The following is a 57,179-nucleotide window of genomic DNA, read 5'->3' as shown; positions in this document are numbered from 1 at the left end:
TACCTGCTCTCCTACACCACCACGGTGCTGGAGATGGACCGCTCGACGGTGCTCAACCTGGTCACCCTCACCAGCGCCGCCTGGATCGTCACCACGATGGCCAGCGCCGTGCTGTCGGACCGGATCGGCCGGACCGCGGTGTACAAGATCGGGTTCACCGCGCTGATCATCTGGGTGTTCCCGATGTTCTGGCTGATCGACACCGAGAACGTGCTGCTGATCGGGCTGGCGATGCTGGTCTTCAGCATCGGCATCGGGTTCACCTACGGACCGCAGGCGGCCATGCTGGCCGAGATGTTCCCCGCCCAGGTCCGCTACTCCGGGACCGGGCTGTCCTACGCCTTCGGCGCGATCCTGGGCGGGGCCTTCGCCCCGATGATCGCGACCTGGCTGCAGGCCTCGTTCGGCAGCTCCATGGCCGTGTCGGCCTACCTGCTCGGCCTCGCGGTGGTCGGCCTGGTCGCCACGTTCACGATCAGGGACCGCACCGGCGGGTCCCTCGGTGCGGATGCGTTCGACATCCCGGGCGCGGCCGAGCTCGCCGCGGCGGCCAAGCGCTAGGCACCCGGCGCGGGGGCGGTCCGGGCAGCCGTACCGCCCCCGCCGTATACGATCCGCAGGTGTCGCCAGCCGAGGACGGGACGAGGGAGATGCCGAGCACAACCGGTGCGCAGGCGCTGTCGAAGTCGGAGAAGGTCTACCGGGAACTCCACTCCCGCATCCTGTCGGGGCGCTACGCCAGCGGGTACCGGCTGGTCCTGGACCAGATCGCCCGCGAGTTCGGCACCAGCCCGGTGCCGGTACGCGAGGCGGTGCGGCGGTTGGAGGCCGAAGGCCTGGTGACGTTCACCCGCAACGTCGGCGCCCAGGTGGCCGGCATCAACACCGCCGACTACGCCAACGCGATGCAGACCCTGGCCTACCTGGAAGGCGCGGCCACCAGCCTCGCCGCCACGCGCATCGCCCCGGAGCAGCTGGCCGAGGCCGCCGCCCTCAACGCGGAGATGCGGCAGCTGTGCGAGGGGGTGCTGGACCCGGTGCGGTTCACCGAGCTCAACCACCGCTTCCACTGGGTGCTGTGCGAGAGCTGCCCGAACCAGCACCTGCTCGACCTGGTGCACCGGGAGTGGCAGCGGATGTCGGGCATCCGGCGGTCCAGCTTCACCTTCGTCCCGAGCCGCACGCTGTCCTCCGTGGACGAGCACGACCGGCTCGTCGCGCTGATCCGGGCCGGTGCCTCGCAGGCGGAGATCGAGCGCGTCGCGCGCGACCACAAGCTCCGGACGATGACCGAGTACGTCACCTCCCGCCCGGATTCCCCGGCCTGACGCCGCGGCGGAGCCGTCGCCCTCGCCCGCATAGGATTTCGGGTACCCCCACACCGGACGACCGCCCGCGCACCGGGCAGGAAGGCACGGCTCCATGCCCGACCGGCAGGCTGGCTCGCAGACCCTGAGCCGCGGCATCAGGTTGCTCGAGATCCTCTCCGCCGCCGACCGCAACCTGTCGATCGACGAGTTGGCCGCGGAGCTCGAGGTGCACCGCTCGGTCGCCTACCGGCTGCTGCGCACCCTGGAGGACCACGGGCTGGTCGTCCGCGACGGCGCCGGGCGGATCGCACTCGGGGCGGGCTTGGCGGCGCTGGCCGCGGGCGTCTCGCGGGACCTGCAGTCCGCGGCGCTGCCCGAACTCGCCGACGTCGCCGACGAATTCGGGATGACCTGCCTGCTCGCGGTGCACAACGACGGGCACGAGGCCGTCACCCTGGTCAGCAGCGCGCCCCGGCAGTCGGTGGCCGTGGTGTCCTACAAGCCCGGCCACCGGCACCCGATCACCCGCGGCGGGCCGGGCAAGGCGATCCTGCTGGAACTGCCCGAGAGCGCCTGGCCCGCGGACATGACCGACGAGCTGCGCGCCGAGATCGCGGAGAGCCGCGCCCTGGGGTTCGCGCGCAGCAGCGACGAGGTGGTCCCGTCGCTGCGCTCCGTCGCGGTGCCGCTGGTACTGCCCGACCAGCCGCTGGCCTCCATCGCGGTCATCCACGTCTCGCTCCCCCGCCCGGAGGAGGAGATCGCCGCACGCCTCAAGACCGCCGCGAAGCGCGTCCAGCGGGCGTACGGCGCCTGACCCCCGGGTTCAGCTGCCGACCGGGCGCTTGGCGGTGCTGAAGATGCCCGCGAAGAACGCGGCCAGCTCGTCCACGGCGTCCAGCGGGAGCACGTTGGCCACGTAGTGGTCGGGCCGCACCACGACGAGCGCGCCGCCCCGGTCGATGCCGCGCGCCTCGAAGATGTCCTCCGCCGGGTCGGCTGCGTAGACCTTCTCGTAGTCCACCAGGGAGAACGGGCCGACCTTGGGCAGGAACGCCCGGGGCACCGCGGCCATGTCGACGCCGGTGTGCGGCTGCTGGTAGACCACCTTGACGTCGAACCACGCGTCGACGTCGGCGTCCTCGGGCGTGTGGGCGAGCACCGGTGACTCCGGCGAACTGGTGATCCACTCGGCGAAGTCGGTCGTCTTCGACGGCTCCCCGGCGGCGGGCCGGTCGGCGAACGCGTAGATCCGCCAGCGCCCGTCCGCGCGGTGGTGGTGGCCCAGGTGCACCGGGTTGGCGTCGCAGACCCGGGTGACCGGGTTGGACTTGAAGCGCTTGCCGACCGGGAAGCCGGTGGCCAGGTCCTGGTGGGTGGCCGCGCCGATGATCATCGACGGCTGGTACTGGGTCATCAGCCCGGCGGGGAACTCCGCGGTCTTGACGTAGAAGTCCTCCAGCTCACTGGGGTCGGACAGCTCCTCGGGCTTGGCGGCCATCAGGCTCGACCACTGCCGGTCGAAGTCGATCAGGTTCTGCGCGATCACCTGGCGCTCGGCGGAGTAGGTGTCCAGCAGCGACTCCGGGGCACGGCCTTCCAGTACGTGCGCGACCTTCCAGGCGATGTTCCAGCCGTCCTGCATCGACACGTTCATGCCCTGGCCCGCCTTCGCGCTGTGCGTGTGGCAGGCGTCGCCGGTGATGAACACTCGCGGGCTGCGGATGCCCACGAGCTCGGGCGGCACGTCGTCGAACTTCGCGGCGAGCCGGTGCCCCACCTCGTAGACGCTGCGCCAGCACACGTGCTTCACGTCCAGCTTGTACGGGTGCATGATCCGGTTGGCGCGGGCCTCGACCTCTTCCTGCGTGGTGCCGCGCACGGCGCCGTTGTCGTCCTCCGGGACCTCGCCCAGGTCGACGTACATCCGGAACAGGTGGTTGCCCTCCCGCGGGATGTGCAGGATGCTGCCGCCGTCGTGGGACTGGATGGCGCACTTGGTGCGGATGTCGGGGAAGTCGGTCTCGGCCAGCACGTCCATCACGCCCCACGCGTGGTTGGCCTGGTCCCCCACGAGTTCGAGGCCGATGGACTCGCGCACCTTGCTGCGGGCGCCGTCGCAGCCGATCACGTACTTGGCCCGGACGGTCCGCTCGGCGCCCTCGTCCGCCCCCGCGCTGCGGCGCAGGGTGACCGCGACCGGGTGCTCGCCGTCCTCGGCGACCTGGAGGGTGACGAACTCGTAGCCGTAGTCCGGCACCAGGCGGGCCGGGGCGTTGCGCGCCGCCTCGGCGAAGTAGTCGAGCACGCGCGCCTGGTTGACGATCAGGTGCGGGAACTCGCTGATCCCGGACGGGTCGTCGGGGGTGCGCGCGGCGCGGACGATGTTCTCCGGGTTCTCCGGGTCCGGCTTCCAGAAGGCCATCTCGGTGATGCGGTAGGCCTCCTCGGTGATCCGCCCGGCGAAGCCGAACGCCTGGAACGTCTCGACGCTGCGGGCCTGGATGCCGTCGGCCTGACCAACCTCGAGGCGTCCCGGGCGGCGGTCGATGATGCGCGTGACGATGTCGGGGAACTGCGCCAGTTGCGCGGCGGCGATCATCCCGGCCGGACCGCTGCCCACGATGAGGACGTCGACCTCGTCCGGGAGCTCCTCGGGACGATCGACACCGACCCCCGCGGGTGGCTGCACCCGCGGATCACCGGAGACGTACCCGTGGTGGTGAAACTGCACGGTTCCTCCTCACATCGTTGTGGGTCCTGCGCGCGACCAGCGCTTGTTCTATAAAAGAACAACAAGTTCTAATATCGAACGGCCGTATCGTATAGTTCGGCCTCGGCGCCGCACAAGGGCGAGATCCCCGAGAACGGCGGCGGTTCTCGGGAATTCCGGCGGGAATCCAGTCGCGCACCCAGCGCTTCGCCCACCCCGGCGGCGAATTCCACCGCCGCGGGAACCGCTGCCCAACGACCGGTGGGGCCTGCCCGGTCCAGCTGGGCAGGCCCTGGCCGGTGCGGGACCCCACCGGGACCCCGCACCGGGTTCAGCTGCGCGGGCCGTCGATCAGCACCGGGCGAGCCGCGCACGTCGGTCGCTCACAGCGAGTTGCCGAGCTTGAAGCCCTCCGCGACGTCGTCCTTGCGGGTGTAGGAGAACCCGTCAGCGCCGATCGTCACGGCCATCTCGCTGGTGTCGGTGCGCTCCTGCACCGGCTGCGGATTGCCGTCCAGGTCCAGCACCGGCGAGGCCTCGGTGTACCAGGACGGCACGACCGGGTTGCCCCACCAGTCGCGGCGCTGGTTGTCGTGGACGTCCCAGGTCACCACCGGGTTGTCCGGGTCGCCGGTGTAGTAGTCCTGGGTGTAGATCTCCACCCGGTGCCCGTCGGGGTCGCGGATGTAGAGGTAGAAGGCGTTGGACACGCCGTGCCGCCCGGGACCGCGCTCGATGACGTCGGACTTGCGCAACGCGCCGAGCTTGTCGCAGATGGCCAGGATGTTGTGCTTCTCGTGGGTGGCGAAGGCGATGTGGTGCAGCCGCGGCCCGTCACCACCGGTCAGCGCGGTGTCGTGCACGGTCGCCTTGCGCCGCAACCACGCCGCGTAGGTGGTGCCCTCCTCGTCCTTGATGTCCTCGGTGACCCGGAACCCGAGCTCCTCCAGGTAGGCCCGCCCCTTCGGCACGTCCGGCGTCACCTGGTTGAAGTGGTCGAGGCGCACCAGCGCGCCCGGAGTGTAGAGGTCGTAGCGCCAGGCCAGCCGCTCGACGTGCTCGACCTCGTAGAAGAACTCGTACGGGAAGCCCAGCGGGTCGGTGACCCGGACCGAGTCGCCGATCCCCTTGGTGAAGCCGTCCTTCCGGCGCTCCGTGCGGCACCCGCGGGCGGCGAACCACTGCTCGGCCCGGTCCACGTCCTCCGGGGTGCGGACGCGGTAGGCGAACGCCGCCGCCGCGGCGACCGGCCCCTTGCGCAGCACCAGGTTGTGGTGGATGAACTCCTCGAACGAGCGGAGGTAGACCGCCTCGTCGTCCTCCTCGGTGACCACCAGGCCGAGGGTGTCCACGTAGAACTCCCGGGAAGCGGCCAGGTCGGTGACCACCAGGTCCAGGTAGGCGCAGCGGACGATGTCGGGCGGGGTCAGCTCCGAGACACTCATCGTTGAACGTTCCTTCGCTTGCGTGACGCCCTCAGGCGCCGAACTTGGGGGTGTGGACAGGCGCCAGCGAGATGTGCATGGCCTGCTGGTCGGAGTAGAAGTCCAGCGACCGGTACCCGCCCTCGTGGCCGAGTCCGGAGGCCTTCACCCCGCCGAACGGCGTGCGCAGGTCCCGGACGTTGTGCGAGTTGAGCCAGACCATGCCCGCGTCGATGCGCTGCCCGAAGTTGTGCGCCCGCTCCAGGTCCGAGGTCCACACGTAGGCGGCCAGCCCGTACTTGACGTCGTTGGCCAGCTCCAGCGCTTCCTCGTCGGTGTCGAACGGGGTGATCGCCACGACCGGGCCGAAGATCTCCTCCTGGAAGATCCGCGCGGTCGGCGGCACGTCCACGAACACCGTCGGCTGCACGTAGTTGCCGGTCTCCAGGCCCTCCGGCCGACCGCCACCGGCGGCCAGCTTGGCCTCGGTCTTGCCGATCTCGATGTAGCTGACGACCTTCTGGTAGTGCTCGGGGTGCACCAGCGCGCCGACCTCGGTGGCCGGGTCGTGCGGGTCGCCGACCTTGATGTTCTTCGCCCGCTCGACGTAGCGCCGGACGAACTCGTCGTAGATGGGCCGCTCCACCAGGATCCGGCTGCCCGCGGTGCAGCGCTCGCCGTTGAGCGAGAACACGCCGAACACCGTCGAGTCGATCGCGGCGTCGAGGTCGGCGTCGGCGAAGACCACGGCGGGGCTCTTGCCACCGAGCTCCATGGACAGCGCCTTCAGCGTCGGGGCGGCGTTGGCGAAGATCACCTTGCCGGTGGCCGATTCCCCGGTGAAGGAGATCAGCTGCACGTCCTCGTGCTTGACCAGCGCGTCACCGGCCTCCTCGCCGATGCCGTTGACCAGGTTGAACACCCCGTCCGGCACCCCGGCCTCGCGGAAGATCTCCGGCCACAGGCTGGCCGACAGCGGGGTGAACTCGGCGGGCTTGAGCACCACGGTGCAGCCCGAGGCCAGCGCCGGGGCGAGCTTCCAGCTCTCCAGCATGAACGGCGTGTTCCACGGGGTGATCAGCCCGGCCACGCCCTTGGGCTTGCGGTTGACGTAGTTGACCTGCTTGCCCGGCACCTTGTAGGTGTCGTCGGCCTGCGCCACGACCAGGTCGGCGAAGAACCGGAAGTTCTCCGCGGCCCGCTTGGCCTGCCCGAGCGCCTGGGTGATGGGCAGCCCGGAGTCGAAGCTCTCCCACTCGGCCAGCCGCTCGTTGCGGGTCTCCACGATGTCGGCGATCCGGTTGAGCACCCGGGCGCGCTCGCGCGGCAGCATCCCCGGCCACGGCCCCTCGTCGAAGGCCTTGCGCGCCGCTGCCACGGCGCGGTCCACGTCGGCCTGCTTGCCCGCCGCGGACTCGAGGTAGTTCTGGTTGGACACCGGGTCCAGGACGTCGAAGGTGGCGCCGTCCAGGCTGTCCACGAACTCGCCGTCGATGAAGTGCTGGATCCGCTTCGGGAGGTTCTGCGGCACGTGCTGGTTGGTCATGGTCACTGTCCTCCGGTGGTGGCGGTGCGGGCCGCGATGGTGTCGCTGTCGTCGACCGGCGAGAGGTAGTCGGCGCCTTCGGCGAGCAGCGCGCGGATCTTGTCCTTGCCCGGTTCGGTCGGGGTGATCAGCGGCGAGCGGACGTGCCCGGAGCTGATCAGGCCGCGCTGCTCCAGCACCCACTTGACCGGCGCCGGGTTGGTCTCCACGAAGATCAGGTCGACCAGCGGGTGCACGCCGTAGTGGATGTCCAGCGCGTCCTCCAGCCGACCGGCGCGGTAGGCCTCGTACATCTCCTTGGTCGCGGCCGGTGCGATGTTGGCGGTGGCGCTGATGAAGCCGGTGCCGCCGAGCGCCAGCAGCGGCAGGCACAGCAGCTCGATGCCGGACCACACCAGCAGGTCCCGCCCGGCCGCCTTGATGACCCGGGAGAAGTGCTCGAAGTCCTTGGTGGTCTCCTTGATGCCGACGAAGTTCGGCACGTCGCGGTGCAGCCGCGCGACCGTCTCCGGGGCGATCTCCACCGCGGTCCGGCTCGGCACGTTGTAGGCGATGATCGGCAGGTCGGGGTACTCGGCGGCGACCGTCTTGTACCAGGTGTAGAGCGCTTCCTGGGTGGGCCGCGCGTAGTACGGGGTGATGATCAGCGCGGCGTCCACGCCCGCGTCGTGCGCGGCGCCGGTGAGCTCGATGGTCTCGTCGAGCTTGGCCGAACCGGTGCCCGGCACGACCGGGGCCCGGCCGTCGACGGCCTTGAGCACCGTGCGGATCGCGGCCGCCCGCTCGTCGATGGTCTGCGCGCTGGGCTCACCGGTCGAGCCGCCGATGGAGATCCCGTCCGAGCCCTGCTTGAGCTGCCAGTCGACCAGGTTCGCCAGCGACTCGTGGTCCACCGCGCCGTCGGCGGTGAACGGGGTGACCACCGGCGCGATCGATCCGGTCAGTTCCTCGGGGCGGGTGCGCCAGGCACCCGGGGTGTTGCTCATCTCGATCCTCCTGCGGGCTGTGCGTCGGTGTTCGGTCAGTCGGTGCTGCGCTCGGCCTCGTACCGCTTGCGCCACTCGCCGGTCAGCGGGTACAGGCCGTCGACGGCGGCTCCTTCGGCGACCCGGGCGGCGATCCACGCCTCCTCGGCCTCCTGCTCGATCGAGGCGTCGAGCACCTCGTCCAGCAGGGCGGGCGGGATGACCAGGACCCCGTCGTCGTCGCCGACGACCACGTCGCCGGGCTGCACGGTCGCGCCGCCGCAGGCGACGGTGATGTCGGAGTCCCACGGCACGTGCCGCCGCCCCAGCACGGCGGGGTGCGGACCACCGGAGAAGGTGGGGATGTCGAGCTCGGCGACCGCGGTCCAGTCCCGCACGCCACCGTCGGTGACGATCCCGGCCGCACCCCGGACCTGGGCCCGCAGCGCGAGGATGTCGCCCACCGTGCCGCTGCCGCGCTCCCCGCGCGCCTCCACCACCAGCACGTCGCCGGGGCCGAGCGCGTCGAAGGCCCGCTTCTGCGCGTTGTAGCCGCCGCCGTGGCTGCGGAACAGGTCCTCGCGGGCAGGGACGAAGCGCAGCGTCCGCGCCCGGCCGATCATCTTCTGGCCTGGGCTGTTGGTGCGCACGCCGTCGATCGAGAGCTGGTTGTAGCCGTGCTTGCGCAGCTGCGAGGACAGCGTGGCCACCGAGACCTGCTGCAGCTTCGCCACCAGCTCGTCGGTGAGCTCGAACGGGGCCGGGAGCCCGGCCGCCTCGCGGCTGCCCCAGGCCTCGGCGCGCTGGTGGTCGTCGACCGCTGGCTGCGCGCTGAACTCCGGCAGCGGGGTCTGCCCCTCGACCACGGTGGTCCGCAACCGGCCGGTGCGGTGCTCGGTGCCCGGGACGTCCACCTCGACCTCGACGACGTCGCCCGGGCCGACCACCGACGACCCGGCGGGGGTGCCGGTGAGCACCACGTCGCCCGGTTCCAGGGTGATCAGCTGGGAGAGGTCGGCGATCAGCTCGCCGAACGGGAAGACCACGGTGCCCGCGGAGTCGTCCTGGACGAGCTCGCCGTTCACCCAGGTCCGAACGCGCAGCGCGGCCGGGTCGAGCTCGGCGGCGGGCAGCGTGGCCGGGCCCAGCGGCGTGTAGCCGTCGCCGCCCTTGGAACGCAGGTTCGAGCCCTTGTCCGCGGCGCGCAGGTCGTAGACGCCGAGGTCGTTGGCCGCGGTCACGGCGGACACGTGCGCCCAACCGTCCTCGCGGGCGACCCGACGGGCGGTCTTGCCGATCACCAGCGCGATCTCGCCTTCGAAGGCCAGCAGCTCCGCGCCCGGCGGGCGCTCCACGGTTTGGTCGGAGGCGGCCAGCGAGGTCACCGGCTTGAGGAAGTACGACGGCTTGGCCGGCGCCCGGCCGCGCTGGGCGATCCGCGACGGGTAGTTCAGGTGCAGCGCGATCACCTTGCCGGGCCGCCCGACCAGCGGGTGCCGGGCCAGTCCTCCACCAGCAGAACGGACATCGTCGTGCGTCATGCCGAGGATCGTATATGATGATGTATCTGACATCAAACATCGGAGCGCGCGGAGGGCACGGGACGCACAGGCGCGTCGGGCAAGATGGAGCGCACGTCAGCGAAGCGAGGAACCATGACCACGGACGCACCGACCGGCCGCGTCAGCAAGTCCCAACAGGCCTACGAGTGGCTCCACGAGCGGATCGTCACGCACCGCTTCACGCCCGGCTACCGGCTGGTGCTCAGCCAGATCGCCGCCGAGCTCGGCATCAGCGCGGTCCCGGTCCGCGAGGCCATCCGCCGGTTGGAGGCCGAAGGCCTGGTCACCTTCGAGAAGAACATTGGCGCCCAGGTCGCCCTGGTGGACGAGGGCGAGTACGTGACCACGATGCAGACGCTGGCGGTCGTCGAAGGCGCCGCCACCGGCTTCTCCGCCCCGCTGCTGACCGCCGAGGACCTGGCCGAAGCGCGGGCGGTGAACCAGCGGATGCGGGAGTGCCTGGAGCACTTCGACCCGCGCCGCTTCACCGAGCTCAACGAGGAGTTCCACGCGGTCCTGTTCGCCCGCTGCCCGAACGAGCACATCACCGACCTGGTGCGCCGCGGCTGGAGCCGCCTGCGCCTGCTGCGCAACTCGACCTTCAGCTTCGTCCCGGGCCGCGCGGTGCAGTCGGTCGCCGAGCACGACCGGCTGATCACCCTGATCGAGGACGGCGCCGACCCGCTCGACATCGAACTCGCGGCCCGCCGCCACCGCACGGCCACCCTCGACGCCCTCCGCCACTTCCAACGCCACCACGACCAGCCGTAGGGGTGCGCGCCCTGGTCGAGGCACCGCCGCCCGGAGGCCCCCGGATCCGCACAGGCTCGGTGCTGGCCCCGGTGGGGACGCGAATCCCCTGACAGATCGGCACTTCTGGTCAACTGGGCAAGCCCGGCGCCGTTCTGCGCACCCGCGCAGTGCGGCGCACACTGCCTGGTGGGGCTCGCTCTCCCGAAGCCGACAGCACGCTCCGCCGGGAGGCCGCAGATGACCAGCAAGCAGATCCGCGATCCGGGAACCGATGCGCTGCTGACGCCGGGGAACGCAGCGGTGGTGATCATCGACTACCAACCGGTGCAGGTCAATTCCATCAACTCGATGGACCGCCAACTCCTGGTCACCAACATCGTCGGGGTGGCCAAGATCGCGCGCACCTACCAGCTGCCGATCGTGCACTCGACGGTCAACGTCGAGACCGGCTTGAACAAGCCCCCCCCATCCCGCAACTCCGGGAGGTCCTCGGCGACCTGCCCACCTACGACCGCACCTCGATCAACGCCTGGGAGGACCAGGAGTTCACCGACGCGGTCGAGGCCACCGGTCGCCGGAAGCTGGTGATGACGGCGCTGTGGACGGAGGCGTGCCTGACGTTCCCCACGCTCGACGCGTTGCGCGAGGGCTACGAGGTCTACCCGGTCGTGGACGCCGTCGGCGGGACGTCGGTGGCCGCTCACGAGGCCGCGCTGCGCCGGGTCGAGCAGGCCGGGGCGCAACCCATCACCTGGGTGCAACTGCTGTGCGAGCTCCAGCGGGACTGGGCGCGGAAGGACACCGCCGAGGACTTCATGACGCTGTTCATCGAGACCGGCGGCACCGCGGGCCTGCAGTTCGCCTACGACCGCGGCTGACACCTGCGAGCACGCAGCTCCTGCGAAGCGCGAGGGCCCGGCGAGTCGCACTCGCCGGGCCCTCATGCGCGCCCAGACCCCAGCGGGGATCAGTTCGCGCTCAAGCATCAAGTGGCAGGTCCCGCCGACGGGCGGGGAGCCACCGAAGAAAGGACTAGGTCAGACGCGCACGCTGGCGGCCTGCGGGCCCTTGGGGCCCTGGGTGACCTCGTAGGTCACGTGCTGGTCCTCGGACAGCTCGCGGAAGCCCGAAGCCTCGATGGCCGAGTAGTGCACGAACACGTCCGGACCGCCCTCGTCGGGGGCGATGAAGCCGAAGCCCTTCTCCGCGTTGAACCACTTCACGGTGCCCTGTGCCATGTTCTTCTCCTCAGGAGCTGGATGGAAACCGGCGCGGCACACTGCGTGCCGACCGGGGCCGGAGGATCCTCAGACGGCTGCTCACTCCAGCTTGACCAGGGAAAGCGGCTCACCCGCATCGATATCCTGCGAGGTTGCGCGGAACACGAAACAGAACTACTACGACCGCTGACGACAGTACACGACGTTGAACCTCCTCGGCCAGTGGGCCTCGGTAGGCGGCTCACCCGTTGGTGACCTCGACCCGGACTACGTCGATCGAGACCTGCTCCCCCAGCGCGCCGCGCCGCAGTCGGCCGCAAGCAGTGCGGCCAGCGGGAGCGCGTTGCGCAGGATCTGGATGCCGACGTCTTCCCCCACTCGCTCGACCCGCGGACGGCACTTCTGCCACACGCATCTCGGCGGGCCCATGCCGAATCAATGCACACGCATGGAACTTCTATGCGGGCGCATGATTGTTCGCCCAAACATCGTGCACGGCAAGGAAGAACTTCGTCTCGTAGAACACAGATCATCGGGGATTAGGCGTTCGAGCGTCGAGGTTGAGGCGAGTGCGAGATCAGCATGCGGGTCTCGTGCCCACCGGGCGGACGATGTGGACCAGCTACCCAGATCCGAAACCCACCAACAAGGTCATGTCGATCGAAGAGGTGCACTACTGATGCGCAAGATCAATCGCGTGCTGGCTGCGGGAGCGTTGGCGCTCCCGCTCACGCTCGGCATCGCCGGAGCAGCCTCCGCCCAGGGGCAGGACACCACCGTCCGCGTCGACAGCCAGGCGTCCGCCCAGGCCCAGGGCCACGGCTCGGCCGAGGCGAGCAGCCAGGCGTCCGCCCAGGTGCGGGGCCACGGCTCGGCCGACGCCAGCAGCCACGCGGCGGTGCGGGTGGACGGCCGCGGCGACCACTGGAACCACCCGGACCGCTGGGACCACCGGTGGAACGACGGCCGCTGGGGCTTCCACGCGATCCACGGGCACTTCCACCAGGGGCAGCACGGCATCTGCTTCCTGGACCACGGCCACTCCTGGCACGTCGTCCGATGAGCACGATCCGGTGACCACCTGATCAAGTGGTGGGTTCTCGGCCTGACGCCGAGAACCCACCACACCCACGGCTCAGTCCTCGGCCTGACCGCCCAGGATCCGGGAGAACACCTCGTGCAGGTACTCCAGTTCCGCCTCGGAGAGCCGGTCGGCGAACGCGCGCTCGACCGCTGCCGCGTTGGTGCGGGCGGCGCTGCGCGCCAGCTTCCTGCCCTCCGCGGTCAGCTCGACGTCCACGGCGCGGAAGTCGCCCACCGCGCCGACCCGGACGACGAGCCCCCTGGTCTCGAGCCGGTCGACGAGGCGGCTGAGCGCGCTCTGGCTCAGGATGACCCGGTCGGTGAGCTCGCGGAGTCCGACCCCGCCAGCGGGGATGTTGATCAGCGCGTCGAACTCGTTCACCGAGAGGCCGTGCCGGTCCGCCAGATCGGCCTCGATCTCGCGGAGCACCGCGGCGTGGACCTCCATCATCGAACGCCACACCGCGACCCTGAACCGCCTGGACACCTTCGCCCCCACCACCCGACGTGCAACCGAGAAGCCTACCCCGCCGCGTCCGCGACCAGGTGCCGACACCCCGACGGCTCCGCCGAGGTCCCATGCACGCGCATGGCACCACTCCTCGCCGTCCGCACGATTTGAACGAGGCGATCTCACCGGACTCGCACAGGCGAGTCGCCGGATGATCCACAGTTTCAACTGAAACTGTAACCCCAGGTGAGTGCCGAAACTTCGGGTGCGCAAGAGTGGTGACGCGTTGTCGGAGGGGTGGGGATGGTTACAGTTTCAACTGAAACTGTAACCACCGGCGTGTCGGGCACCCGACACGCCGGTGATGTGTCGGGGCGCTTGCTGAGATCACCTCAATGGAAACCAGACGTCTGATTTCCATTGAGGTCGCGGCGGGTGGACCCGGGTGAGGTCGACCAGCGAGGCGCGGAGGAGCAGCACCGTCCCGGAGGCTCGGCTCGTGCGGAGGGCCCCTTCCGGGGCGGCGCTGCCCGGTCCGCTACTTGGGCTCCCCGGCGAGGTTGGTGCCGCGGCCCTCGCGGACCGCCAGGACGCAGGCCGCGGAGACCAGGAACGACAGTCCCCAGACCAACGCGACCAACCACAGGTCGCCGCCCGCGGCGAGCACCAGCCCGGAGGCGATCACCGGGGTGAACCCGGCGCCGAGGGTGGAGGCCGTCTGGTAGGCCAGGGACGCGCCGGTGTAGCGCATGCGGGTGGGGAAGAGCTCGGCAACGAACGCGCCGAACGGTCCGAAGATGACGCCCTGGACGATGCCGTTGGCCAGGAAGAGGCCGATCGCGAACCCCCACAGCGCACCCGTCTGCAGCAGCAGGGTGATCGGGTAGGCCAGCACCGCCCCAGCGACCATCCCGGCGAGCATCACCGGTTTGCGGCCGAACCGGTCGGACAGCCGGGCGGCGAACCAGATCCCGACGATCGTCAGCGCCGCCCCGACCGCCTTGACGGTGAGCACCCCGGTGCGGTCCACGCCGAGCTCGATGACGTGCGCCACCGCCCACACCGTCATCAAGCCCTGCACGGTGTAGGAGCTCATCCCGGCGACGATGCCCAGCACCAGGTTGCGCGGGTACTGGGTGACGACCTCCAGCAGCGGGATCTTCCGCCGCTCGGCCGTGTCCTCCAGCTCCAGGAACAACGGCGTCTCGGCCACCTTCACCCGGATCAGCAGGCCGATCCCGATCAGCACCGCGCTGAGCAGGAACGGCACCCGCCAGCCCCAGCTGAGGAACTGCGCGTCCGGCAGCGAGGAGAACGCCGCCACCACGAGCGTGGCGAGCACGGCACCGGCGGGCCCGCCCATGTTGGCGAAGCTCGCCGCGAACCCGCGCCGCTTCGACGGGGCGTGCTCGAGCGCTACGAGCATCGCGCCACCCCACTCGCCACCGACGGCCAGGCCCTGCACCAGCCGCAGCACGACCAGCAGGGTGGGTGCCGCGACGCCGATCTGGGCGCTGGTCGGCAGCACGCCGATCGCGGTGGTGGCCAGCCCCATCAGCAGCATCGACAGGATCAGCACGCCCTTGCGGCCGAGGCGGTCGCCGAAGTGGCCGAAGAGCGCGCCGCCGAGCGGTCGGGCGACGTAACCGACGGCCAGCGTGCTGAACGAGGCGAACAGCCCCACCGCGGGTGGCATCCCGGTGAAGAACAGCTCGCCGAACACCAGGCTGGCGGCGGTCGCGTAGAGGATGAAGTCGTGGAACTCGATGGCGCTGCCGATGAAGCTGGACGCCAGGATCCGGCGCATCTCCCTGGTGTTCAGGCTGTCCGATGTGGACCGGCGAGTGGCGGCGGTCTGCTGGCTCACGGTGCGACCACCTCTCCACCCGCGGCGCGGAGCGCGCCGACGTGCAGCACGTCGAGGTCGTCGGGGACGAGGAAGGTGCCGTGGCACCGTGCCGCGGCGGCCTCCCACACCGACCGGGGCGCGGTGCCGGGCACCAGGTGGTGCAGGGCGAGCGCTGCGGCGCCCGCGGCGTTGGCGATGTCCACCGCCTGGTCCGGGCTGGTGTGGGACTTGGTGTGGTGGTCGATCGAGGCCTGCGCGGTCGGACCGCCGCCCGCGTAGGTGCGGTGCACCCAGTCGAAGTCGATCGCCTCGTGCAGCAGCAGGTCGGTGCCGCGGGCGAGGCGGACCAGGTTCTCGCACGGCGCGGTGTCCCCGGAGATGGTGACCGAACCGTGCGCGGTGTCGAAGCGGAAGGCGAACGCCGGGGCGATCGGCGGGTGGCGCACGAGGGTGGCGGTGACGGTGACCAGGTCGTCCGCGTAGACCTCGAACGGCGGCACGCCTTCTGGGGTCGGGTTGTCGTTCGGGTGGTAGCCGATGCCCTCGGGGATGCGGATGTCCTCGGCGTGGAAGCGGTCGAGCGGGCTGGGCCGCAGCGCGTCGAGCACCCGGTCGTTCAGGTCGGTGGCGTGCGCGGCCATCAGGTGGTGGAACATCGCCGCCGTGCCCGGGGTCGGGTGGTCGGGGAACACCGGGGAGGGCGGCACCACCGCGCGGGGCGCGACGGGCGGCAGCGCCCCCCTGTCCCCCGGCCCGATGATCCGGACCGGGGGCTGGTCGTCGGCCAACGCGAACATGCCGAAGATCGCCAGGCTGGCCAGGTCGACGGTGTGGTCGGAGTGCAGGTGGGTGAGGAACACCGCGCGCAGCGAGCTGATCGGGACACCAGCGAGGTTCAACTGCCGCCCCACGCCGTGCCCGGCGTCGACGAGGTAGGTGCGGTCGCCGACGAGGACGGCCGTGGCGATGCCCGCGCGCTTGCCCGCGTCCGCGCCCGCCCACCAGCGGGGTCCTCCTGCGGTGCCGAGGGTGACGACCTTCGGGCGCGGATCGGCGGGGCGACCAGTGGTGTGGCTCATGCCGACGATTGGAAACCACCCCACTCATCGACGCCAATACCGAATTTCACGTCCAGCGATAGAGGCCGACTATGCGAGCAGGTCCAGGAACGCCTGCGCGGCGGGGGACAGCTTCCCCGGGCGGCGGAACAGGTCGATGCGGCGGTTCAGCACGGGTTGCACCGAGCACAGCACCGCGCCCTCCAGCTCGGCGAGCCGGGCCAGCGGGCGGGGCAACACCGCGCACCCGGCACCGGCCACCACCAGGTGCAGCGCCGATTCGCGGTGCCCCACCTCCACCACGACGTTGAGCTCGGTTCCGCGGCGTTCGGCTTCCGCGCGCAGGATGTCGCGCACCAGGGTGCCCTCGAAGCCGGTCACCACCTCCCTGGTGAGCAGCTCCTCGACGGTCATCCGCCCGTCCGGCGGCGGGGTGCTGCCCGGCGGCAGCGTGATGACGAGCTCCTGCTCGCCGATCGGGGTGCTCTCCAGGTCGTCGGCCGGGCGCGGCACCGCGTCGGCGAGGCCGAGCTCGGCCCGCCCGGTGCGCACGGCGGCGCGCACGTCCTCCTCGGACTCCGGCTGGTGCAGCCGCACCCGGACCTGCGGGTGGCGGGCGCGGAACCGGCCGATCGCCCGGGCCAGCGGGTCCAGCGCCAGCGTCGGGAGCGTGACCAGGTCCAGCCTGCCGGCCATCAGCCCGGCCACCTCGCGCACCGCGGCCCGCCCGGTCTCCATCTCGCGCAGTGCCCGGCGTGCGAAGTCGACCAGCGCGGAACCGGCGGCGGTGAGCCGCACGCTGCGCGGAAGCCGGTGGAAGAGCTCCGCACCCAGCTCCCGCTCCAGCACCTTGACCGAGTGCGACAGCGACGGCTGCGCCACGTGCAGGGCGGCAGCCGCCGCGGTGAACCCGCCGTGGTCCACCACGGCGAGGAAGTACTCGAGCTGGCGTCGTTCCACGCGCACACGGTAAGCGCGCGCGGCGAGCGGAGCCGGAGCGGCCCGCTACTGCTGCTGGCGGTCGGCGATGCCCTTCATGCACCACTCGCCGTCGGTCACGCCGAGCACGACGTCGATCGGGAGGGTCTGGGTCTGGCCCTGCGCGGTGAGGGTGAGGTCCACCGGGGCCAGGGCCTCGCTGTCCAGCGAGCGGTGGGTCGGGCCCGTCTGCTTGGCGGACTGGATGAGCTGCAACGCCTGCGGCGGCAGCTGCGGGGCCAGCTGGCCGTCGGTGCTGCGGCACGAGTTGTCCGCCAGCCCGGTGGCGTTCTTGCTGGCCAGCGCCGCGGTGACCGCGGAAGCCCGGTCGTCCGGCTTGCCCGGCCCGACGAGGAAGTCCGGCTTGGCGATCCCGGCGACCGCCATCCCGGCGACGACGCCCACGACCAGACCGCTGCCGAGCCCGACCAGCAGCTTCTTCCTGCCCCCGCGGTTCGGGGCGGCGGGAGCTTCCTCCTCCGCCTCAGGCTGGGCCTCCTCGGGCCCGGCGGGAGCCTCCTCCGCCGCCTCAGGCCGGGTCTCCTCAGCCGCGGCAGGCGACTCCTCCGCCGAGGCGCGCTCGGTCCCCTTGGCGGGCCCGTGCTGGGTCTCCTCGGCCTGCGACTCGCCCGCCTGCTCGGGGTTCTCCCCGCGCACGGGGTCTTCGCCCGCCGACTCGGCCCGGCTCGGTTCGGTCATGGTGGGGTACCTCCCGCGACGCCTTCCAAGCGGCGCCAGCACGTCGAAGCGCGGCGCCATTCCACCGGCCACCTTGCCTGCGCTGTCCACGCACGTCCACGAACGCGCCGACGAGAGTGGCATTACTCATAGGTCGACGTTCCTGCCCGGGGTTGACGGCGATCCGGAGATCGTCCACATCGGATCGAACCGGCGACTTCGCACCACTGGTCGACTTCCCCCGCCCCACCGGTCCAAACCAGACGTATGTGCCGCCCGAATCGCGCGGTATGCCCGTCGCGACCGCCGCCGCTGCGGAACGCCTCGCACGTGCACGCCCGCACCGGGGGCGGCGCAGGTCTCGCGGCCGAAGTCAAGCGCATTCCCCACCGGGGTCACCAGCGAGTTGAACCGCGGGCCGCTCAGCGGTAGGTACTGGATCAGCACTTCCGCACAACTGGAGGACGACCATGCGCTACACCCGACTTGGAACGACCGGGCTGGAGGTCTCGTCGGTCTGCGTGGGCTGCATGAGCTTCGGCGAGCCGGACCGCGGCTCCCACGCCTGGACACTCCCGGAGGAGCCGAGCCGGGAGATCATCCGAGCCGCGATCGAGGCCGGGATCAACTTCTTCGACACGGCCAACGTCTACTCGGACGGCTCCAGCGAGGAGATCGTCGGCCGCGCGCTGAAGGACTTCGCGCGGCGCGAGGACGTCGTCATCGCCACCAAGGTGCGGATGCGGATGCGCCCCGGACCGAACGGCGCCGGGCTGTCGCGCCGGGCGATCATGACCGAGATCGACAACAGCCTGCGCCGCCTCGGCACCGACCACGTCGACCTCTACCAGATCCACCGGTGGGACCCCGAGACGCCCATCGAGGAGACCATGGAGGCGCTGCACGACGTGGTGAAGGCGGGCAAGGCCCGCTACATCGGAGCCTCCTCGATGCACACCTGGCAGTTCGCCAAGGCCCAGTTCACCGCCGAGCGCCACGGCTGGACGCGGTTCGTCAGCATGCAGAACCACTACAACCTGCTCTACCGCGAGGAGGAGCGGGAGATGCTGCCGTTCTGCGCCGACCAGGGCGTGGGGTCGATCCCGTGGAGCCCGCTGGCCCGGGGGCGGCTGACCCGCCCGTGGGACGCCTCGACGGCGCGGTCCGAGACCGACGAGTTCGGCAAGACCCTGTACCTGGACAGCGACCGCACGATCGTCGAGCGGGTGCAGGAGCTCGCGGGCAAGCGCGGGGTCTCGGCCGCGCAGGTCGCGCTGGCGTGGGTCCTGCGCAACCCGGTGGTCTCCGCGCCGATCGTGGGCGCGACCAAGCTGGCGCACCTGCAGGACGCGGTCGCCGCCGTGGACGTGACCCTCGACGACGCCGAAGCGGCGTACCTGGAAGAGGCCTACGCCCCGCACAACACCGCTGGTTTCGCGTGATCAAATGGTTCCGGGGCACCGCGCGGCGGGGCCCCGGAACCGCGGCACCACCACTCAGCCCGCACCTGGCTCACCGCTCATGGTGGGCGCCGGTCGCCGGAATCCCCGGGTGAGCCGGAGCAGCTGGAGGAAGCCGACCGCCACCCAGCTCAGGCCGATGACGAAGGTCAGCGGTGACAGCGAGGTCCACAGCCACACCGTCAGCGCCACCCCGATGCCGGGGTTGAGCACGTAGCGGGCGAAGTCCGCGCCCCGGCGCCGCCCCTCGCCGACCGCGTAGTGCTTGATGACGCTCAGGTTGACGAAGGTGAAGGCGATCAGGGCACCGAAGCTCACCAGCGCGGCGGCCTGGTCCAGCGACATGACGCAGGCCAGCAGCGAGATCACGCCCACCACCAGGGTGGCCAGGTGCGGGGTCCGGTACTTCGGGTGGATGCGGGCGAAGACGCGGCCGGGCAGCGTGCCGTCCCGCCCCATGGAGAACAGGATCCGGGACACCGCGCTCTGCGCGGCCATCGCGGAGGCGAAGCAGGCCGCGACGTAGGCGGCGGTGAAGAGGGCCGCCAGGAAGTCCCCGCCAGCGCTGGCCATCACCTCGACCGAGGCCGAGTCCGGGTCGGTGAAGCTCCGCCAGTCCGGGTGGACCAGGTGGCCCACCCAGGACATCAGCACGAACAGCAGCCCGCAGAAGACCGTGCACAGGATGATCGCCCGCGGGATCGTCTTCCGCGGTTCCCGCGCCTCCTCGGAGAGGGTGGAGATCGCGTCGAAGCCCAGGAACGACAGGCAGAGCACAGCCGACCCGGCGACGACCGCGCTGAGCGAGAAGTCCGCGCTGTAGAACGGCGCGAGCAGGTCCACCGGTTCCGCGCGCCCGGACACGGTCAGGAAGCTCATCGCCAGGAACGTCGCGATGAACACCCCCTGCGCGCCCACCAGCACCATATTCATGCCGGTCACCAGCTTGATGCCGAGGACGTTCAACCCGGTGACGACCAGGATCGCCAGCACCACCCAGACCCACCCGGGCACCGCCGGGATCGCGATGCCCAGGTAGAGCCCGATGACGATGTAGCTGATCGTGGGCAGGAAGATGTAGTCCAGCAGCAGCGCCCAGCCGGTGAGGAATCCCGCGGCGGGGCCGAAGGTCTGCTGCGTGTAGGTGTAGGCCGATCCCGCCACCGGGTAGGCGCGCACCATGTTGGCGTACGCCAGCGCGGTGAAGGTCATGGCGACCAGCGTGACGAGGAACGCGGTGGGCAGGTGGCCCCGCGTCACGTCGGTGACGATCCCGTAGGTGGTGAAGGCGGCGAGCGGGACCATGTAGGCCAGCCCGAAGAGGAACAGCGAGGGCAGGCCCAGCACGCGCTTGAGGCCGTGCCCGGTCGGCGCCGCCGCCGACCGGGCGATCCCGGCACGGTTGTCGAGCCCGCTCAACGCAGCCCACTCGAGGCGACGGCGCGGGTGAGGGTCTGCTCCACCAGCCCGACCAGTTCGCCGATGGCCGCGCCGTCGGCGACCAGCGGCGGGGACAGCTGCAGCAGCGGGTTGCCCTCGGAGTCGACGGCCAGTCGGCAGAGCACGCCCGCCTCGACGGCGGCCGGGGCCAGGTGCTGGTCGACGAACTCGGCGGAGGGCAGCCGGTCCGCGGCCCAGGACTTCGCCGCCCGGTCGGTGACCAGCTCCACGCTGCGGTGGAAGCCGTCGCCGCGGATGTCCCCGACGATCGGGATCGCGCGGAGCCGTTCGAGCTCGGCGGCGAACGTCGAGCTGGTGGCCGCGACGTTGCCCAGCACGTCCAGCCTGCGCATGATGTCCAGGTTGGCCAGCGCCGCGGCGCACGCGACCGGGTGCCCGCCGTAGGTGAGCGCGTGGTTGTACATGCCGGCCGGCCCGTCCAGGACGGTCTCGATGATCCGGTCGTCGGCGATCACCCCGCCCAGCGGCACGTGGGCCGAGGCGATGCCCTTGGCGAAGGTGATGATGTCGGGCTGGAAACCGTAGTGGGTCGAGCCGAACCAGGCGCCGAGCCGACCGAAACCGGTGATCACCTCGTCGGCGATCAGCAGGATCCCGTGCCGGTCGCAGATCTCGCGCACGCCCTGGAAGTAGCCCGCGGGCGGGGTGAGGCTGCCACCGGCGTTCTGCAGCGGCTCCATGATCACCGCGGCGACGGTGTCCGGCCCCTCCTGCAGGACCAGCGATTCGAGCTCGTCCAGCAGGAACGCGGTGAACGCGGCCTCGGTCTCCTGGTCGGGGCGCCGGTACCGCTTGGTGTTGGACACGTGCCGGACGCCGGACATCAACGGCTCGAACATCTTGCGCACCTGCACCATGCCGTTGAGCGACATCGCGCCGAAGCTGGTGCCGTGGTAGGCGACCCGGCGGGCGATGAACTTCCGGCGCTCGGGCTCCCCGCGACTGATGTGGTACTGCCGGGCCAGCTTGATCGCGGCTTCGTTGGACTCCGAGCCGCTGGAGGTGAAGAACACCCGGTTCAGCTCGCCCGGCGCGAGCTCGGCCAGGGCGGCGGCCAGCTTCGCCGCGGGCGGGTGCGCGGAGCTCCAGGTGGTCTGGAAGGGCAGCTCGCCCATCTGCCGGGCGATGGCCTCGCCGATCTCGGTGCCGTGCGAGTAGCCGAGCTGGGTGCAGAACAGCCCGGCCAGGCCGTCGAAGTAGCGCTTGCCCGCTTCGTCCTCGACGTGGCAACCCTCGCCGCGGACGAAGATCGGCAGGTTGGCCTCGCGGTACTTCGCCGCCGGGGTGAAGTTCATGACCAGGTGGCGCTTCGCCAGCTCTTCGAGGGTGGTGGTGTGGGCGGACATGGTGCTCCCTGCGTTGTCGGTGTTGGTGGCCCGGAGGACCGTCAGTACTTGATCCAGGTGGTCTTCAGTCCGGTGAACTTCTCGATCGCGTGCGGCGAGAGGTCGCGCCCGTACCCGGACTGGCCGAAGCCGCCGAACGGGGTCAGCGGGCTCAGCGCGTCGACGGTGTTGACCGAGACGGTTCCGGCGCGCAGCGCGTCGGAGACCCGCATGGCGCGGGACAGGTCCGCGGTCCACACCGACGCGGCCAGGCCGTAGCGGCTGTCGTTGGCCAGCCGGACCGCGTCCGCCTCGTCGTCGAAGGCGGTCACGCACAGCACCGGTCCGAAGATCTCCTCGCGCTCGATGCGCGATCCCGGTGCGACGTCGTCGAAGACCGTCGGCTCCACGAAGCAGTCCCGCCGACCTCCACCGGTGACCAGGTTGGCCTCGCGCCTGCCGGCCGCGATGAACTCGGCGACCCGCTCGGCCTGGGTGAGGTCGACCAGCGGCCCCATCCGGCTCGCCGGGTCGAGCGGGTCGCCGGGCGCGTAGGCCGCGGCCCGCTCGGCGATCCGGGCGACCAGCTCGTCCTTGATCTCGCGGGCGGCGAGCAGCCGCGAGTTGGCCGAGCAGACCTCGCCCTGGTTGAAGAAGATGCCCGCGCACGCCGCGTCGGCGGCCGCGTCCAGGTCGCTGTCGGCGAAGACGACGTTGGGGCTCTTCCCACCGCACTCCGGCCACACCTGCTTGAGGTTGGACTCGGCGGCGTAGCGCAGGAACAGCTTGCCCACCGCGGTCGACCCGGTGAAGGCGATGCAGTCGACGTCGGGGTGCAGGCCCAGCGCGCGGCCGGTGGTCTCGCCGTGGCCGGGGACGACGTTGAGCGCCCCGTCCGGCAGCCCGGCCTCCGCGGCCAGTTCCGCCAGCCGCAGCGCCGACAGCGGGGACTGCTCGGCGGGCTTGAGCACCACCGAGTTCCCGGCGGCCAGCGCGGGTGCGAGCTTCCAGGTGGCCATGTCCAGCGGGAAGTTCCAGGGCACGACCGCGCCGACGACGCCGAGCGGGACGCGCCGCACCAGGGCGAGGTCCCCGGCCGCGGTCGGCGCGATCTCGCCGTAGTACTTGTCGATCGCCTCGGCGTACCAGCGGAACAGGCCCGCCGCACCGGGCACGTCGATCTCGTGGGCGTCGGTCACGAGCTTGCCCATGTCCATCGAGTCGAGCAGGGCGAGCTCGACGCGGTGCTCCTCGATCAGGTCGGCCAGGCGCAGCAGCACCTGCTTGCGCTCGGCGGGGGCGGCGGCGGACCAGGCGCCGGATTCGAAGCACTTCCGGGCGGCCGACACCGCGGCGTCGACGTCGGCGGCGCCGCACTCGGCGACCTCGGCCAGGGTGCGGCCGGTGGCCGGGTTGGTGGTCGGGAAGGTGCGGCCGTCGAGCGCTGCGGTGAACTCGCCGCCGACGAAGGCCGCGGTGCGCGGGGTGATCCCCGCGGCGGCCTCGCGCCACTGCTCGTAAGTCATTGCCGACATGGCTCTCCTGTTCGCGGGAAACTTTGAACGCAGATTCAAAGCTTCGGCAAATACCCATGTCAATAGCTCGCGAGTAGATTGCAAAATTTGAACCAGGGAATCAATAATGGCGAACGTGACACGGACCAGGACGCAGCAGGCACGCCGGGAGCAGTTCATCGACGCGGCGCTGCGGGCGATCAACGAGCACGGCCGCGACAAGGTGCGCATCCGGGACATCGCGGCGGAAGCGGGCGTTTCCCCGGGCTCGGTGCTCTACCACTACCCGGAGCTGGCCGAGCTGATGTTCGACGTGCACCGCACGGTGGCCGACCGCTTCTACCGGCACCGGGCCGACACCGTCGAGGCGGCCCGGAGCGCGGAGCACAAGCTCGCCGCGGCCATCCAGACCGGCCTGCCGTCCGGGCGGGACGACGAAGTCGCCTGCGTGCTCTACGAGATGCACGAGCTCGCCGACCGCAGCTCGGCACACGCCGCGCTCATGACCGGCCTGTACGACCGGGAGGTCGCGCTCTACGGGTCGGTGCTGGAGGTCGGGCGCGCCACGGGCGAGTTCACGCTGTCCCGGCCGGTGCGCGAGATCGCCGAGACGCTGGTGGCGCTGGAGGACGGCCTCGGCCTGCACCTGATGAGCAACAACACCTCGGTCGAGCGCAGCACCGCCGAGCACCTGCTCACCGAGTACGCGTGGCAGGCCACCGGTCGCGTGAGATGAGCGGACGACCCACGCCGAGAACCCCGCACCCACCCGACAGGACGCACCCATGAACGAGCCCTCCTTCACCCTCGTGCAGCTGCGCTACTTCGAGGCCGCGGCCCGGCACCTCAGCATGACCGCCGCCTCGAAGGAGCTGATGGTCTCCCAGTCGGCGGTGTCGACCGCGATCGCGCAGCTGGAGAAGGAGATGGGCGTGCAGTTCCTGCTGCGCCACCACGCCCGCGGGCTCAGCCTGACCACGGCGGGCGAGGCGTTCTACCGGCGGGTGCTGGACTTCCTCGCGCACGGCGCGGAACTGGTCGAGACCGCCCGGCAGTCCGGCACCGACCTGGTCGGACCGCTGACGGTCGGCTGCTTCACCACGCTCGCGCCGTTCCGGCTGCCCGGCCTGCTCGCGGAGTTCGAGGCCAAGCACCCGAAGGTCCAGGTGTCCCTGCGCGAAGGCGAGCACCGAGCGCTCAAGGCCGCGCTGCGCTCGGGCGAGACGGAGATCGCCCTGCTGTACGGCTACGACCTGGGCGACGACATCGACCGGGAGGTCGTGGGCACCGCGTCCCCCTACGTCCTCGTCCCCGAGGACCACTGGCTGGCGCGGCGGGAACCCCCCGAGGTCTCGCTGCAGGAGCTGGCCGACGAGCCGATGGTGCTGCTGGACCTGCCGCACAGCCGCGAGTACCTGCAGTCGGTGCTCAGCGACGCGGGCGTGCAGCCACCGATCCGTCACCGCACCAGTGGCTTCGAGACCGTCCGCGCCTTCGTCGCACACGGCCACGGCTTCGCACTGCTCAACCAGCGCCCGTCGACCGAGACCACCTACGCGGGGGCGCGAGCCGTAACGCTGGCGCTGACCGACGACATCCCGCCGCTGAACGTCGTGGTGGCCTCAATGCACGGCGTCCGCCTCACCCGGCGGGCGCAGGAGTTCCGGGAGCTGTGCCGCACCCGGTACGCTCACTGAGACCACTGTGGACCTTCACGCGAATTGACCTGCAGTACAAGTGAATCCTCGGACCGCGCCCTCGTGTGCGAGCGGTCGGTGCAGGCTGGACCCAGCGGCGGAGATGACCCGTTCGCCGGGTGCACCGGCGCGCGCACGAACAGCCGCCTGGATCAGCTGAGCCGATGCAGAACCACGGAAATATCCGCTTTATCCGCGCCCGGTGAACTCCAATAGTGGACCCACGATCGGCCCAGGCACCACACGTTCCGCGGCCGCAACGCTCCGCCACTCCCCCTCCGAACACCGCCCCACCCGTCGTGCGAAAGGGATTCCGCCGTGGCCATCACGAGCGACACGCACTCCGCCGACGCCGTCGGCGAATCCTCCCCAGCCCTGATCGAGCGCCACACCATCGGCCCCATCCCCGACGCGGAGCGCACCGGTTCGGCGCTCGGGGTGTTCGGCATCTGGTTGGGCGTCAACATGCTGCCCCTCACCGTCGTGACCGGCGCGCTGGCCACGACCGTCTTCGCGCTGCCCTTCGGGTGGGCGGTGGTGGCGATCGTGGTCGGCAACCTGGTCGGCGGGGTCTTCATGGCCCTGCACGCCTCCCAGGGCCCCCGGCTCGGCGTCCCGCAGATGATCCAGGCCCGCGCGCAGTTCGGCACCAAGGGCGCGGCCCTGGTCGTGCTCGTGGCCACCGTGATGTTCGCGGGCTTCTTCATCTCCAACCTCATCGTCGGCGCCCAGTCCCTGCGGAGCGCGTTCCCCTCGGTCGACCCGGCGGCGACGATCATCGGCGCCACCGTCGCCAGCATGGTCATCACCGTCTTCGGCCTGCGCCTGATCAAGGCGGTCATCACGCTGGGCGCAGTGGTCATCGGACTGCTGGTGCTGCTGTCCGCGGGGTGGATCCTGGCCTCCGGGGTGCCCACCGACAGCCTCTCGTCCGGGCACTTCACCGCAACCGGCTTCGTCTCGATGATCGCGGTTGGCGCGGTCTGGCAGATCGCCTACGCGCCCTACGTGTCGGACTACTCCCGCTACCTGCCCGCGAGGTCCGGTGCGAAACCGGCATTTTGGGCCACCTACGGCGGTTCCGTGCTCAGCACGCTCGTGGTCATGGCCCTCGGCTGCCTCATCGGCGTGGTGTCGCACGGCGACGACGTGATGGGCGGGCTCGGCGCGCTCACCGGTGACCTCGCGACGATCGTGCTGATCGGGTTCGCGCTGGCTTCCGGGCTCAGCAACGCCGGCAACGTCTACTGCGCCACGCTCAACGCGCTGACCCTCGTGCAGACGTTCCGGTCGGGCTGGATCCCCGCGCTGCGCGGGCGACTGGTCACCTCCGGGCTCGTGCACGTCGTCGGCGCGGTGGTCGCGCTGGCCGCCACCGACGGGTTCATCACCTCGTTCACCAACTTCATCACGACGCTGCTCTACGTGCTCATCCCGTGGTCGGCCATCAACCTCGTCGACTACTTCATCGTCCAGCAGGGGCACTACGACGTCGGCGCGTTCTTCGCCGCCGACGGAGGTCCCTACGGGACGTGGAACGTCCCGGCGCTGGCCGTGTACCTCGTCGGGCTCGCCGTGCAGGTGCCCTTCGCCGTGCTGTCGTTCTACACCGGACCGGTCGCCGAGGCGCTGGGCGGCATCGACCTGGCCTGGTTCGTCGGGCTCGTCGTCTCCGGCGGGCTGTTCCTGCCCATCGCACGCCGCACCCGAACTCCCCAGGAGGCGCAGTGACCACCCCCGAACTCGTCATCGTCAACGCCGAGGTCTTCTCCGGGGTGCCCGGCGCGACCTCCGTCGCGGTCACCGGTGGCCGCATCAGCGCGGTGGACCGCGAGCCCCTCGCGCACCTCGCCGGACCGCGCACCGAGGTGGTCGACGCGGGGGGCGCGACCCTCCTCCCCGGGTTCACCGACGCGCACGTCCACCCGCTCGCCGCTGGCGTCCAGCTGCTGACCTGCGACCTGTCCGGCCTGCCCCACTCGCCGGAGCGGTACCGGGAGGCGATCCGCTGCTACGCCGCCGCGCACCCCGACCTCGAGTGGATCCGCGGCAACGGCTGGTTCGGCGACACCTTCCCCGGCGGCCTGCCGCACCGGGACTTCCTGGACGAGGTCCTGCCCGACCGCCCCGCGGTGTTCGTCAGCCACGACGGCCACGGTGTCTGGGCGAACAGCCGGGCCCTCGAGCTGGCCGGGGTCGACGACACCACCCCCGATCCGCGCAACGGCCGGATCAACCGCGACCACCACGGCCGCGCGACCGGCGTGCTCGTGGAGAGCGCGGGTGACCTCGTGACCTCGCTGCTGCCGCCGATCACCGCCGAGTTCGTGGAATCGGCGCTGCTGGCGGCGCAGTCCCACCTCCACTCGCTGGGCGTCACCGGCTGGCAGGACGCCTGCGTCGGCTCGCTGTGGGGGCTGCCCGACCCGCTCCCGGCCTACCGCGCCCTCGCCCGCGACGGACGCCTCACCGCCCGCGTCGTGGGCGCGCTGTGGTGGTCGGCCGACCAGGGTCTCGACCAGATCGCCGCGCTGGAGGAGAAGCGGGCCACCAGCAGCGCAGGCCGGTTCCGCGCCACCTCGGTGAAGATCATGCAGGACGGGGTGTGCGAGAACTGCACCGGCGCGATGCTGGAGCCTTACGCAGGCAGCGCCCACCACGGCTCGTCCACCGGGATGTCGTTCATCGACCCCGGGCAGCTGCAGCAGATCTGCGCCGAGCTCGACCGCCGCCGGTTCCAGGTCCACCTGCACGCCGTGGGTGATCGCGCGGTGCGCGAGTGCCTCGACGCGCTCGAAGCCGCCCGCGAGGCCAACCCCGGTCATGACAACCGGCACCAGATCGCGCACCTCGACGTCGTGGCGCCGGAGGACGTCCCGCGCTTCGCCGAGCTCGGCGCCACCGCCAACATCCAGGCGCTGTGGGCACGGCGGGACAAGGAGATCGTGGAGCGCAAGCTGCCCCTGCTCGGACCCGGCAGGCAGCCGCACCACTTCCCCTTCGGGGACCTCCACCGGGCGGGCGCGCGCCTGGCGATGGGCAGCGACTGGCCCGTCACCGACCCCAACCCGCTGTGGGCGGTCCACACCGCCGCGACCCGGCTCGGGCCGCCGGAGGACCCGCACGCGGTCGGCGAGGAGGCGCTGACCGTCCCCCTGGAGCCAGCCCAGGCGATCGACCTGCGGGTCGCGCTCGAGGCCTACACCGCGGGCTCCGCGCACGCCAACCACGCCGAGGGCGAAGTCGGGCGGATCGCGCCCGGCATGCTCGCCGACCTGGCACTGCTGGACCGGCCGATCCTGTCCGGGGGCCAGGTCAGCGCCGCCCGCACGGTCCTGACCCTGGTGGGCGGCCAGGTCGTGCACCGCGCCTGAGCTCGCTGCATAGATCATTCCGATGCATTGGTCCTGAAACCTCTACTGGACAGAAAGTCGCTGCCTGGCCCACGCTGGATCCGTGGCACCGCCGATCCGTACCACGACCACCAGCGGGAAGGGGCCAGCAGTGACTGCTCACCACAGCAACCACGCCCACCCCGCCGCGGTCCCCGGCGGTGACTGGGTGGACGACCTCGCCGACCAGTTCACCGAGCTGCTCAACGTGTGGCCCCCGAAGCGCGAGGACTACCTCACCCGCCTGCTCGCCAGCGAACCGAGCAGCGACGGCGCGACCGCCCACCACACCCCCTGACACCACCTCTCCCGAGAAGGACGACGATGTCCCACGCCTCGACGCGCACCGAAAGCGACATGCTCGGCGAGATCAGCGTGCCCGCGGACGCCTACTACGGCGCCCACACCGCGCGCGCCCTGGTCAACTTCCCCATCACGCGGGAGACCCTGGCCGACCGCCCGCACCTGATCAACGCGCTGGCGGCGGTCAAGCAGGCCGCGGCCAGCGCCAACGCGCAGGTCGGCGCCCTCGACCAGACCAGGGCCGACGTCATCGCGCAGGCCTGCGCCGAGATCAGGGGCGGCCAGCTGCACGACCAGTTCGTCGTCGACCTCGTCCAGGGCGGGGCCGGGACCTCGACGAACATGAACGCCAACGAGGTCATCGCCAACCGCGCCCTGGAGCTGCTCGGCCACGACCGCGGCGACCACTCCGCGCTCCACCCGCTCGACCACGTGAACCTGGGCCAGAGCACCAACGACGTCTACCCCACGGCCGTCAAGCTCGCGCTGGACAGCCACCTCGCCGAGCTGCTGGCCGCGCTCGCCGGGTTGCGGGAGGCGTTCGCCGCCAAGGCCGTGGAGTTCGCCGACATCCTCAAGATGGGCCGCACCCAGCTGCAGGACGCGGTCCCGATGACGCTCGGGCAGGAGTTCGGCGCGTTCGCCGCCACGCTCGGCGAGGACGAGCAGCGCCTGGCCGAGGCCCGGTTGCTGCTGCACGAGCTCAACCTGGGCGGCACGGCGATCGGCACCGGGCTCAACGCGCGCCCCGGCTACCGCGAGCTCGCCGTGGCGCGCCTGCGCGAGCTGACCGGCATTCCGACGCTGGTCTCCGCGCCCGACCTCATCGAGGCCACCCAGGACGTCGGCGTCTTCGTGCAGCTGTCCGGAGTCCTGAAGCGGGTCGCGGTGAAGACCTCCAAGATCTGCAACGACCTGCGGCTGCTCTCCTCCGGCCCGCAGGCCGGGTTCGGCGAGATCACCCTGCCCGCCCGGCAGGCCGGGTCGTCGATCATGCCCGGCAAGGTCAACCCGGTCATCCCCGAGGTCGTCAACCAGGTCGCGTTCGAGATCATCGGCAACGACGTCACCGTCACCCTCGCCGCGGAGGGCGGGCAGCTGCAGCTCAACGCCTTCGAGCCGATCATCGCGCGGGCCCTGACCGCGGGCCTCGACCACCTGACCGCCGCGGTCGGCGTGCTCACCGAGCACTGCGTGCGCGGCATCACCGCCCACCGCGAGCACCTGGCGGGCATGGTCGCCACCTCCGCTGGCCTGGTGACCGCGCTGAGCCCCGCCCTCGGCCACGAGACCGCGTGCACCATCGCGATGGAGGCGCACCGCACCGGCCGTCCCGCGCTGGAGCTGGTGCGGGAACGGCGACTGCTGACCGACGAGCAGCTCAGCGCGCTGACCGCACCGCAGGCCCTCACCGGCGGGCCCCTCGGCTGACACCCGGGTCCGGGGCCCGCGCGGGGCCCCAGACCTCCTGGTCAGCGCTCGGCGACCCGCTCCACCCGGCCGACGAGCAGGACGTAGGACAGGATGCCCGCGACAGTCACCACGGTCATGTAGCCGAAGGCCGGGGTGAAGCTGTCCTCGGTGACCAGGAAGCCGATCACGATCGGCGTCGCGATCGAGGACAGGTTGCCGATGAAGTTGAACATCCCACCGGTGAGCCCGAGCAGCCGTTCCGGCGCCAGCGCCGAGACCAGCGACCAGGTGATCGAGGCCAGCCCGTTGCCGAAGAACGCCACCGACAGGAACGCGATCACCAGCGCCGTGGAGTCGGTGAAGCCCGCCCCCACCATCAGCGTGCTCAGCAGCAGCCCGATGATGATCGGCGCCTTGCGGGCCAAGCCCAGCGACGCGCCCCGCCGCAACAGGAAGTCCGACACCAGGCCGGAGGCCAGCACCCCGACCAGCGCGGCCACGAACGGCAGCGAGGCCAGGAACCCGGACTTGATGTAGTCCATCCCGCGGTAGTCCACCAGGTAGGTCGGGAACCAGGTGAGGAAGAACCACAGCGTCGAGGTCAGGCAGAACTGGCCCAGGTAGATGCCCCACAGCTTGCGCCGCCCGAGCACCGTGGCGAGGTCGCCGCGGGTGATCCGGGCCCGCCGCGGCTGCTCGTCGACCAGGTCGACCAGGCCGCCGCCGGAGCGGATCAGCTCGACCTCGGCGGCGTTGGCCCGCGACTCGCGGGGCTCGCGGTAGCCGAAGTACCAGACCGCGCCCCAGGCGATCCCGACCAGGCCGGTCAGGATGAAGACCCAGTGCCAGGACACCGCCGCCTGCAACCAGGACAGCACCGGGGTCAGCAGCGCCAGACCGATGAACTGCCCGGAGGTGTAGAAGCCGATGGCGGTGGCGCGCTCCCGCTCCGGGAACCACACCGCAGCGACCCGGCTGTTGATCGGGTACGCCGGTGCCTCGCACGCACCGACCATCAGCCGCAGCACGATCAGCGCGACGAACCCCCCGACCATGCCCATGAACAGCGTCGCCAGCGACCACAGCACCAGGCACAGCGGGTAGAGCACGCGCGGCCGGATCCGGTCCACCAACCAGCCGCCGGGAATCTGCACCGCCGCGTAGGTCCAGCCGAACGCCGAGAGCAGCAACCCCTGCTGGGCGGTGGACAGCTCCATCTCCTCGGCGATCGCGGGCAACGCGATCGACAGGTTCGAGCGGTCCAGATAGTTGATCACGACGGTGCCGAACAGCAGCACCGCGATGAGCACGCGGGCGCGGGAGGCGGTGGTGGCCCGCGCCGCGGTGGCGGTCCCGGTCATCGCGCTCACCACTCCGCCACAGAGCCGTCGGCGTGCCGCCAGACCGGGTTGCGCCAGCGGTGGCCCTCGGCGGCGCGCTCGGCCACGTACTCCTCGTTGATCTCGATGCCCAGCCCCGGGCCGGTCGGGATCGCGACCTGCCCGGCGGAGTAGGTGAACACCGCCGGGTCGACCAGGTAGTCGAGCAGGTCGTTGGAGGTGTTGTAGTGGATGCCCAGGCTCTGCTCCTGGATCGCGGCGTTGTAGCAACCCGCGTCAATCTGCAGGCAGGCGGCCAGCGCGATCGGCCCCAGCGGGCAGTGCAGCGCCAGCGCCACGTCGTGGGCCTCGGCCATGTGCGCGATCTTGCGGGCCTCGGTGATGCCACCGCAGTGCGACGGGTCCGGCTGGACGATGTCCACCGCGCCGGAGGCCAGCACCGACTTGAAGTCCCACCGCGAGTACAACCGCTCCCCCAGCGCGATCGGGATCGGCGAGCCCGTCAGCACGTCGGCGACGTCGTCGAGGTGCTCGGAGAGCACCGGTTCCTCGACGAACATCAGCCGGTGGGGCTCCAGCTCGCGCAGCAGCACCTTGGCCATCGGCCGGTGCACGCGACCGTGGAAGTCCACCCCGATGCCGATGTCCGGCCCGACCGCCTCGCGCACCGCGGCGACGTTGGCCACGCACTGGTCGACCTTGGCCCAGGTGTCGAGGTACTGCAGCTCCTCGGTGCCGTTCATCTTCACCGCGGTGAAACCGCGGTCGACCACGGCGCGGGCGGCCTGCGCTGTCTCGGCCGGGCGGTCACCGCCGATCCAGGAGTAGACCTTGATCCGGTCCCGCACCCGGCCGCCGAGCAGCTCGTGCACCGGCAGGCCCAGCGCCTTGCCCCGGATGTCCCACAGCGCCTGGTCGATCCCGGCGAGCGCGCTCATGTGGATGCCGCCGCCCCGGTAGAAGCCGCCGCGGTAGAGCACCGTCCAGATGTCCTCGATCCGCGAGGGGTCCTGGCCGATGAGGTGGTCGGAGAGCTCCTCGACGGTGGCCGCCACCGCGGCGGCGCGCCCCTCCAGGACCGGCTCACCCCAGCCGACGACACCCTCGTCGGTCTCGATCTTCAGGAACAGCCAGCGCGGCGGCACCTGGTATGTCGTCATCGACGTGATCTTCATCTGGTGCGTCTTCCCTCTGTCTCGTGCTCTCGGTGCCGGCTCAGCCAGCGGCACCGGCCCAGGCGCGGCGCATCGCGACCGCGCGGGTGCCGACCTGTTCCGGGGTGTCCCCGGGCCGGTAGAGCGCGGAGCCGAGCCCGGCGCCGCCCGCTCCGGCCGCCGCCCACGCGGCGAGGTTGGTCTCGTCCACCCCTCCGACCGGCAGCATCTCGACGTCCGGCGGCAGGACCGCCCGCCACGCCTTCATCCCGGCCATCCCCACCGCGTCGGCGGGGAACAACTTCAGGTGCCGCGCCCCGGCCGCGATCGCGGTGAACGCCTCGGTCGGCGTGGCCACCCCGGGGTAGGGCCGCATCCCCGCCGCCACCGCCGCGGCGATGATCGCGGGATCGGTGTTGGGTGCGACGACGATCCGCGCCCCGGCGGCGTGGGCGCGCGGCACGTCGGCGACGTCGACCACCGTGCCGACGCCCACCGCGCAGCGCTCCCCCAAGGCCCCGGCCAGCCGCTCGACCGAGGTGAACGGGTCCGGCGAGTTCAGCGGCACCTCGATGGCATCGACTCCGGCGTCGACGAGCGCCTCGCCGATGCCGAGCACCTCCCCCGGTGTGACGCCGCGCAGGATCGCGATCAGTCCGCTGCCGTGCATTGCTCCTCCTGTGCTTCGGGCTGGTGGAGTCCGGTCGTGCGCGCGATCCGCCAGAGCCCGCGGGCCGCGACGTCCTCGGTCAGGACGGTCGGGACGACGCCGTGCGCGGCCAGCGCCTGCTGGTAGCGGCGGCACAGGTCCGCGGTGCCGCACAGCAGCACCCGGCCGGGGCCGGTGGTCGGCAGCAGGTGCGCGACCTCGTCGGCGATGAGCACGCCGGAGACGTAGTCGGGCACCGACGCCGGGGCCAGCAGGCCGTCGAGCACCAGCGGACGGGCGCCGAAGAGCTCGGTGGCCAAGCCGCGCGAGCGCCCGGCGAGCAGGCCGCGGGCGAAGGCCTCGTCGTCGCGGCGGGGTTCGGTGGCCGTGCGGGCGAGGATCCCGTCGGCGGTCAGCAACCCGAACAGCTCGCCGGACATCGCCGTGGTGAACGAGCGCACCTCGCCGCCCTCGACCCGCACCCACTTGCCGTGCGTGCCGGGCAGGACCAGGGTGACGGCCTCGGCGGGGTCGTCCAGCGCTTCCAGCGCACCGATGACCTGCGCCTCCTCGCCGCGGATGACGTCGCCGGGCACTCCCTCGGCGGACGGGACCCGCAGGCCGGGCACCAGGTTTACCGTTCCCCGGCGGTGCCGCACCGGCACGAGCGCATCGGCGCCGAAGCGCAGGTCGGCGGGCACGGTGCGGTACCCGGCGTCGGCCCAGCCCTGCGCGCTGCCGACCATGCCGCAGGCGATCACCGGCAGGTCCGGGTGCGCGGTGACCCAGTCGCCGCAGGCCGACCAGAAAGCCGCCTCGTAGGCGCGTTCCCGCTCGCGGACGTCGCGGACGTCGATGCCCGAGGTGGTGGCCAGCAAGCCCTGGTCGGGGCGGCGGACGTCGAGGATCCCGCCGTCCCGGTCGAGCAGCCAAGCGCGCTGCGCGGAGGTTCCCCAGTCGAGCGCGATCAGGCTCGCGGCGCGGCGGACGTCGGTCATGGGCGCCAACTCTGCGAGATGGTTCCCGATAATGCGAACACGGTCCCCATATGTAGGATCAGTGGCCATGCCTACCGAGGAATCCGCTGCTCCGCCGGGCACCCAGACGCTGGCCAGGGGGTTGGCGGTGGTGCGCGCGGTGGCCGACGGCGCCACCGACCTGCGCGGTCTCGTCGAGCGGACCGGCCTGGGCCGCAGCACCGCGCACCGGCTGGTGCAGCTGCTGGTGAGCGAGGGGTACGTGCGGTCCGGACGCGACGGTTACGCGCTGGGGCCGACGCTCATCGAACTCGGTTTCCAGGCCCTGCACGGCAACCCGCTGCCGGTAGTGGCCCGGCCGGTCCTCGAGGAGCTGTCGGCGCAGCTGCAGGACACCGTCCACCTCGCGGTGCGCGACGGCTCGTCGGTGCTCTACCTGGACAAGCTGCCCGGTTCGCGTGGCGCGGAGATGCGCTCCCGCATCGGGCACCGGATGCCGTTGACCCGCACCGGCGTCGGCATGGCCCTGCTGCTGGACTCACCGCACGAGTGGGAGCCGCTGCACCGGGCCGAAACCCCGGTGGAGCCCGCACTGGCCAACGACGACGTCGAGGCGTTCACCGCCCGGATGCGCGAGTACGTGGCGTCGCAGGTGACGATGGACAACGAGGACAACGAGCCGGGCATCCGCTGCGTGGCCGCCCCGGTCCGCGACGCCACCGGTGCCGTGGTGGGCGCGATCAGCGTCTCGGCCACCCGCCCGTACATGCCCGCGGCCCGGATGCGCGGCCTGGTCAAGGTGGTCAGCCGCGCGGCCCAGCGGATCTCCGCCGCACTGGGCCACCGGGCCAGCTGACCGAGAAGTGCCGCGCCGCAGTGGATTTCGCTGCACGGCGCTGGCCACGCACTCCTCGGCCGGGCCAGCCGGATGCCGGCGGACCCGGCCGCTGCGCGGTGGGACTGGTCAGGGGAGCTCGATGACCTGCCCGGTGGCGGCGCCCTCGACCGCCTTCTGGAAGCCGCGCGCGACGTCGGCCAGGTCGACCGGGGGGAAGCCTGGGAAGTAGTCGCCGAAGTCGGCCAGGCTCTCGGTGAACACCGAGGGGCTGACCACGTTGATCCGGCGCGGGGCGATCTCGATCGCCGCCGCGCGCACGAACGCTTCGATCGCGCCGTTGACGGTGGCCGCGGCCGCGCCGGAGACCACCGGGTCGCGCGACGGGATTCCGCTGATCAGGGTGAAGGAACCGCGCGGTGCCACGTGCTCCAACCCGGTGCGGACGAGGTTGATCTGGGCGAGGGCCTTCTGCTGCCACGCCGCTTCGAAGTCCGCGGAGCGGAGTGCGCCGAGCGGCGCGTAGGACACCTCCCCGGCTGCCGAGACGACCGCGTCGACCTGCCCGACCTGCTGCCACATCCCGGCCAGCTGCGCCTCGTCGGAGATGTCGCACCGGACGTCGCCGGTGCTCCGGCCGACGGTGACGATGTCGTGGCCGCGCTCCCGCATGAGCTGGTCGACGGCTCGGCCTGCTTTCCCTGCTGCGCCTACGAGGATGATCCGCATGCCCCGACGTTAGGGCCGGTCTCGCCCGGAAGGGAAATACGCGCCACGCCACCCGTTATACGCTGGGCGCATGAATGTCGAGCTGCGGCACCTGCGCGCCCTCGTCGCCCTGGCCGAGTCGGACACGTTCACCACCGCGGCCGCCGTCCTGGGCACCACCCAGCCGACGCTGTCGCGCACGATCACGCAGCTGGAGGAGATCACCGGGGTGCGGCTGGTCGAGCGCACGACCCGGGAGATGTCGTTCACCCCGGCCGGGCGGGGGTTCTCCGCGACGGCGCGCGACCTGCTCGCCCAGCTCGACGGCGCGGTGGCCGAACTGGGCCGCACCGAGGCCCCGCTCCGGCTCGGGTGGGCCTGGGCGGGCTTCGGCCGCCACACCGTCCCCCTGATCCAGGAGTGGCGGGAGGCCGAGGCGGGTTCGATCGAGCTCAGCCGCCCGCACGACCCGGTGGCGGCGCTCCGGCGCGGCGAGATCGATGCCGCCCTCATCCGCCGGTCGCCACCGTCCCCGGAACCCCTGCCCGGCCTCGCGATGACCACCCTGTTCACGGAGGAACTCGTCGCGGCGATCGCGGCGGACGACCCGCGCGCGGCGAAGAGCGCCGTCACGCTGCTCGAACTGGCAGCTGGCCCCATCGCCGCCTGCGCGACCGCACCGACCGTGACGAACCACATCTGGCAGCACACCGGCCGCACACCGCGCGCCATCAGCGTGGCCAACACCGACGAGTGGCTGACCCGGATCTCCATCGGCGACGCAGTCGGCGTGACCGCCGAAGCCACCACCTACCACCACCACGTGCCCGAGGTCGCGTACCGCCCCATCGAGGACTCCCCGCCCGTGGAGGTCGCCCTCGCCTGGTCGGCAGCCGAGCCGCACCCGCGGGCCCATGCCTTCGCGCAGTTCGCGCGGGAGTACTTCACCCGGATCCTCGACGCCAGCGCCCCGCCGCTGGTCCTGAGCCACGACGCGCAGTCCGCGCTCGACCGACCAGTCCACTGAGGACCCCGTGCTGATCGCCCGGGGCGCCCCGGGGCGCAAATGAGTTGAACGCCGTTGTCGGGCTGTGGTAGATATTTCGGCAGTGCCGCGTGTCGACGCCAGGTGGACGGCGTTGGCATGGAGGCACCGTGGCTGAGGAGACCGCCATGCGTCCACGTCTCAAGATCAACTGAGCGACGCCGGAGCCCTTCCTGCTCCGTAGAACGCGGTCCACACCGGATCCTCCCCGCCACCCGCCCTGCTGCTGGGTGCGCACGGCTCGTGCCGTCCGCTGACCGGACGTCCGAGGTGACCGCGTCGTCCCCTCCCCCTCGAAGCACCCGTCGTCGTGCCCGGCTGCGCGCGTGCCCGCAGCACGCCCGGCGCGTCGGCGCTGGAAAGGAACCGAATGCCGAACACCCACCCCGCCATCCGGGAATTCGCCGTCGCTGGGGCGGAAGAAGGCCCGTACAGCATCACGACCGGCCCCGACGGCGCGCTGTGGCTCACCTTCGCGCACAGCGGGGAGATCGCGCGGCTGACGCTCGACGGGCAGCTCAGCCGGTACCCGGCGGGACCGGAGTCGTGCCGCCCCACGGTGATCACCCGCGGGCCGGACGACGCGCTGTGGTTCGCCCGAACCGACGGCCACCTCGGGCGCATCACCACCGGTGGCGAGCTCACCGCGTTCGCCCTGCCCGATCCCGCCGCCAACCCCTTCGGCCTCTGCACGGGCCCGGACGGGGCGCTGTGGTTCACCGAGCTGAACACCGACCGGATCGGCCGCGCCACGCTCGACGGCGACATCACCCACTTCGCGCTGACCTCGACGGGGGCGTTCCCGTCGTTCATCACGCCGGGACCGGACGGGGCACTGTGGTTCACCCTCAACCAAGCCGACGCGATCGGCCGCATCGACCTGACCGGGGAGGTGGTGCTTCACCCGCTGCCCGGAGGCGCCGCACCGGTGGGCATCACCTGCGGGGCCGACGGCGCGCTGTGGTTCGTGGAGATCGCGGCGGGCAAGGTCGGGCGGCTCGACGTGGGCGGTGACCTGCAGGAGTTCCCCCTGCACCACCCGGACGCCAAACCGCACGCCATCACCGCGGCGCCCTCCGGCGACTGCTGGTTCACCCAGTGGGGAGCCAACCGCGTCGGCCGCATCTCGCCCGGCGGTCACCTCACCGAGCACGACCTGCCCACGCCGGGCTCGGAACCGCACGGCATCGCGATCGGCCCGGACGGGGCCGTGTGGACGGCGCTGGAGACCGGCTCCGTCGCCCGCATCGCCCACTGACCCAGAACTGGAGGAAACCCGTGCCAGCAACGTTCAACCACACCATCATCGTCTCCAAGGACCGCGAGGAGTCAGCCGCGTTCTACCGGGAGGTCCTGGAAGCGGCCGAAGCGCCGTCCTGGGGACCGTTCACCAACATCCAGCTCCACGAGGGCGTGCTGCTGCAGTTCGCCGAACCCCCGGTGGAGGAGGTCCAGATGCAGCACTACGCGTTCCTGGTCGACGACGAGCTGTTCGACCGCGCCTATGAACGTTTGCTGCGCAAGGGCATCGAGCACTGGGCCGACCCCCAGCAGACCCGCCCGGCAGAGATCAACCACAACCACGGAGGCCGCGGCGTCTACTTCAAGGACCCCGCCGGACACGCCCTCGAACTGATCACGAGCCCCTACCTGTGACCGACGAACCAGCGCTCCGCGACGACGTCCGTCTGCGGCGGTGCCACGGGCAGTGCGCCACGCGAGGAACCCGGTTTCGCACCACCTGAGGCACCTCGAGCAGGGCAAGCAACCTCCCCGCGGAACGGAAACCTCCTCACTCGCGTCCTGAGCTGAGGGCACCTCTCACCGCGCACCTCGGCGAAGCACGCCCTCCGGAGCCAACTCGCGGTGGTGTCTCGGTGTAGGGGATTTCCTCAGCCGGGTTGGGGAGTTCCCAACCGCCGCCAAGGGAAGCCCCAGTTGTTGGGCAGGTCACCCGAAATTAGCGTTCCCGGGACACCGGCCCGCCGACCCCCGGCGGGCCGGACGGGACCGCGGAGGGCGTGGCCGATGACCGACGAAATGCTTCCCGAGGAGCGGAAGTCGTACCGGTACCAGTGGTACGTGGTGGTGGTCTGCATGGTCGCCTACGTCTTCTCCTTCGTCGACCGGCAGATCCTGTCGCTGATGATCGAGCCGATCAAGCGCGACCTGGGCCTCACCGACACCCAGTTCAGCCTGCTCAACGGGCTGGCGTTCTCCCTGCTGTACTCGTTCATGGGGCTGCCCATCGCGCTGCTGGCCGACAAGCGGTCCCGGCCGCTGATCATCTCCGTCGGCGTCGCGTTCTGGAGCCTGGCCACCGCGCTTTCGGGGCTCAGCAAGGGGTTCGCGCACATGTTCCTGGCGCGGATCGGGGTGGGCGTCGGCGAGGCCGCGCTGTCGCCCGCGGCGTACTCGATGTTCAGCGACATGTTCCCGAAGAACAAGCTCGGACGCGCCTACGGCATCTACTCGCTGGGGTCGTTCATCGGCGGCGCCGCGGCGTTCATCATCGGCGGCTACGTCATCAACCTGCTCAAGTCGGTCGATGCCGTCGCGCTGCCGCTGGTCGGCGAGGTGCGCGCCTGGCAGCTGACGTTCCTCATCGTCGGGCTGCCCGGGCTCCTGCTGGCACTGCTGGTGTTCCTGACCGTGCGCGACCCGGGCCGCCGGGGGCTCAAGCACAACGCCGACGGCGGCGTGCAGAAGGTCGCGCTGCGCAATGTGTTCGCGTTCCTGTGGGGACACCGCAGGACCTTCGCGATGCACTACCTCGGGTTCTCCCTCTACGCCCTGGTGCTGCTGGGGATGATGGCCTGGACCCCGGCGTTCTACATCCGCGCCTTCGGGCTGACCTCCACCGAAGCCGGCTACCTGCTGGGTGTGGTGGTGCTGGTGGCCAACGGCAGCGGGGTGCTCTTCGGTGGCTGGCTGGTCGACCTGCTGGCCAAGCGCGGGCACCCGGACGCCGCGATGCGCGCCGGGGTGATCGGCGCGGTGGGCATGACGGTGCCGGTCATCGCCTTCACCCAGGTCGGCAACCTGTGGGCATCGCTGGCGCTGCTGGCGGTGGCGATGTTCTTCGCCTCCTTCCCGATGCCCGCCTCCACCGCCGCCATGCAGGTGCTCAGCCCCAACCAGATGCGCGCCCAGGTGTCGGCGATGTTCCTGCTGATCTCGAACCTGATCGGCCTCGCGCTGGGCACCACCCTGGTCGCGCTGGTCACCGACCGGGTCTTCGGGGACGAGCGGATGGTCGGCTCGTCGCTGTCCCTGGTCTACGGCGTCGCCTCGGTGGTGACCGTCCTGCTGCTGTGGCGCGGCTGCGGGCACTTCCGGCGCAGCCTCTCGCGTGAAAGGCTGCACGCCGAGCAGCACGAAGCAGTCCCGGCCAGCTGACATCCGGAAACGAGAAGGGTTCGACGAGTTGAGAATCGCAGTCCTCGGAGGCGGTCACGGTTGTTGGGCCGCGGTGGCGGAGCTCGCCGAGCACGGCCACGAAGTGCGGTGGTGGCGGCGCGATGCGCAGGCGCACCAAGCCGTTCGCTCGGCGGGCGCCCTCACCATCCGCGACCACCGCGGCACCCGGCAGGTCCCGGTGGGCGACACCCTGCAGCCGGTCACCGACCTCGCCGAAGCGGTGCGGGAGGCCGAGTTGGTCGTCATCCCGCTGCCCTCCACCACCCACCAGGACCTGGCCGCCCGGCTGGCCCCGCTGCTCACCGACGGCCAGGTTGTGTTCCTGCCGCCGGGCACGCTCGGCTCCGTGCTGTTCGCCAAGGCGATGGCCGACGCGGGCAACGCGGCCGAGGTCGCGTTCGCCGAGACGGGCACGCTGCCCTACCTGGCCCGCAAGCACGGCAGCACCGAGGTGGTGGTCAGCGGGTACGCGACCCGCCTGCCGACCGGAGTGTTCCCAAGCCGGTTGGCGGACAACGCCTTCCGCGTGCTGCGCGAGGCCTACCCGAGCGTCGAGACCGCCGAGGACGGGCTCAGCGGAGCCCTGATGAACGCCGGGCCGATCATCCACCCGCCGCTGATCCTGATGAACGCCGGACCGCTGGAGCACTTCGAGGCCTGGGACATCCACAACGAGGGCACCCAGCCGTCGATCCGGAGGGTCACCGACGCGCTGGACGCCGAGCGCATCGCGCTGCGCGAGGCGCTCGGGTACCGCGCCCCGCACTTCCCGCTGGCCGACCACTACGCCACCGACGGCGAGGAATGGATGTACGGCCGCGCCGCGCACGAGAAGCTGACCGACAGCGGGGACTGGCGCGAGAAGATCGACTTGCTCGACCACCGATACATGCTGGAGGACACCCGGCTGGGCCTGTCGCTGCTGGTGTCGGTCGGCCGCTGGGCGGGGGTGCCGACGCCGGTCGCGCTCGGCCTGCTCAGCCTCGCCTCCGCGGTGACCGGCCGCGACCTCTACGCCGAGGGGCGCACGCTGGAGGCCCTGGGGCTGGCGGAGCTGTCCCGGTACGAGCTGGCGCAACTGCTGCGGGAGGGTTTCAAGTCGTGACCGACGAGATAGCCGTGGTCGGCGCTGGCCGGATGGGCGAGGGGATCGCGCTGGCCTGCTTGGCAGCAGGCATTCCGGTGGTGCTGGCCGATGTCAAGGAACGAACCGCTGAGCAGCGCGACGCCTACTGCGAAGGCGTCCGCGAGCGCTTGGCGGAGCAGCTGCGCGCCAAGCTCGGGGACGACGCGGCGGTGGCGGACCTGGCGGTGTGTGGCCGGGAGCCGGGCCGCCTGGCCAACGCGGACGTGGTGTTCGAAGCGGTCCCGGAGGTCATCGAGGTCAAGCGGGAGGTGCTGGCCTGGGTGTGCACCCAGGTCAGCGAGTCCGCGGTGATCGCCTCGACCACCTCGACGTTCCTGGTCACCGAGGTCGCCGCGCTGGTCGACCGGCCGGGCCGGGTGGTCAACGCGCACTGGCTCAACCCCGCCGACCTGATGCCGCTGGTCGAGGTCAGCCGCAGCGCGGACACCGACCCGGACGCGGTGGCCGCGCTGACCGGGCTGCTCGAGCGCATCGGCAAGGTCCCGGTGGTCTGCGGCGCCTCGGCGGGCTACATCGTGCCGCGGTTGCAGGCGCTGGTGATGAACGAGGCCGCCCGCATGGTCGAGGAGGGCGTGGCCAGCGCGGCGGACATCGACCTGGCGGTGCGCGCCGGGCTCGGCCCGCGGTTCTCCGTGCTCGGCCCGCTGGAGTTCATCGACTGGGGTGGCGGCGACATCCTCTACTACGCCTCGCGCTACCTGGCGGAGCAGCTCGGCGAGCGCTTCCAGCACCCGGACGTGGTCGAGGAGAACATGACGGCCCACCGCCGGGGCCTGCAGGACGGCGCCGGCTTCTACCGCTACGAACCCGACGGCGTACCGGAGTACCGGGCAGCGCGGCTGCGCGAGTTCGAAGAGCTCTTCCGGTTGCGAGGGCCGGAGCTGCGCGACGGCACCCAGGTCCCGACCCGACCGGAGGACTGAACCCCGCGGCCGGGTCGGGACGTCGAGCTCACGGCCGGGGCTCGGCGCCTGCCCGGTCGACCCCGGTCCAGGCCAGCGCTATCGCACCGTCGAGCAGGGCGCGTTCGGCCTGCGGGCCGACGCAGTGCGCCGCGAACTCGCGCTGGTGGTTGGTGGCCGGGAGCGAGCCGATCCCGATGTAGGGGTGGATGGCCGGGATGACCTGGGACACGTTGCCCATGTCGGTGGACGCGCGGTTCATCCGGCCAGCCAGGCCGTCCGGGGCGAACTCGCGGCCCAGCTCCAGGGCGTTGGCCCGGTAGTGCTCCAGGGTGGCGGTGTCGGTGCGGAACTCGGCGTAGGGCTTGCTCTCCGCCTCGACCTCCAGCGTGCAGCCGGTGGCCAGGGCGCCCGCCTCGAAGCACCGCATCACCTTCGGCTCGATCTCGGCCAGCTCGGCGAGGCTCTCCGCGCGCACGTACCACCGCCCCGAGGAGTCCTCGGGGATCGCGTTGGGCGCCGAGCCCGCGGCGGTGACGACCCCGTGCACCCGCGAGCTCGGCGGGAGCTGCTGGCGGAGCAGGCCGATGGCGACCTGGGCGACGGTGAACGCGTCCGCCGCGTTCACGCCGTCCTCGGGGTAGGCCGCCGCGTGCGCGGACCGGCCGCGGTAGGAGATCCGGGAGTGGCTGACCGCGAACGGCCGGGCCTCCGCGACGTCGACCGGTGCCGGGTGGACCATCATCGCCAGGTCGACGTCCTGGAACGCACCGCGGTCCAGCATCTCGATCTTGCCGCCGCCGCCCTCCTCGGCCGGGGTGCCGTACACCTCGACGGTCAGGCCGAGCTCGTCGGCCACCTCGGCCAGGCCGAGCGCGGCACCCACCGACGACGAGGCGATCAGGTTGTGCCCGCAGGCGTGCCCGAGCCCCGGCAGCGCGTCGTACTCGGCGCACAGCGCGATCCGCAGCGGCCCCGAGCCGTACCGGGCCAAAAACGCCGTTTCCAGCCCCAGGTAGGCCGAGGTCACGGCAAACCCGCGACGGTCGAGCAACTCCGGGACCGTCGCGGCAGCGTGGTGCTCCTCCCAGGCCGTTTCCGGCCGGGCGTGCAGCGCCGTGGACAACGCGACCAGGTCATCGGCCGCCCGGTCCACCGCCGCGCGCACCGCTGACTTCTCGCGGGTCAGCATCCTTCCTCCTACTGGTCGCCGGGAACGCCGTACGAGGGCGCGGTCGAGGGCTGCAGCCCGCGCCGGACGTAGTCGTCGCGCTGCGGTAGCCAGACCTGCAGCGCTCCGGCCAGGTCGTCGATCGGCGACTCGGACCAGTCGACCCGCAGGTCGGTCACCGGCCACTCCACGTCGGCGACCACGACCAGCCCGGCCGAGTGCACCGGTCCCGCCTCGCCGCCGCCGTCGAGCCCGGCCCGCAGCGCGGCGAGCAACCGCTCCTCGAGCTCGCCCGTCGCCGCCTCGAAGGCGTTGACCATGATCCTCGGTACCTCGCTGGTGGCCAGCAGGTTCCCAGCGGCCACGGAGTGGGCGCCGACGGCGGCGCCGTGCGTGCCGAGCGTGAACTTGCCGCTGAACCACGCCGCCGGACCGGTCGGCCCGACCGCGGTCAGCTGGCGGTAGTCCAGGTCGGTGGCGGTCTCGCCGACCTCCGAGATGGCCCGGTCGGCGTCGCCGTGGACCGCCAGGCGGTCCAGGATGCGCCCACCCAGCCGCGGGTCGGTCACGTTCTGCGAAGCGGCCACGCCGATGCCCGGCCGCAGGTGCGCGCAGCGGGCCGCCACCGCCGGGCTGGAGGAGCTGACGGCCATTCCGAATCGCCCGTCCTGCCGGGCTGCGATGGAGAAGGTCACTTCTCGTCCTCCGGGATCACGGCGATGGCGTCGATCTCGCACAGCCACTCCGGCCGGGCCAGCGCGGAGACCACGAGCCCGGTCGAGATCGGGTGCACGCCCCGGGTCCAGCGGCCGACCGTCCGGTAGACGGCCTCGCGGTAGCGCGGGTCGATCAGGTAGATGGTCAGCTTGACCAGGTGCTCCATCCGGCTGCCCGCCTCGCGCAGCAGCATGTCGATGTTGGCCATCGCCTGCTCGGCCTGGGCCTCGGCGTCGCCGATCCCGACCGATTCGCTGGTGTCGAGGTCCTGGCCGATCTGGCCGCGGACGTAGACCGTGTTCCCGGCGACGACGGCCTGGCACAGGTCGTTGTCGAGGTTCTGCTCCGGGTAGGTGTCCCGGGTGTTGAACGGGCGGATGCGGGTGTGGGTGGGCATCAGGCGGCTCCCGTCTTCGTGTCGAGTGCGGCGTTGGCGGATTCGTGGTGGGCGAGGTAGCTGCGTTGGATCGAGATGTGCTCGGCCACGTACGCGGCGTCGTGCCAGACTCCCCAGATGAAGCTCGATCCGCGGCGCGACTGCCAGGGCAGGCCGAGGAAGTACACCCCGGGTTCGGTGGACACGCCACGCGCGTGCTGCGGGCGGCCGCGCTCGTCGAAGGCGTCGACCTCCAGCCAGCTGTAGTCGGTGGCGAAGCCCGTCGCCCAGACGATCGAGGTGACCCCGGCGCTGGCCAGGTCGAGCTCGACCAGCGGGTCGACCACGCACTGCGGGTCCGGCTGGAAGGTCCGGGCCTCCGGTTCCTCGGGGAGGTCGAGCCCGTTGCGCTCGACGTAGGCGTCGGCCTCGTCCAGCATCGCCAGGTAGTTGGCGTCACCGCGCGCGATGTTGTCGCGCAGGTCGCCGGCGAAGCGCATCCGGCCGTCCTCGTACTCGCGGGTCATGCCGACCAGGGTGATGCCCTCGGCCGCCAGCGCCCGGAAGTCGACGGTGTGGCCGCCGTGCGCACCGCTCACCGCGATCGTGACGTGCTCGGCCCCGCGCGGCGGCGCGGCCGCCTCCCACTTGTTGAGCACCCCGAGCCACCAGCAGAAGTCCCGGCCCCGGTAGCGCCGCGGCGGCCGGTCGTGCGGGCCGACCGACAGGTAGACCTCGCGGCCCGAGCGGCGCAGCTCGTCGGCGATCTGGACACCCGAGGACCCCGCCCCGACGACCAGGACGGCGCCCTCCGGCAGCTGCTGCGGGTTGCGGTAGGAGCTGGAGTGGATCTGGACCAGCTCCGCGCTGTCCGGGACGACCGGCGGGATGACCGGCTTCTGGAACGGCCCGGTCGCCGCCACGACGTGGCGTGCCTGGATCGTCCCCTCCGAGGTCACCACGTGGAAGCCGGGGCGCCCCTCGTTCTTCCGCACCCGCTGCACCTCGACCCCGCAGCGGACCGGCGCGCCGATCTTCTCCGCGTAGGCGGCGAAGTAGTCCGCGACCTGCTCCTTCGACGCGAAGCCGTCGGGGTCGACATCGGCGAACAGCATCCCGGGGAAGCGGTCGTGCCAGGCCGGTCCGTTGGCCACCAGGGAATCCCAGCGGCCGGTGCGCCAGCGCTCGGCGATGCGGTCGCGCTCCAGCACCAGGTGCCGGATCCCGCGCGCGCCCAGGTGCTCGCTCATCGCCACCCCGGCCTGCCCGGCGCCGACCACGAGGACCTCGGTCTCCTCGTCCGCCATCGAAACCTCCGTTCCTCGGTTCAAGACTTCCTCCCAACGGTTTCCGGCGACCGATCAGCCGGATCGGTGCCCAGGTCCTGGGCCTGGAGCAGGCTGCTCCCGGCCGTCTCGCGCATGGTCAGGGCGGCGACCAGACCGATCACGGCGGCCACCATCAGGTAAGGGCCGGGGACCAGCAGGCTGCCGGTCGCGGTGATGAGCACCGTCATGACGAACGGCACGGTCCCGGCGAAGAGCGCGGCGGTGATGTTGTAGGCGATCGACAGCCCGCCCTGCCTGGTGCGGGTCGGGAAGATCTCGGCGGACCACACCGCGTGGGTGCCGAGGATCGCCGAGAGGATCACCGCCAGCACCAGGGCTGCGACGACGGTGCCGACCATCCCGGTCTGCATCAGCAGGTAGGCGGGTGTCGCGACCACCAGCAGGGCGGTGGCGGCACCGACCACGACGGGCTTGCGGCCGACCCGGTCCGACAGGTGGCCGAACGCGGGTACCAGCACCAGCCCGAGCAGCGAGGCGAACGTCGAGAGCAGCGCGGCGCTCTCGGCGGAGTGCCCGAGGTGCTCGGTCTGGTAGTTCACCAGGTAGGTGAGCACCGCGTAGAACAGCACGTGCATCATCGTCATCAGACCGGCGGCCTGCAGCAGCTGCCGCACGTTCGAGCGGAAGAGCTCGGCGACCGGGCTGCGCGGCACCGATCCGGCGGCCTCCAGCGCGCGGTACTCCGGGGTGTCCTCGATCTTCGTCCGGATCACGTAGCCGATGACGCCCATCGGTGCTGCGATCAGGAACGGGATCCGCCAGCCCCACGCGGTGATCTGCTCGGAGGTGAGCAGTACCGACAGCAGGAAGAAGGCGAAGGAACCGACGAGGAAGCCGAGCAGCGAGCCGACCTCCAGCCAGCTCACGCCGAAGCCGCGCCGCGCCCGGGGCGCGTACTCGGCCAGGAAGCTGGCGGCGCTGCCGAACTCGCCACCGGCGGCGAAGCCCTGCACCAGGCGCACCGCGACCAGCAGGACCGGCGCCGCCATCCCGATCGTGCCGTAGCCGGGCAGCAGGCCGATCACCAGCGTCGCCAGCGACATGACGATGATGACGATGGACAGCGTGCGCCGTCGGCCGATGCGGTCGCCGAGCGGCCCGAACACCAGCGCGCCGAGCGGGCGGATGCCGAACGACACCGCGAACACGGCGAACACCGAGAGCACCCCCGCGACCTCGTTGTCGGCGGGGAAGAACACGGTCGCGATGGTGGTGGCCAGGTAGGCGTAGACGGCCCAGTCGAACCAGTGGACGAAGACGCCGATCGCCCCGGCGGCCACGCTCCGGCGCAGCGAGGCGGGATCGGCTTGGGTGACCGCGTCGAGCGCGGCGTCCGCAGCAGGACGTGCGGTGTGATCGGACACGGGGACCTCCAGCGGGTCATCGCGAGAAGACGACAGGCCCGCGCTCCGGCGCCCTGTCTGGAACCACCCCGGAACACCGGCGGCTGTTCGATGGGGCGACGCTAAGCGGCCCAGCACACATCTGGCAAACAGAGATAATTGGTCCACTGCATCAGGTAGACCGATGCAAAGAGCCTAAGGCGGTACCCGGAGATCACGACCGGCAGCTGCACCGAGCGGAGTGGGTGGAGGCGCTTGCGGGCGGTTCCGCCTGGTGGACCGCCGGATGCCACCACTGCCGCGCTGAGCCACCGGGCGTCATGGGGACAGCCTTGAGCGGTGTCCTGCGGTGAACTTCGGCCGCACCCGCGTCGTGCCGGAACCCCCAGCGACCGGCGGCGGGTCAGGCTGATGCTGCCGTGCCCCGGTCTGCGGGCGCGGGCGAGCGCAGTGCCTCGGTGGTCGACTGGTGGAGCTCGACGTAAGCGGCGATCTGGTCGAACAGCGGGATGACCCCGCGCAACCCGCGGTGCGCCGCTCGCACCTCCTGGCGGTCCGCGCCCTGGGTCTGCTCGGCCAGGGCGGTCACCAGCGCCCGGAACTCGTGCAGGATCGAGGTGTTCACCGTGGCGTAGCAGCCCAAGTCGTCGCTGACCTGCTCGGGCGGCTGGTGCTGGACCTGGTGGACCGCGGACTGGAGCTCATCGCGGGCCCGGTACAGCGACTCGAGCGGGTGCTGTGCGGATGTGCTCATGAGGTCCCCCGTCCCGCCTTGAACCCGTCCACCCTCCGGCCTGCGGTCCGCACCGGCTAGGGCACCCCGACCTCATCCGTGTGGGTGACGAGACGATCGCACTCGGCGTACTTCGACATGCCACCGAGGCCCGTGGGACCACAGTTTCAATTGAAACTGTGGTCCCACGGCGTGTCGCATGCCGACATGCCGCGGGCGTGTCCGGGTTCTGCGCGATCTCAGGGATTCTGGGACCCGTTCTCCCCTGAATGCGCGTGGAGCACGTGTCAGGAGCGTTGGAGAGCGTCCGACAGCTGCGCCGCGGCCGCTTCCCCTGCACCCAGCGCCGATCGCGGGCGCCGGAGAAACCCTTCGCTGACTGAGTCGGTGATGGGTGCCTTCACTCGGGCGAGGAAGGGCGACACGTCGTCGGATGAGCGCTGAACCGGCGCAGTTTCCATTGAAACTGCGGGCCTTCGGCGTGTCGGGTGTCCGACACGCCGGTGGCGCGTTGAGGTGAGTTCGCTGAGTCAGCGCTTGGAATCGCGCACCTGCGGGCGCCACCGCCCGCCGCCCCGGGCCAGGCCTGGGTCGGGTGGTCAGGCGTGGTGGGTCAGGCGGGCGGCCGCGGCGAACTCCAGGACCGCTGCTCGGACCTCGGCGAGGACTTCGGGTGCGCCGTTGGCCAGGTAGAAGTGGCCGCCGGGGAACCAGCGGGAGCGGAACGGCCCGGTCGTGGCGTCCTGCCAGGCCGTGAGCTCCGCGCGGTCCACTTCGGAATCCCCTTCCCCGGCCAGTGCCACCACCGGGCAGTGCAGCTTCCGACCCGCCGGGGCGCGGAAGGATTCGCTGAGCGCGAAGTCCGCCCGCAGCGTCGGCAGCAGCAGTTCCACCAGTTCCGGTTCGTCCAGCACTTCCTGGGGCGTTCCCTCCAGCCGCCGCAGCTCCGCGACGAACTGCTCGTCGGACAGCTGCGACATGAGGCGGCGGCGGGTCGGCAGCTGCGGTGCCCGCCGGGCCGAGGCGATCAAGCCCAGCGGCGCCGACCGGCGGGCGACCTCCCAGGCCAGCCCGGCACCCATGCTGTGCCCGAAGAAGGCGTACGGCCGGTCGAAGGACGGGGACAGCTCCCGGGTGACCTGCTCGGCCAAAGTGTCCATGCGCTCGTGCGCGGGCTCGGCGATGCGCGCCTCCCGGCCGGGCAGCGGCACGGGCACGACCTCGATCTCCGGGCTCAGCGCGCCCACCCACGGTCGGTACGCCGCCGTCCCGCCGCCCGCGTGCGGGAAGCAGAACAGTCGGATGGCTGGCGCCACGTCGTCCTCCTCATCTCGGTGTGCTGGCAGGTGCGGCCGGCACCCGCCGGTCAGGTGTAGCGCCGGTACTTCCACACCGACAGCGGGGCGAAGACCAGCAAGATACCGCCGATCCACAGGAAGGCGCCGAGCGCCGACGGCGCCACCGGGCCACCCAACAACAGGTTGCGGCAGGCATCGGTGACCAGTGTCGTCGGGTTCACCTGGGCGAACGCGCGCAGCCAGCCGGGCATCGTCTCCAGCGGCACGAACATGGAACTGCCGAACTGCAGCGGGATCGTCCAGATGAAGCCGACCGACTGCACCGTCTCCGGGCTCTTCAGCGCCAGCCCGATGAACGCCGAGATCCAGCACAGCGCGAACCCGTAGGCCAGCAGCACGCCGATCGCGGCGAGCGCGGACAGCACGTCGGTCTGCACCCGGAAGCCGATGATCAGCGCGAAGACGAACATCACGAGCTGGCCGAGCAGCATCCGGCACATGTCCGCGGAGATCCGCGCGGACAGCACCGCGGACCGCGCGATGGGCAGGGCGCGCAGCCGGTCCATCACTCCGCGGCTGGCATCCACGTTCAGCGTCACCCCGGTGAGCCGGGAGGCGAACGAGACCGTCTGCACCATGATCCCGGGCAGCAGGTACTGCTTGTAGTCCCCCTGGTCGTCAGCGATCGCGCCGCCGAAGACGTACACGAAGATCAACGTGAAGATCATCGGCATCAGGGTGGCGTCCAGGATCGCGCCCCGGTCGTGGACCACCTGCAGCAGGTTCCGCCGGGCGATGGCGCCGGTGTGCCGGAGCGCGGCGCGCGGACCGACGCGACCGGAGACCGCCCGCATCCGCGACGGCTTCTCCGGCGGGGGCGGCGGTTCCGGTGCGGCGCGGCGCGGTTCGGGTCGCCGACGGGGCGGCTGGGCGTTCGCCGGTGGCGGGCCGGTCCGGGGCGGGGGCGGCGGGCCGGGACGGGACGGGGCCGGACGACCGGGCGGCATCGCCGGGCGGCGGGGCGGCGGGCCGCCGACGGGCGCGCCCATCAGAACACCCTCCGCAGCACGACCGTCGCGTCCGGGTCGGCTTCGCGCGGCTTGTCGGTCAGTGTCAGGAACACCTCGTCGAGGCTCGGCAGGTGGGTGTCCAGCCCGGCGATCGGCAACCGGGACGCGGCCAGCACCTGCACCATCCCGGTCAGCTCGGCCTCGTTGACGATCGGCACCGACACCAGCCGGTTCTCCTGGTCCACCCGGAAGTTCCGGACGCGCATCCCGGACAGCCTGCGGACCAGCTCGTCCAGGTGCTCCCGCCGGGCGGTGCGGATGCGCAGCACCTGCCCGCCCACCCGGGCGCGCAACTCAGCGCTGGTGCCGGAGGCGATCACCCGCCCCCTGTCCATCACCATGATCGAATCCGCCAACGCCTCGGCTTCCTCCATGTACTGCGTGGTGAGCAGGACGGTGGTGCCCTCCTCCACCAGGTCGCGGACGGCGTCCCACAGGTTGTTGCGGCTGCGCGGGTCCAGCCCGGTGGTCGGCTCGTCCAGGTACAGCAGGGCCGGGTCGCCGACCATGCTCGCGGCCAGGTCCAGCCGCCGCCGCATCCCGCCGGAGTACTTGCCCGCGGGCCGCGAGGCCGCGTCGACCAGGTCGAACTGCTCCAGCAGCTCGTCGACCCGCTCGCGGGCGCGGCGCCGCGGGAAGTCCAGCAGCCGGGCGATCAGGTACAGGTTCTCCCGGCCTGAGATGCCCTCGTCCACCGAGGCGTACTGCCCGGTCAGGCCGATCAGCCGGCGCACCTGGGTGGCCTGCTTGACCAGGTCGTAGCCACCGATGCGGGCCCGGCCGCCGTCCGGCCGGATCAGCGTGGACAGCATCCGCACGGTGGTGGTCTTGCCCGCGCCGTTGGGCCCCAGCAGCCCGAGCACGGTGCCTTCCGGGATGGTCAGGTCGACGCCGTCGACCACTCGGCGGTCGCCGTACTCCTTGACCAGCCCCTCGACCTCGACCGCCGCCGTCATGCCGCCGGTTCCCCGGGTCGGCGCGCGGCGGGCCGGGGCCGCGGAAGCCCTTGCTGATCCACGTCCAACACGACCACCCCCGGGGACACTGCGGTTTCCGCCGCCGGAGCGTAGGGGGCGGGCTTATCGGCTCAATATCGGAAAAGGAATCGATATCGACCCAAAACGCGGCCTATCTAGGTTCGCTGGCGCGTCGCCGCGAAGTGCCGTCCGGCGAGCGCTGCCGAACCGGAGGTGGATCATGTCGATGGCAGTCCGCGTGGAGGTCCCGCCGCAGACCGCGGTGATCGAACCACCCGTCGCGCGGGAGGTCGAGCGGGTCGCGCTCGACCTGCTCCCCGTCGCCGACGGCCAGGTCGACGACGCCGCCTGGGTCGCCGCCGCGCGCGAGGCCTGGGAGCACCTGCCCGCTTCGGTGCGCACCACCATCCGGCGGTTCCGACGCGACACGGGCACCACCGGTGCCCTCGTGGTCAGCGGGTTGCCGCTGGGGCCCGACGGGGTGCCGGACACCCCGACCCGGGACGGCTCGGTGCAGCGCACCGCGACCGTGCCCGCCGCGGTGCTGGTGATGTTCGCCGCCGGGCTCGGCGACCCGGCCTCCTTCCGCCCGGAGAAGTCCGGGGCCCTGGTGCAGGACGTGGTCCCGGTGCCGGGCAAGGAGGAGTTCCAGGGCAACGCGGGCTCGGCGCTGTTGTCGTTCCACACCGAGAACGCCTTCCACCCGCACCGCCCGGACTTCGTGATGCTGTCCTGCCTACGCGCCGACCACGAAGGCGTCGCCGGATTGCGCACCGCCTGCATCCGGCAGGTGCTGGACCTGCTCACCGCCTCGGCGCGGGAAGCGCTGTTCAGCGCGGAGTTCGTCACCGCACCGCCGCCGTCCTTCGGCAGCGCCAGCGGCGACGCGGCGCCGCACGCCGCGCTGACCGGGGCACCCGAGGACCCCGACCTGCAGATCGACTTCTCGGCGACCGAACCGCTGACCGAGCGGGCCCGCGCGGCCATGGACGAGTTGCAGAAGCTGTTCGCCGACAACGCGCACACCCACCACCTCGCCCCGGGCTCGATGGCCATCGTGGACAACCGGGTCACGGTGCACGGCCGGACCGCGTTCCAACCGCGCTACGACGGGCGCGACCGGTGGCTGCAGCGCAGCTTCTCGCTGACCGACCTCCGCGCGTCGCGGCGGCTCCGCGGCGGCGACGGCTACGTCCTCGACTGACCGGCCGGGAAACAGTTCCGATAAAGCGGCGAAAGGCCACGCGGCTAGCGTCGGCTGGCCAGTCCTGAGTGGAGGGAGATCCTCGGTTGAACGGGTCGTCCGCGCAGCAGCGCGCATTCTGGTCCAGAACGCTGGAGAGCGGTGCCTGCACGCCCATCCCCCACTGGCGCCACCTCGACGCCGAGCCGCGGTCCGGTGTCGAGGTGCACGAGTGCGAGCTGCCCGGGACGGCGCTCCGGTCGACCGCCGAGGCCCTGGGCGTGCCGACCGGGACCGTGGTGCTGGCGGCGCACCTGAAGGTGCTGGCCGCCGTCACCGGTGAGGAGCACGTGGTCACCGGCTACTCCGCCGGGTCCCCCGTGCCGTGCTCGCTGGCCCTGCCCACCGGTTCGTGGCGCGACCTGGTGCACCGCGCGCGGCGCACGGAGAACGACATCCGCGCCCACCTCCCGGCCGAACTGGGCCAGGACCCCGCCGAGCTGTTCGACACCGTCCTCGACCTCACCGGGACCACCGGCGAGGTCGGGGACTTCGCGCTGCGGGTGGATTTCGACGCCGGTTCGAACCGGCTGGCGCTGCGGTACCGCGCCGACCGCCTCAGCGCGGACCAGGTGCAGCGGATGGGCGGCTACTACCTGGCCGCGATGGAGCTGATGACCGCCGACCTCGACGCCGCGCACGCCGAGGGCACGCTGCTGTCCGCCGAGGAACGCCGCTTCCAGCTCGAGGAGCTGGCCGGGCCGGAGCGCGAGCTGCCCGACAAGCGTGTGCACGAGCTCTTCGAGGAACGGGTCCGCCGCCACCCCGACGCGGTCGCCGCGGTGCACCAGGACCGCTCGTGGACCTACCGGCAGCTCAACGAGCGCGCCAACCAGATCGCGCACGCGCTGCTCGCGCGGGAGCTGCGGCGCGAAGACGTCGTGGCGGTGGTGACCGACCGCAACCTGGACTGGATGGCGTCCGTGCTGGGCGTGTTCAAGGCCGGTGGCTGCTACCTGCCGGTGGAGCCGGACTTCCCGGCCGAGCGCATCGCCCGGACCCTGCGCCGCAGCGAATGCCGTTACGTGCTGGCCGAAACCGGTCGCACCGCCAACCTCGACCTCGCCGGGACGACCGCCGAGGTGCTGCCGCTGAGCGGCGTCGACGGCGACACGACCGACCCGCAGGTCCCGGTCGCGGCCGACCAGCTCGCGTACGTGTACTTCACCTCCGGTTCCACGGGTGAGCCCAAGGGCGCGATGTGCGAGCACGCCGGGATGCTCAACCACCTCTTCGCCAAGGTCCACGACCTCGGGATCACCGAGGGCGCCGTGGTCAGCGAGACCGCCCCGCAGTGCTTCGACATCTCGTTGTGGCAGCTGGTCAGCGCGCTGTTGGTCGGTGGGCGGACGGTGCTGGTCGAGCAGGACGTGGTCCTGGACGTGCAGCGGTTCGTGGACAAGATCACCGAGCACCGCGTGCAGATCGCGCAGCTGGTGCCGTCGTACCTGGAAGCCGTGCTGTCCTACCTGGAGGACTCGCCGCGCCCGCTGCCGGACCTGCGGTGCGTCTCGGTGACCGGGGAGGCGTTGAAGAAGGAGCTGACCCAGCGCTGGTTCGCCGCCTACCCGGGGCTGAAGCTGGCCAACGTCTACGGCCTCACCGAGACCTCCGACGACACCAACCACGAGGTGATGACCGAGGTCCCGGTCCGCGACCGGGTGCCGCTGGGCCCGCCGGTGCACAACGCGCGGGTCTACGTCGTGGACCCGGACCTGCAGCCCGTTCCGCTCGGCGCACCGGGTGAGATCGTGTTCTCCGGGGTGTGCGTCGGCCGCGGCTACATCAACGACCCGGAGCGCACCGCCGCCGCCTTCGGCACCGACCCGCACCGGCCCGGCCAGCGGCTGTACCGCTCCGGCGACTTCGGCCGGTGGCTGCCGGAGGGCAAGGTCGAGTTCCTGGGCCGCCGCGACGCGCAGGTCAAGATCCGCGGGTTCCGCATCGAGATCGGCGAGGTCGAGAACCAGCTGCTGCGCGCGCCGGGGGTGCGCGACGGTGCGGTGGTGGTCACCGAGGACGCCAGCGGCAAGCACCTGGTCGCCTTCCACACCGGTGCCGACCAGCTCACCGCGGACGAGTTCAGGCAGTTCCTGCGGCGCAGCCTGCCGCACTACATGGTTCCCGAGCACTTCCACCACTGCGAGTCGCTGCCGCTGACCGGCAACGGCAAGACCGACAAGAAGGCGCTGACCGCGCTCGCCGCCGAACGCGCCACCACGGCGACCGACCACGTGCCGCCGCGGACGCCGACCGAGCAGCACCTCGCGGAGAAGTGGGCGGAGGTGCTCGGCCTGCCGGTCGACGAGATCGGGCGCGACAGCGACTTCTTCGAGCGCGGCGGCACCTCGCTGTCGGCGGTCAAGCTGATCCTCAAGCTCGGTCGCACCATCTCGCTCCGGGACGTGACCGGCTCGCCGGTGCTCGCCGACCTGGCCGCGATCATCGACGGGCGCACCGAGGAGCGCTCCGGCGTCCTGCAGCGGCTGGCGACCGCGGACGGCTCGCGGCACGGCCTGGTTCTCTTCCCCTACGCCGGGGGTGGGCCGGTCAACTTCCACGCGTTCGCGCAGGCGTTGCAGTCCAACGGGATCAGCGTGCACGCGGTGCAGCTGCCCGGCCACGACGTCGGCGCGGACGCGGGTGCGTTCGCCGGGCTGGAGCAGACCGTCAAGGAGGTCGTCGCCGAGATCGGCGAGCTCGGCCTGGAGGCGGTCACGCTGTGGGGCCACTCCGCGGGGGCCGCGTTCGCGGTGCACGCGGCGCGGCAGCTGGAGGAGCAGGGCATCCACCTGCACCAGGTGCTCGTCGGGGCTCGCGACCTCGACCCGGTCGAGGTGTTGCAGGCCGACATCACCGAGGTCAGCGGGCTGTCCACCGACGAGCTCAAGCAGCGGCTCGGCGCCCAACCCGCGTTCCGCGAGCTCGACCGGTTGCGCCCGGAGCACGCCGCCAACGTCGCCGAGGCCTACCGGCACGACGTGCGCGTCGCCGCGCAGTACCTGGCCGACCTGCAGACCACTCCCCCGGCGCGGCGGCTCGCCGCGCCGCTGACCGTCGTCTCCGCGCGGGACGACGCCTCCACGGCCGACCACCGGCGCTGGGAGGTGGTCGCCGAGCACGTCGACCGGCACGAGATCTCCGGCGGTGGCCACTACTTCCTGGCCACGCACGCCGCCGAGGCGGCGGCCGCCGTCCACCCCGCCCGCTGACCGCACCGACCCCGAAAGGCACCGAGCGATGTCCGCTTCCGAACTCGACGTCCAGCTCACCGAGGGCAAGCCCGCCATCCTGCACGTCGACGGCGCTGCCGAGGCCGCGACCTGGGTGGCCGAGCACCGCGACCAGCTGCGGTCGCTCGTCGACCAGCACGGCGCGCTGCTGGTGCGCGGGCTGCCGCTGGCCGACGCCGCCGGGTTCGGCCGGGTGGCCCGCGACCTGGCGGCCCCCCTGCTGCCGGAGCGCGAGGCCTTCGCCCGCCGCTGGACCTACGAGGACGGCATCTACTCGTCCTCCAAGTGGCCGCCGAACCAGCCGATGTGCATGCACCACGAGCTCAGCTACACGCTGGAGTTCCCGGGCCTGATGGTGTTCTCCTGCCTCGGCGCGCCGACCTCGGGCGGGGTGACCGGCGTGGCGGACGCGGCGGCGGTGCTGGAGGCGCTGCCCGCGGACCTGGTCGAGCGCTTCGAGCGGGAGGGCTGGCAGCTGGTCCGCAACTACAACGAGATGGTCGGCGTGCCGTGGCAGGAGGCCTTCGGCACCGAGGACCGCGCCGAGGTGGAGCGCTACTGCCGGGACAACTCCATCGAGTTCGAGTGGGACGGGGTGGACGGCCTGCGCACCAAGCAGCGCCGCTCGGCGATCATCAGCCACCCGGGGTCCGGTGCGCGGGTCTGGTTCAACCAGGTCGCGTTCCTCAACGAGTGGACGATCGACCCCGAGGTGCGCGACTACCTACTGATGGAGTTCGGCCCGGACGGGCTGCCGTTCAACAGCCGCTACGGCAGCGGCGCGCCCATCGGCGAGGACGTGGTCGCACTGCTCAACAAGGTCTACGAGGAGCACACGCGGCGGGAGCCGTGGCAGGCCGGGGACCTGATGCTGGTCGACAACATCGCGCAGGCGCACAGCCGCGAGCCCTACGAGGGCGCGCGCGAGGTGCTGGTGGCCATGGGCGACCCGGTCCGCCTGGCGGACTGCTCGCCGACGGTGTCGTCGTTCTGAACCCAACTAGACCCGAGCGGAGCAACATGTCCAAGTCAGCCCACGTCCCGGCGTTCACCGTCATCTCCGGGGCCCAGGTGCAGGACGCCCTCAGCGGGCGGCACGAACAGGTCGTGGACATCGTCGAGCAGGCCTACCGGTTGCACGGCGCGAGCAGGACGGTCAACCCGCCGTCGTACTTCCTACGCTTCCCCGACCGGCCCAACTCCCGGATCATCGCGCTGCCCGCCGCGCTCGGCGGCGACGCGGCGGTGGACGGGATCAAGTGGATCTCCAGCTTCCCGGACAACGTCGCGGCGGGCATCCCGCGCGCCTCGGCGGTGCTGGTGCTCAACGACCACGA

Annotated in this window: 52 protein-coding genes and 1 pseudogene (1 of these 53 running past the window's edge); 25 read left to right on the top strand and 28 right to left on the bottom strand. The window is 71.5% G+C overall.

Going from position 1 to position 57,179, the window contains the following annotated elements; translation table 11 throughout:
• The 3 genes from ABT324_RS22805 to ABT324_RS22795 form a co-directional block, all read left to right on the top strand.
• Positions 1-561, top strand: partial view of an MFS transporter gene (locus ABT324_RS22805; RefSeq protein ID WP_351181042.1) — the 3' portion only. The gene continues 807 nt to the left of window position 1, outside the view; the window shows 561 of its 1,368 coding nt (coding positions 808-1,368); its start codon lies beyond the left edge, outside the window; the stop codon is at positions 559-561.
• A gap of 59 nt (positions 562-620) precedes the next feature.
• On the top strand, positions 621-1,328 hold the full coding sequence (locus tag ABT324_RS22800; RefSeq protein WP_351181039.1) for a GntR family transcriptional regulator: 708 nt from the start codon (positions 621-623) through the stop codon (positions 1,326-1,328).
• A gap of 94 nt (positions 1,329-1,422) precedes the next feature.
• Entirely contained in the window at positions 1,423-2,127 is a 705-nt protein-coding gene (locus ABT324_RS22795; RefSeq protein ID WP_351181036.1) for an IclR family transcriptional regulator, read from the top strand.
• A 9-nt stretch (positions 2,128-2,136) separates the two neighbouring features.
• Here the strand turns inward: ABT324_RS22795 and ABT324_RS22790 are convergent, their stop codons facing one another.
• From ABT324_RS22790 to ABT324_RS22770, 5 genes are all read right to left on the bottom strand, one after another.
• Positions 2,137-4,044 (bottom strand): FAD-binding monooxygenase, encoded by a 1,908-nt coding sequence (locus ABT324_RS22790; RefSeq protein WP_351181033.1) that lies wholly within the window; start codon positions 4,042-4,044, stop codon positions 2,137-2,139.
• A 362-nt stretch (positions 4,045-4,406) separates the two neighbouring features.
• Positions 4,407-5,468 carry a 3,4-dihydroxyphenylacetate 2,3-dioxygenase gene (hpaD, locus tag ABT324_RS22785; protein ID WP_351181030.1) on the bottom strand — a complete coding sequence of 354 codons (1,062 nt, stop codon included), beginning with the start codon at positions 5,466-5,468 and terminating at the stop codon, positions 4,407-4,409.
• A gap of 31 nt (positions 5,469-5,499) precedes the next feature.
• Positions 5,500-6,993: a 5-carboxymethyl-2-hydroxymuconate semialdehyde dehydrogenase gene (hpaE, locus tag ABT324_RS22780; protein WP_351181027.1), complete on the bottom strand. Its 1,494-nt coding sequence runs from the start codon at positions 6,991-6,993 to the stop codon at positions 5,500-5,502.
• Positions 6,994-6,995: 2 nt separating this feature from the next.
• Positions 6,996-7,979, bottom strand: coding sequence for a 4-hydroxy-tetrahydrodipicolinate synthase (dapA, locus tag ABT324_RS22775; protein ID WP_351181024.1), 984 nt, complete (start codon positions 7,977-7,979; stop codon positions 6,996-6,998).
• Positions 7,980-8,014: 35 nt separating this feature from the next.
• A complete protein-coding gene (locus tag ABT324_RS22770) occupies positions 8,015-9,499 on the bottom strand; it encodes a fumarylacetoacetate hydrolase family protein (RefSeq protein ID WP_351181021.1) in 1,485 nt (494 codons plus the stop codon).
• 114 nt (positions 9,500-9,613) lie between these two features.
• Here ABT324_RS22770 and ABT324_RS22765 point away from each other — a divergent pair, with 114 nt between their 5' ends.
• From ABT324_RS22765 to ABT324_RS22755, 3 genes are all read left to right on the top strand, one after another.
• Positions 9,614-10,291, top strand: a complete 678-nt coding sequence (locus ABT324_RS22765) for a GntR family transcriptional regulator (protein WP_351181018.1) — start codon at positions 9,614-9,616, stop codon at positions 10,289-10,291.
• 219 nt (positions 10,292-10,510) lie between these two features.
• Positions 10,511-10,861, top strand: coding sequence for a cysteine hydrolase family protein (locus ABT324_RS22760; protein ID WP_351181112.1), 351 nt, complete (start codon positions 10,511-10,513; stop codon positions 10,859-10,861).
• Positions 10,771-11,151: an isochorismatase family protein gene (locus tag ABT324_RS22755; protein WP_351181109.1), complete on the top strand. Its 381-nt coding sequence runs from the start codon at positions 10,771-10,773 to the stop codon at positions 11,149-11,151. Before ABT324_RS22760 ends, ABT324_RS22755 begins: the two co-directional genes overlap by 91 nt.
• A 159-nt stretch (positions 11,152-11,310) precedes the next feature.
• On the opposite strand, the gene ABT324_RS22750 is transcribed toward ABT324_RS22755, so the two are convergent.
• Positions 11,311-11,511, bottom strand: coding sequence for a cold-shock protein (locus tag ABT324_RS22750; protein WP_351181015.1), 201 nt, complete (start codon positions 11,509-11,511; stop codon positions 11,311-11,313).
• A gap of 661 nt (positions 11,512-12,172) precedes the next feature.
• Here ABT324_RS22750 and ABT324_RS22745 point away from each other — a divergent pair.
• Positions 12,173-12,556, top strand: coding sequence for a hypothetical protein (locus ABT324_RS22745; RefSeq protein WP_351181012.1), 384 nt, complete (start codon positions 12,173-12,175; stop codon positions 12,554-12,556).
• A 72-nt stretch (positions 12,557-12,628) separates the two neighbouring features.
• Here the strand turns inward: ABT324_RS22745 and ABT324_RS22740 are convergent, their stop codons facing one another.
• From ABT324_RS22740 to ABT324_RS22720, 5 genes are all read right to left on the bottom strand, one after another.
• Positions 12,629-13,063 (bottom strand): MarR family winged helix-turn-helix transcriptional regulator, encoded by a 435-nt coding sequence (locus ABT324_RS22740; RefSeq protein ID WP_351181009.1) that lies wholly within the window; start codon positions 13,061-13,063, stop codon positions 12,629-12,631.
• A gap of 502 nt (positions 13,064-13,565) precedes the next feature.
• Positions 13,566-14,894, bottom strand: a complete 1,329-nt coding sequence (locus ABT324_RS22735; protein ID WP_351181006.1) for an MFS transporter — start codon at positions 14,892-14,894, stop codon at positions 13,566-13,568.
• Positions 14,891-15,955, bottom strand: a complete 1,065-nt coding sequence (locus ABT324_RS22730; protein ID WP_351181002.1) for an MBL fold metallo-hydrolase — start codon at positions 15,953-15,955, stop codon at positions 14,891-14,893. Before ABT324_RS22730 ends, ABT324_RS22735 begins: the two co-directional genes overlap by 4 nt.
• Positions 15,956-16,024: 69 nt before the next feature.
• A complete protein-coding gene (locus tag ABT324_RS22725) occupies positions 16,025-16,894 on the bottom strand; it encodes a LysR family transcriptional regulator (RefSeq protein WP_351180999.1) in 870 nt (289 codons plus the stop codon).
• A gap of 45 nt (positions 16,895-16,939) precedes the next feature.
• Complete coding sequence (locus ABT324_RS22720) at positions 16,940-17,611, bottom strand: hypothetical protein (RefSeq protein WP_351180996.1); 672 nt, start codon at positions 17,609-17,611, stop codon at positions 16,940-16,942.
• A gap of 449 nt (positions 17,612-18,060) precedes the next feature.
• On the opposite strand from ABT324_RS22720, the gene ABT324_RS22715 reads away from it, so the two are divergent.
• Positions 18,061-19,032, top strand: a complete 972-nt coding sequence (locus ABT324_RS22715) for an aldo/keto reductase (protein WP_351180993.1) — start codon at positions 18,061-18,063, stop codon at positions 19,030-19,032.
• A 54-nt stretch (positions 19,033-19,086) separates the two neighbouring features.
• On the opposite strand, the gene ABT324_RS22710 is transcribed toward ABT324_RS22715, so the two are convergent.
• The 3 genes from ABT324_RS22710 to ABT324_RS22700 are packed head-to-tail and all read right to left on the bottom strand — an operon-like array spanning position 19,087 to position 23,362.
• The gene (locus ABT324_RS22710; protein WP_351180990.1) at positions 19,087-20,469 is read right to left on the bottom strand and encodes an APC family permease; all 1,383 of its coding nucleotides are present in this window, start codon (positions 20,467-20,469) and stop codon (positions 19,087-19,089) included.
• Complete coding sequence (locus ABT324_RS22705; protein ID WP_351180987.1) at positions 20,466-21,857, bottom strand: aspartate aminotransferase family protein; 1,392 nt, start codon at positions 21,855-21,857, stop codon at positions 20,466-20,468. Before ABT324_RS22705 ends, ABT324_RS22710 begins: the two co-directional genes overlap by 4 nt.
• 41 nt (positions 21,858-21,898) lie before the next feature.
• Positions 21,899-23,362, bottom strand: coding sequence for an aldehyde dehydrogenase (locus ABT324_RS22700; protein ID WP_351180984.1), 1,464 nt, complete (start codon positions 23,360-23,362; stop codon positions 21,899-21,901).
• A 124-nt stretch (positions 23,363-23,486) separates the two neighbouring features.
• On the opposite strand from ABT324_RS22700, the gene ABT324_RS22695 reads away from it, so the two are divergent.
• The 6 genes from ABT324_RS22695 (at position 23,487) to ABT324_RS22670 (ending at position 30,173) form a co-directional block, all read left to right on the top strand.
• The gene (locus ABT324_RS22695) at positions 23,487-24,086 is read left to right on the top strand and encodes a TetR/AcrR family transcriptional regulator (RefSeq protein WP_351180981.1); all 600 of its coding nucleotides are present in this window, start codon (positions 23,487-23,489) and stop codon (positions 24,084-24,086) included.
• A gap of 49 nt (positions 24,087-24,135) precedes the next feature.
• Positions 24,136-25,047, top strand: coding sequence for a LysR substrate-binding domain-containing protein (locus ABT324_RS22690; RefSeq protein ID WP_351180978.1), 912 nt, complete (start codon positions 24,136-24,138; stop codon positions 25,045-25,047).
• 318 nt (positions 25,048-25,365) lie between these two features.
• Complete coding sequence (locus tag ABT324_RS22685; protein WP_351180975.1) at positions 25,366-26,778, top strand: purine-cytosine permease family protein; 1,413 nt, start codon at positions 25,366-25,368, stop codon at positions 26,776-26,778.
• A complete protein-coding gene (locus ABT324_RS22680; RefSeq protein WP_351180972.1) occupies positions 26,775-28,421 on the top strand; it encodes an amidohydrolase in 1,647 nt (548 codons plus the stop codon). The genes ABT324_RS22685 and ABT324_RS22680 overlap by 4 nt, the downstream gene beginning before the upstream one ends.
• A 130-nt stretch (positions 28,422-28,551) precedes the next feature.
• Positions 28,552-28,737: a hypothetical protein gene (locus ABT324_RS22675; RefSeq protein ID WP_351180969.1), complete on the top strand. Its 186-nt coding sequence runs from the start codon at positions 28,552-28,554 to the stop codon at positions 28,735-28,737.
• A gap of 26 nt (positions 28,738-28,763) precedes the next feature.
• A complete protein-coding gene (locus ABT324_RS22670; RefSeq protein WP_351180966.1) occupies positions 28,764-30,173 on the top strand; it encodes an aspartate ammonia-lyase in 1,410 nt (469 codons plus the stop codon).
• Positions 30,174-30,214: 41 nt separating this feature from the next.
• On the opposite strand, the gene ABT324_RS22665 is transcribed toward ABT324_RS22670, so the two are convergent.
• From ABT324_RS22665 to ABT324_RS22650, 4 genes are read right to left on the bottom strand one after another with little or no spacing between them, the layout of a single operon-like run.
• On the bottom strand, positions 30,215-31,516 hold the full coding sequence (locus ABT324_RS22665) for an MFS transporter (protein WP_351180963.1): 1,302 nt from the start codon (positions 31,514-31,516) through the stop codon (positions 30,215-30,217).
• Positions 31,517-31,521: 5 nt separating this feature from the next.
• The gene (gene dgoD, locus ABT324_RS22660; protein WP_351180960.1) at positions 31,522-32,670 is read right to left on the bottom strand and encodes a galactonate dehydratase; all 1,149 of its coding nucleotides are present in this window, start codon (positions 32,668-32,670) and stop codon (positions 31,522-31,524) included.
• A gap of 40 nt (positions 32,671-32,710) precedes the next feature.
• The gene (locus ABT324_RS22655; protein ID WP_351180957.1) at positions 32,711-33,319 is read right to left on the bottom strand and encodes a 2-dehydro-3-deoxy-6-phosphogalactonate aldolase; all 609 of its coding nucleotides are present in this window, start codon (positions 33,317-33,319) and stop codon (positions 32,711-32,713) included.
• Positions 33,301-34,296, bottom strand: a complete 996-nt coding sequence (locus ABT324_RS22650; protein ID WP_351180954.1) for a 2-dehydro-3-deoxygalactonokinase — start codon at positions 34,294-34,296, stop codon at positions 33,301-33,303. The genes ABT324_RS22655 and ABT324_RS22650 overlap by 19 nt, the downstream gene beginning before the upstream one ends.
• Before the next feature lie 67 nt (positions 34,297-34,363).
• Between ABT324_RS22650 and ABT324_RS22645 the strand changes: the two genes are divergently transcribed.
• Positions 34,364-35,131: an IclR family transcriptional regulator gene (locus ABT324_RS22645; RefSeq protein WP_351180951.1), complete on the top strand. Its 768-nt coding sequence runs from the start codon at positions 34,364-34,366 to the stop codon at positions 35,129-35,131.
• A gap of 108 nt (positions 35,132-35,239) precedes the next feature.
• On the opposite strand, the gene ABT324_RS22640 is transcribed toward ABT324_RS22645, so the two are convergent.
• The gene (locus tag ABT324_RS22640) at positions 35,240-35,839 is read right to left on the bottom strand and encodes a short chain dehydrogenase (protein WP_351180948.1); all 600 of its coding nucleotides are present in this window, start codon (positions 35,837-35,839) and stop codon (positions 35,240-35,242) included.
• Between the two features lie 70 nt (positions 35,840-35,909).
• On the opposite strand from ABT324_RS22640, the gene ABT324_RS22635 reads away from it, so the two are divergent.
• The 6 genes from ABT324_RS22635 (at position 35,910) to ABT324_RS22610 (ending at position 42,353) form a co-directional block, all read left to right on the top strand.
• Positions 35,910-36,845: a LysR family transcriptional regulator gene (locus ABT324_RS22635; RefSeq protein WP_351180945.1), complete on the top strand. Its 936-nt coding sequence runs from the start codon at positions 35,910-35,912 to the stop codon at positions 36,843-36,845.
• 388 nt (positions 36,846-37,233) lie between these two features.
• Positions 37,234-38,121 (top strand): Vgb family protein, encoded by an 888-nt coding sequence (locus tag ABT324_RS22630; RefSeq protein ID WP_351180942.1) that lies wholly within the window; start codon positions 37,234-37,236, stop codon positions 38,119-38,121.
• Positions 38,122-38,141: 20 nt separating this feature from the next.
• Entirely contained in the window at positions 38,142-38,519 is a 378-nt protein-coding gene (locus ABT324_RS22625; protein ID WP_351180939.1) for a VOC family protein, read from the top strand.
• Positions 38,520-38,891: 372 nt separating this feature from the next.
• Positions 38,892-40,262, top strand: a complete 1,371-nt coding sequence (locus tag ABT324_RS22620; RefSeq protein WP_351180936.1) for a spinster family MFS transporter — start codon at positions 38,892-38,894, stop codon at positions 40,260-40,262.
• A 28-nt stretch (positions 40,263-40,290) separates the two neighbouring features.
• Positions 40,291-41,388 carry an NAD/NADP-dependent octopine/nopaline dehydrogenase family protein gene (locus tag ABT324_RS22615; protein WP_351180933.1) on the top strand — a complete coding sequence of 366 codons (1,098 nt, stop codon included), beginning with the start codon at positions 40,291-40,293 and terminating at the stop codon, positions 41,386-41,388.
• Complete coding sequence (locus ABT324_RS22610; protein WP_351180930.1) at positions 41,385-42,353, top strand: 3-hydroxyacyl-CoA dehydrogenase NAD-binding domain-containing protein; 969 nt, start codon at positions 41,385-41,387, stop codon at positions 42,351-42,353. The genes ABT324_RS22615 and ABT324_RS22610 overlap by 4 nt, the downstream gene beginning before the upstream one ends.
• 28 nt (positions 42,354-42,381) lie before the next feature.
• Here the strand turns inward: ABT324_RS22610 and ABT324_RS22605 are convergent, their stop codons facing one another.
• The 9 genes from ABT324_RS22605 to ABT324_RS22565 all read right to left on the bottom strand — a co-directional run bounded on the left by ABT324_RS22605 (position 42,382) and on the right by ABT324_RS22565 (position 51,345).
• A complete protein-coding gene (locus ABT324_RS22605; RefSeq protein WP_351180927.1) occupies positions 42,382-43,524 on the bottom strand; it encodes a M20 family metallopeptidase in 1,143 nt (380 codons plus the stop codon).
• Positions 43,525-43,532: 8 nt separating this feature from the next.
• Entirely contained in the window at positions 43,533-44,198 is a 666-nt protein-coding gene (locus tag ABT324_RS22600; RefSeq protein ID WP_351180924.1) for a DUF1028 domain-containing protein, read from the bottom strand.
• Positions 44,195-44,617 carry a RidA family protein gene (locus ABT324_RS22595; RefSeq protein ID WP_351180921.1) on the bottom strand — a complete coding sequence of 141 codons (423 nt, stop codon included), beginning with the start codon at positions 44,615-44,617 and terminating at the stop codon, positions 44,195-44,197. The genes ABT324_RS22600 and ABT324_RS22595 overlap by 4 nt, the downstream gene beginning before the upstream one ends.
• Complete coding sequence (locus ABT324_RS22590) at positions 44,617-45,903, bottom strand: flavin-containing monooxygenase (protein WP_351180918.1); 1,287 nt, start codon at positions 45,901-45,903, stop codon at positions 44,617-44,619. The genes ABT324_RS22595 and ABT324_RS22590 overlap by 1 nt, the downstream gene beginning before the upstream one ends.
• Before the next feature lie 20 nt (positions 45,904-45,923).
• Complete coding sequence (locus tag ABT324_RS22585; RefSeq protein WP_351180915.1) at positions 45,924-47,309, bottom strand: MFS transporter; 1,386 nt, start codon at positions 47,307-47,309, stop codon at positions 45,924-45,926.
• Positions 47,310-47,691: 382 nt separating this feature from the next.
• Positions 47,692-48,042, bottom strand: a complete 351-nt coding sequence (locus ABT324_RS22580; protein ID WP_351180912.1) for a hypothetical protein — start codon at positions 48,040-48,042, stop codon at positions 47,692-47,694.
• A gap of 578 nt (positions 48,043-48,620) precedes the next feature.
• On the bottom strand, positions 48,621-49,337 hold the full coding sequence (locus ABT324_RS22575; RefSeq protein ID WP_351180909.1) for a thioesterase II family protein: 717 nt from the start codon (positions 49,335-49,337) through the stop codon (positions 48,621-48,623).
• A 50-nt stretch (positions 49,338-49,387) separates the two neighbouring features.
• A complete protein-coding gene (locus tag ABT324_RS22570; RefSeq protein ID WP_351180906.1) occupies positions 49,388-50,368 on the bottom strand; it encodes an ABC transporter permease in 981 nt (326 codons plus the stop codon).
• Entirely contained in the window at positions 50,368-51,345 is a 978-nt protein-coding gene (locus tag ABT324_RS22565; RefSeq protein WP_351180903.1) for an ATP-binding cassette domain-containing protein, read from the bottom strand. The genes ABT324_RS22570 and ABT324_RS22565 overlap by 1 nt, the downstream gene beginning before the upstream one ends.
• 241 nt (positions 51,346-51,586) lie before the next feature.
• On the opposite strand from ABT324_RS22565, the gene ABT324_RS22560 reads away from it, so the two are divergent.
• The 4 genes and pseudogenes from ABT324_RS22560 to ABT324_RS22545 form a co-directional block, all read left to right on the top strand.
• Positions 51,587-52,570 (top strand): clavaminate synthase family protein, encoded by a 984-nt coding sequence (locus ABT324_RS22560; protein WP_351180900.1) that lies wholly within the window; start codon positions 51,587-51,589, stop codon positions 52,568-52,570.
• A gap of 86 nt (positions 52,571-52,656) precedes the next feature.
• Positions 52,657-55,821: a non-ribosomal peptide synthetase gene (locus ABT324_RS22555; RefSeq protein WP_351180897.1), complete on the top strand. Its 3,165-nt coding sequence runs from the start codon at positions 52,657-52,659 to the stop codon at positions 55,819-55,821.
• A gap of 28 nt (positions 55,822-55,849) precedes the next feature.
• Positions 55,850-56,836 carry a TauD/TfdA family dioxygenase gene (locus tag ABT324_RS22550; protein ID WP_351180894.1) on the top strand — a complete coding sequence of 329 codons (987 nt, stop codon included), beginning with the start codon at positions 55,850-55,852 and terminating at the stop codon, positions 56,834-56,836.
• 26 nt (positions 56,837-56,862) lie between these two features.
• A pseudogene (locus tag ABT324_RS22545) lies at positions 56,863-57,179 on the top strand (2,3-diaminopropionate biosynthesis protein SbnB); the annotation flags it as partial.

This window comes from Saccharopolyspora sp. NPDC000359 (assembly GCF_040300525.1).
Taxonomy (GTDB): domain Bacteria; phylum Actinomycetota; class Actinomycetes; order Mycobacteriales; family Pseudonocardiaceae; genus Saccharopolyspora.
This window is presented reverse-complemented; position numbering and strand designations above follow the sequence as displayed.

Excerpts from the sequence above, each read along its gene's own strand:
- ABT324_RS22670 (WP_351180966.1), top strand. The coding sequence starts at position 28,764 with ATGTCCCACGCCTCGACGCGCACCGAAAGCGACATGCTCGGCGAGATC.
- ABT324_RS22595 (WP_351180921.1), bottom strand. The coding sequence starts at position 44,617 with ATGCCCACCCACACCCGCATCCGCCCGTTCAACACCCGGGACACCTAC.
- dgoD (WP_351180960.1), bottom strand. The coding sequence starts at position 32,670 with ATGAAGATCACGTCGATGACGACATACCAGGTGCCGCCGCGCTGGCTG.
- ABT324_RS22665 (WP_351180963.1), bottom strand. The coding sequence starts at position 31,516 with ATGACCGGGACCGCCACCGCGGCGCGGGCCACCACCGCCTCCCGCGCC.
- ABT324_RS22765 (WP_351181018.1), top strand. The coding sequence starts at position 9,614 with ATGACCACGGACGCACCGACCGGCCGCGTCAGCAAGTCCCAACAGGCC.
- hpaE (WP_351181027.1), bottom strand. The coding sequence starts at position 6,993 with ATGACCAACCAGCACGTGCCGCAGAACCTCCCGAAGCGGATCCAGCAC.
- dapA (WP_351181024.1), bottom strand. The coding sequence starts at position 7,979 with ATGAGCAACACCCCGGGTGCCTGGCGCACCCGCCCCGAGGAACTGACC.
- ABT324_RS22635 (WP_351180945.1), top strand. The coding sequence starts at position 35,910 with ATGAATGTCGAGCTGCGGCACCTGCGCGCCCTCGTCGCCCTGGCCGAG.
- ABT324_RS22750 (WP_351181015.1), bottom strand. The coding sequence starts at position 11,511 with ATGGCACAGGGCACCGTGAAGTGGTTCAACGCGGAGAAGGGCTTCGGC.
- ABT324_RS22795 (WP_351181036.1), top strand. The coding sequence starts at position 1,423 with ATGCCCGACCGGCAGGCTGGCTCGCAGACCCTGAGCCGCGGCATCAGG.
- ABT324_RS22720 (WP_351180996.1), bottom strand. The coding sequence starts at position 17,611 with ATGACCGAACCGAGCCGGGCCGAGTCGGCGGGCGAAGACCCCGTGCGC.
- ABT324_RS22745 (WP_351181012.1), top strand. The coding sequence starts at position 12,173 with ATGCGCAAGATCAATCGCGTGCTGGCTGCGGGAGCGTTGGCGCTCCCG.
- ABT324_RS22730 (WP_351181002.1), bottom strand. The coding sequence starts at position 15,955 with ATGAGCCACACCACTGGTCGCCCCGCCGATCCGCGCCCGAAGGTCGTC.
- ABT324_RS22560 (WP_351180900.1), top strand. The coding sequence starts at position 51,587 with ATGTCGATGGCAGTCCGCGTGGAGGTCCCGCCGCAGACCGCGGTGATC.
- hpaD (WP_351181030.1), bottom strand. The coding sequence starts at position 5,468 with ATGAGTGTCTCGGAGCTGACCCCGCCCGACATCGTCCGCTGCGCCTAC.
- ABT324_RS22570 (WP_351180906.1), bottom strand. The coding sequence starts at position 50,368 with ATGGGCGCGCCCGTCGGCGGCCCGCCGCCCCGCCGCCCGGCGATGCCG.
- ABT324_RS22565 (WP_351180903.1), bottom strand. The coding sequence starts at position 51,345 with ATGACGGCGGCGGTCGAGGTCGAGGGGCTGGTCAAGGAGTACGGCGAC.
- ABT324_RS22620 (WP_351180936.1), top strand. The coding sequence starts at position 38,892 with ATGACCGACGAAATGCTTCCCGAGGAGCGGAAGTCGTACCGGTACCAG.
- ABT324_RS22760 (WP_351181112.1), top strand. The coding sequence starts at position 10,511 with ATGACCAGCAAGCAGATCCGCGATCCGGGAACCGATGCGCTGCTGACG.
- ABT324_RS22590 (WP_351180918.1), bottom strand. The coding sequence starts at position 45,903 with ATGGCGGACGAGGAGACCGAGGTCCTCGTGGTCGGCGCCGGGCAGGCC.
- ABT324_RS22630 (WP_351180942.1), top strand. The coding sequence starts at position 37,234 with ATGCCGAACACCCACCCCGCCATCCGGGAATTCGCCGTCGCTGGGGCG.
- ABT324_RS22640 (WP_351180948.1), bottom strand. The coding sequence starts at position 35,839 with ATGCGGATCATCCTCGTAGGCGCAGCAGGGAAAGCAGGCCGAGCCGTC.
- ABT324_RS22705 (WP_351180987.1), bottom strand. The coding sequence starts at position 21,857 with ATGTCCGCCCACACCACCACCCTCGAAGAGCTGGCGAAGCGCCACCTG.
- ABT324_RS22550 (WP_351180894.1), top strand. The coding sequence starts at position 55,850 with ATGTCCGCTTCCGAACTCGACGTCCAGCTCACCGAGGGCAAGCCCGCC.
- ABT324_RS22580 (WP_351180912.1), bottom strand. The coding sequence starts at position 48,042 with ATGAGCACATCCGCACAGCACCCGCTCGAGTCGCTGTACCGGGCCCGC.
- ABT324_RS22655 (WP_351180957.1), bottom strand. The coding sequence starts at position 33,319 with ATGCACGGCAGCGGACTGATCGCGATCCTGCGCGGCGTCACACCGGGG.
- ABT324_RS22650 (WP_351180954.1), bottom strand. The coding sequence starts at position 34,296 with ATGACCGACGTCCGCCGCGCCGCGAGCCTGATCGCGCTCGACTGGGGA.
- ABT324_RS22645 (WP_351180951.1), top strand. The coding sequence starts at position 34,364 with ATGCCTACCGAGGAATCCGCTGCTCCGCCGGGCACCCAGACGCTGGCC.
- ABT324_RS22690 (WP_351180978.1), top strand. The coding sequence starts at position 24,136 with ATGAACGAGCCCTCCTTCACCCTCGTGCAGCTGCGCTACTTCGAGGCC.
- ABT324_RS22700 (WP_351180984.1), bottom strand. The coding sequence starts at position 23,362 with ATGACTTACGAGCAGTGGCGCGAGGCCGCCGCGGGGATCACCCCGCGC.
- ABT324_RS22605 (WP_351180927.1), bottom strand. The coding sequence starts at position 43,524 with ATGCTGACCCGCGAGAAGTCAGCGGTGCGCGCGGCGGTGGACCGGGCG.
- ABT324_RS22715 (WP_351180993.1), top strand. The coding sequence starts at position 18,061 with ATGCGCTACACCCGACTTGGAACGACCGGGCTGGAGGTCTCGTCGGTC.
- ABT324_RS22770 (WP_351181021.1), bottom strand. The coding sequence starts at position 9,499 with ATGACGCACGACGATGTCCGTTCTGCTGGTGGAGGACTGGCCCGGCAC.